The organism is Kitasatospora sp. NPDC086009, assembly GCF_044540385.1.
GTDB lineage: Bacteria > Actinomycetota > Actinomycetes > Streptomycetales > Streptomycetaceae > Kitasatospora.
In genome coordinates, this window is sequence record NZ_JBITSA010000007.1 from 1 (window position 1) to 53,637 (window position 53,637).

At 74.8% G+C, this 53,637-nt stretch carries 56 protein-coding genes; 31 read left to right on the plus strand and 25 right to left on the minus strand.

Annotated features, from left to right (window positions below):
- Positions 1-233: 233 nt before the first annotated feature.
- Positions 234-905: a Tat pathway signal sequence domain protein gene (locus ACIF6L_RS18740; RefSeq protein WP_359808001.1), complete on the minus strand. Its 672-nt coding sequence runs from the start codon at positions 903-905 to the stop codon at positions 234-236.
- A 417-nt stretch (positions 906-1,322) separates the two neighbouring features.
- Here ACIF6L_RS18740 and ACIF6L_RS18745 point away from each other — a divergent pair, with 417 nt between their 5' ends.
- The 4 genes from ACIF6L_RS18745 to ACIF6L_RS18760 all read left to right on the plus strand — a co-directional run bounded on the left by ACIF6L_RS18745 (position 1,323) and on the right by ACIF6L_RS18760 (position 4,046).
- Positions 1,323-2,174, plus strand: a complete 852-nt coding sequence (locus ACIF6L_RS18745) for a TetR/AcrR family transcriptional regulator (protein ID WP_396486434.1) — start codon at positions 1,323-1,325, stop codon at positions 2,172-2,174.
- A gap of 138 nt (positions 2,175-2,312) precedes the next feature.
- Positions 2,313-2,960, plus strand: a complete 648-nt coding sequence (locus tag ACIF6L_RS18750) for a DUF6230 family protein (RefSeq protein WP_352292928.1) — start codon at positions 2,313-2,315, stop codon at positions 2,958-2,960.
- 197 nt (positions 2,961-3,157) lie between these two features.
- Positions 3,158-3,595 carry a DUF6114 domain-containing protein gene (locus ACIF6L_RS18755; protein ID WP_396486433.1) on the plus strand — a complete coding sequence of 146 codons (438 nt, stop codon included), beginning with the start codon at positions 3,158-3,160 and terminating at the stop codon, positions 3,593-3,595.
- A gap of 175 nt (positions 3,596-3,770) precedes the next feature.
- The gene (locus tag ACIF6L_RS18760) at positions 3,771-4,046 is read left to right on the plus strand and encodes a hypothetical protein (protein ID WP_396486432.1); all 276 of its coding nucleotides are present in this window, start codon (positions 3,771-3,773) and stop codon (positions 4,044-4,046) included.
- Between the two features lie 15 nt (positions 4,047-4,061).
- On the opposite strand, the gene ACIF6L_RS18765 is transcribed toward ACIF6L_RS18760, so the two are convergent.
- Positions 4,062-5,483 carry a selenium-binding protein SBP56-related protein gene (locus ACIF6L_RS18765; RefSeq protein ID WP_352292932.1) on the minus strand — a complete coding sequence of 474 codons (1,422 nt, stop codon included), beginning with the start codon at positions 5,481-5,483 and terminating at the stop codon, positions 4,062-4,064.
- 268 nt (positions 5,484-5,751) lie between these two features.
- Between ACIF6L_RS18765 and ACIF6L_RS18770 the strand changes: the two genes are divergently transcribed.
- From ACIF6L_RS18770 to ACIF6L_RS18780, 3 genes are all read left to right on the plus strand, one after another.
- Complete coding sequence (locus tag ACIF6L_RS18770; RefSeq protein ID WP_352292934.1) at positions 5,752-6,708, plus strand: alpha/beta hydrolase; 957 nt, start codon at positions 5,752-5,754, stop codon at positions 6,706-6,708.
- On the plus strand, positions 6,705-7,574 hold the full coding sequence (locus tag ACIF6L_RS18775) for a spermidine synthase (RefSeq protein ID WP_396486431.1): 870 nt from the start codon (positions 6,705-6,707) through the stop codon (positions 7,572-7,574). The genes ACIF6L_RS18770 and ACIF6L_RS18775 overlap by 4 nt, the downstream gene beginning before the upstream one ends.
- Positions 7,575-7,689: 115 nt before the next feature.
- On the plus strand, positions 7,690-8,517 hold the full coding sequence (locus tag ACIF6L_RS18780; protein ID WP_352292938.1) for a class I SAM-dependent methyltransferase: 828 nt from the start codon (positions 7,690-7,692) through the stop codon (positions 8,515-8,517).
- A gap of 138 nt (positions 8,518-8,655) precedes the next feature.
- On the opposite strand, the gene ACIF6L_RS18785 is transcribed toward ACIF6L_RS18780, so the two are convergent.
- On the minus strand, positions 8,656-9,081 hold the full coding sequence (locus ACIF6L_RS18785) for a DUF427 domain-containing protein (protein WP_359837582.1): 426 nt from the start codon (positions 9,079-9,081) through the stop codon (positions 8,656-8,658).
- Entirely contained in the window at positions 9,074-10,549 is a 1,476-nt protein-coding gene (locus ACIF6L_RS18790; protein WP_352292942.1) for an MFS transporter, read from the minus strand. Before ACIF6L_RS18790 ends, ACIF6L_RS18785 begins: the two co-directional genes overlap by 8 nt.
- Before the next feature lie 120 nt (positions 10,550-10,669).
- Here ACIF6L_RS18790 and ACIF6L_RS18795 point away from each other — a divergent pair, with 120 nt between their 5' ends.
- Complete coding sequence (locus ACIF6L_RS18795) at positions 10,670-11,203, plus strand: helix-turn-helix domain-containing protein (RefSeq protein WP_329486093.1); 534 nt, start codon at positions 10,670-10,672, stop codon at positions 11,201-11,203.
- Positions 11,204-11,340: 137 nt separating this feature from the next.
- Here ACIF6L_RS18795 and ACIF6L_RS18800 read toward each other — a convergent pair whose 3' ends face one another.
- From ACIF6L_RS18800 to ACIF6L_RS18825, 6 genes are all read right to left on the minus strand, one after another.
- Positions 11,341-12,342: a methyltransferase gene (locus tag ACIF6L_RS18800; protein ID WP_359807987.1), complete on the minus strand. Its 1,002-nt coding sequence runs from the start codon at positions 12,340-12,342 to the stop codon at positions 11,341-11,343.
- Between the two features lie 49 nt (positions 12,343-12,391).
- Positions 12,392-14,332, minus strand: coding sequence for an FAD/NAD(P)-binding protein (locus ACIF6L_RS18805; RefSeq protein WP_396486430.1), 1,941 nt, complete (start codon positions 14,330-14,332; stop codon positions 12,392-12,394).
- Positions 14,329-15,765: a methylaspartate mutase gene (locus ACIF6L_RS18810; RefSeq protein ID WP_359837577.1), complete on the minus strand. Its 1,437-nt coding sequence runs from the start codon at positions 15,763-15,765 to the stop codon at positions 14,329-14,331. The genes ACIF6L_RS18805 and ACIF6L_RS18810 overlap by 4 nt, the downstream gene beginning before the upstream one ends.
- A 5-nt stretch (positions 15,766-15,770) precedes the next feature.
- Positions 15,771-16,256 carry a cobalamin-dependent protein gene (locus tag ACIF6L_RS18815; protein WP_329486088.1) on the minus strand — a complete coding sequence of 162 codons (486 nt, stop codon included), beginning with the start codon at positions 16,254-16,256 and terminating at the stop codon, positions 15,771-15,773.
- Positions 16,257-16,352: 96 nt separating this feature from the next.
- Positions 16,353-17,750, minus strand: a complete 1,398-nt coding sequence (locus ACIF6L_RS18820; protein ID WP_396486429.1) for a fatty acid desaturase — start codon at positions 17,748-17,750, stop codon at positions 16,353-16,355.
- Between the two features lie 2,000 nt (positions 17,751-19,750).
- Positions 19,751-20,185, minus strand: a complete 435-nt coding sequence (locus tag ACIF6L_RS18825) for an ArsR/SmtB family transcription factor (protein ID WP_396486428.1) — start codon at positions 20,183-20,185, stop codon at positions 19,751-19,753.
- A gap of 88 nt (positions 20,186-20,273) precedes the next feature.
- On the opposite strand from ACIF6L_RS18825, the gene ACIF6L_RS18830 reads away from it, so the two are divergent.
- Both ACIF6L_RS18830 and ACIF6L_RS18835 read left to right on the plus strand, forming a co-directional pair.
- Positions 20,274-21,677 carry an MFS transporter gene (locus ACIF6L_RS18830; RefSeq protein ID WP_396486427.1) on the plus strand — a complete coding sequence of 468 codons (1,404 nt, stop codon included), beginning with the start codon at positions 20,274-20,276 and terminating at the stop codon, positions 21,675-21,677.
- 71 nt (positions 21,678-21,748) lie between these two features.
- Positions 21,749-22,723, plus strand: coding sequence for a quinone oxidoreductase family protein (locus tag ACIF6L_RS18835; RefSeq protein WP_396486426.1), 975 nt, complete (start codon positions 21,749-21,751; stop codon positions 22,721-22,723).
- Positions 22,724-22,789: 66 nt separating this feature from the next.
- Here ACIF6L_RS18835 and ACIF6L_RS18840 read toward each other — a convergent pair whose 3' ends face one another.
- The 3 genes from ACIF6L_RS18840 to ACIF6L_RS18850 form a co-directional block, all read right to left on the minus strand.
- On the minus strand, positions 22,790-23,368 hold the full coding sequence (locus tag ACIF6L_RS18840; RefSeq protein ID WP_396486425.1) for a TetR family transcriptional regulator C-terminal domain-containing protein: 579 nt from the start codon (positions 23,366-23,368) through the stop codon (positions 22,790-22,792).
- 165 nt (positions 23,369-23,533) lie between these two features.
- Complete coding sequence (locus ACIF6L_RS18845) at positions 23,534-24,658, minus strand: CU044_5270 family protein (RefSeq protein WP_396486424.1); 1,125 nt, start codon at positions 24,656-24,658, stop codon at positions 23,534-23,536.
- Entirely contained in the window at positions 24,655-25,302 is a 648-nt protein-coding gene (locus ACIF6L_RS18850; RefSeq protein WP_329486079.1) for an RNA polymerase sigma factor, read from the minus strand. The genes ACIF6L_RS18845 and ACIF6L_RS18850 overlap by 4 nt, the downstream gene beginning before the upstream one ends.
- Positions 25,303-25,712: 410 nt before the next feature.
- On the opposite strand from ACIF6L_RS18850, the gene ACIF6L_RS18855 reads away from it, so the two are divergent.
- The gene (locus tag ACIF6L_RS18855; RefSeq protein ID WP_359837565.1) at positions 25,713-26,141 is read left to right on the plus strand and encodes an SsgA family sporulation/cell division regulator; all 429 of its coding nucleotides are present in this window, start codon (positions 25,713-25,715) and stop codon (positions 26,139-26,141) included.
- 223 nt (positions 26,142-26,364) lie between these two features.
- Here the strand turns inward: ACIF6L_RS18855 and ACIF6L_RS18860 are convergent, their stop codons facing one another.
- The 4 genes from ACIF6L_RS18860 to ACIF6L_RS18875 all read right to left on the minus strand — a co-directional run bounded on the left by ACIF6L_RS18860 (position 26,365) and on the right by ACIF6L_RS18875 (position 29,278).
- A complete protein-coding gene (locus ACIF6L_RS18860) occupies positions 26,365-26,589 on the minus strand; it encodes a DUF6296 family protein (RefSeq protein WP_329486077.1) in 225 nt (74 codons plus the stop codon).
- Positions 26,590-26,594: 5 nt separating this feature from the next.
- Positions 26,595-26,921, minus strand: coding sequence for a hypothetical protein (locus ACIF6L_RS18865; RefSeq protein ID WP_359807972.1), 327 nt, complete (start codon positions 26,919-26,921; stop codon positions 26,595-26,597).
- Between the two features lie 156 nt (positions 26,922-27,077).
- Complete coding sequence (locus ACIF6L_RS18870; RefSeq protein WP_396486423.1) at positions 27,078-28,232, minus strand: SRPBCC family protein; 1,155 nt, start codon at positions 28,230-28,232, stop codon at positions 27,078-27,080.
- Positions 28,229-29,278, minus strand: coding sequence for a histone protein (locus tag ACIF6L_RS18875; protein WP_396486422.1), 1,050 nt, complete (start codon positions 29,276-29,278; stop codon positions 28,229-28,231). The genes ACIF6L_RS18870 and ACIF6L_RS18875 overlap by 4 nt, the downstream gene beginning before the upstream one ends.
- Before the next feature lie 207 nt (positions 29,279-29,485).
- Here ACIF6L_RS18875 and ACIF6L_RS18880 point away from each other — a divergent pair, with 207 nt between their 5' ends.
- The 8 genes from ACIF6L_RS18880 (at position 29,486) to ACIF6L_RS18915 (ending at position 33,551) form a co-directional block, all read left to right on the plus strand.
- The gene (locus ACIF6L_RS18880) at positions 29,486-29,863 is read left to right on the plus strand and encodes a gas vesicle protein (RefSeq protein ID WP_329486072.1); all 378 of its coding nucleotides are present in this window, start codon (positions 29,486-29,488) and stop codon (positions 29,861-29,863) included.
- Between the two features lie 178 nt (positions 29,864-30,041).
- Positions 30,042-30,491 (plus strand): gas vesicle structural protein GvpA, encoded by a 450-nt coding sequence (locus ACIF6L_RS18885; protein WP_396486421.1) that lies wholly within the window; start codon positions 30,042-30,044, stop codon positions 30,489-30,491.
- A 3-nt stretch (positions 30,492-30,494) separates the two neighbouring features.
- Positions 30,495-31,208 carry a GvpL/GvpF family gas vesicle protein gene (locus ACIF6L_RS18890; RefSeq protein WP_396486420.1) on the plus strand — a complete coding sequence of 238 codons (714 nt, stop codon included), beginning with the start codon at positions 30,495-30,497 and terminating at the stop codon, positions 31,206-31,208.
- Positions 31,209-31,267: 59 nt separating this feature from the next.
- Positions 31,268-31,516 (plus strand): gas vesicle protein GvpG, encoded by a 249-nt coding sequence (locus ACIF6L_RS18895; RefSeq protein WP_329486068.1) that lies wholly within the window; start codon positions 31,268-31,270, stop codon positions 31,514-31,516.
- A 52-nt stretch (positions 31,517-31,568) separates the two neighbouring features.
- A complete protein-coding gene (locus ACIF6L_RS18900) occupies positions 31,569-32,033 on the plus strand; it encodes a gas vesicle protein (RefSeq protein ID WP_396486419.1) in 465 nt (154 codons plus the stop codon).
- Positions 32,033-32,842 carry a GvpL/GvpF family gas vesicle protein gene (locus tag ACIF6L_RS18905; protein ID WP_396486418.1) on the plus strand — a complete coding sequence of 270 codons (810 nt, stop codon included), beginning with the start codon at positions 32,033-32,035 and terminating at the stop codon, positions 32,840-32,842. Before ACIF6L_RS18900 ends, ACIF6L_RS18905 begins: the two co-directional genes overlap by 1 nt.
- Positions 32,839-33,090, plus strand: coding sequence for a gas vesicle protein (locus tag ACIF6L_RS18910; RefSeq protein WP_329486065.1), 252 nt, complete (start codon positions 32,839-32,841; stop codon positions 33,088-33,090). The genes ACIF6L_RS18905 and ACIF6L_RS18910 overlap by 4 nt, the downstream gene beginning before the upstream one ends.
- Entirely contained in the window at positions 33,087-33,551 is a 465-nt protein-coding gene (locus ACIF6L_RS18915; protein ID WP_359807961.1) for a gas vesicle protein K, read from the plus strand. Before ACIF6L_RS18910 ends, ACIF6L_RS18915 begins: the two co-directional genes overlap by 4 nt.
- 82 nt (positions 33,552-33,633) lie before the next feature.
- On the opposite strand, the gene ACIF6L_RS18920 is transcribed toward ACIF6L_RS18915, so the two are convergent.
- Positions 33,634-34,281, minus strand: coding sequence for a response regulator (locus tag ACIF6L_RS18920; protein WP_396486417.1), 648 nt, complete (start codon positions 34,279-34,281; stop codon positions 33,634-33,636).
- On the minus strand, positions 34,278-35,324 hold the full coding sequence (locus tag ACIF6L_RS18925; protein ID WP_396486416.1) for a sensor histidine kinase: 1,047 nt from the start codon (positions 35,322-35,324) through the stop codon (positions 34,278-34,280). Before ACIF6L_RS18925 ends, ACIF6L_RS18920 begins: the two co-directional genes overlap by 4 nt.
- A 153-nt stretch (positions 35,325-35,477) precedes the next feature.
- Between ACIF6L_RS18925 and ACIF6L_RS18930 the strand changes: the two genes are divergently transcribed.
- The 5 genes from ACIF6L_RS18930 to ACIF6L_RS18950 all read left to right on the plus strand — a co-directional run bounded on the left by ACIF6L_RS18930 (position 35,478) and on the right by ACIF6L_RS18950 (position 39,444).
- Complete coding sequence (locus ACIF6L_RS18930; RefSeq protein ID WP_396486415.1) at positions 35,478-36,050, plus strand: hypothetical protein; 573 nt, start codon at positions 35,478-35,480, stop codon at positions 36,048-36,050.
- A 264-nt stretch (positions 36,051-36,314) separates the two neighbouring features.
- On the plus strand, positions 36,315-36,983 hold the full coding sequence (locus ACIF6L_RS18935; RefSeq protein WP_396486414.1) for a DedA family protein: 669 nt from the start codon (positions 36,315-36,317) through the stop codon (positions 36,981-36,983).
- 94 nt (positions 36,984-37,077) lie between these two features.
- Positions 37,078-37,746: an O-methyltransferase gene (locus ACIF6L_RS18940; protein WP_396486413.1), complete on the plus strand. Its 669-nt coding sequence runs from the start codon at positions 37,078-37,080 to the stop codon at positions 37,744-37,746.
- Positions 37,747-37,795: 49 nt separating this feature from the next.
- A complete protein-coding gene (locus tag ACIF6L_RS18945; RefSeq protein ID WP_329486056.1) occupies positions 37,796-38,695 on the plus strand; it encodes a Gfo/Idh/MocA family oxidoreductase in 900 nt (299 codons plus the stop codon).
- A gap of 188 nt (positions 38,696-38,883) precedes the next feature.
- Positions 38,884-39,444 (plus strand): GNAT family N-acetyltransferase, encoded by a 561-nt coding sequence (locus ACIF6L_RS18950; protein ID WP_396486412.1) that lies wholly within the window; start codon positions 38,884-38,886, stop codon positions 39,442-39,444.
- Positions 39,445-39,467: 23 nt separating this feature from the next.
- Here the strand turns inward: ACIF6L_RS18950 and ACIF6L_RS18955 are convergent, their stop codons facing one another.
- On the minus strand, positions 39,468-40,568 hold the full coding sequence (locus tag ACIF6L_RS18955) for a hypothetical protein (protein ID WP_396486411.1): 1,101 nt from the start codon (positions 40,566-40,568) through the stop codon (positions 39,468-39,470).
- A gap of 99 nt (positions 40,569-40,667) precedes the next feature.
- Here ACIF6L_RS18955 and ACIF6L_RS18960 point away from each other — a divergent pair, with 99 nt between their 5' ends.
- From ACIF6L_RS18960 to ACIF6L_RS18970, 3 genes are all read left to right on the plus strand, one after another.
- Positions 40,668-41,696, plus strand: coding sequence for a phosphotransferase family protein (locus ACIF6L_RS18960; protein WP_352292995.1), 1,029 nt, complete (start codon positions 40,668-40,670; stop codon positions 41,694-41,696).
- A 12-nt stretch (positions 41,697-41,708) separates the two neighbouring features.
- Positions 41,709-42,977 (plus strand): acyl-CoA dehydrogenase family protein, encoded by a 1,269-nt coding sequence (locus tag ACIF6L_RS18965; RefSeq protein ID WP_396486410.1) that lies wholly within the window; start codon positions 41,709-41,711, stop codon positions 42,975-42,977.
- Between the two features lie 189 nt (positions 42,978-43,166).
- Complete coding sequence (locus ACIF6L_RS18970; protein ID WP_396486409.1) at positions 43,167-44,495, plus strand: alpha/beta hydrolase family protein; 1,329 nt, start codon at positions 43,167-43,169, stop codon at positions 44,493-44,495.
- A 55-nt stretch (positions 44,496-44,550) separates the two neighbouring features.
- Here ACIF6L_RS18970 and ACIF6L_RS18975 read toward each other — a convergent pair whose 3' ends face one another.
- On the minus strand, positions 44,551-44,964 hold the full coding sequence (locus tag ACIF6L_RS18975; protein ID WP_329486049.1) for a helix-turn-helix domain-containing protein: 414 nt from the start codon (positions 44,962-44,964) through the stop codon (positions 44,551-44,553).
- Between the two features lie 95 nt (positions 44,965-45,059).
- On the opposite strand from ACIF6L_RS18975, the gene ACIF6L_RS18980 reads away from it, so the two are divergent.
- Positions 45,060-45,938 carry an NAD(P)H-binding protein gene (locus ACIF6L_RS18980; RefSeq protein WP_396486738.1) on the plus strand — a complete coding sequence of 293 codons (879 nt, stop codon included), beginning with the start codon at positions 45,060-45,062 and terminating at the stop codon, positions 45,936-45,938.
- Positions 45,939-45,960: 22 nt separating this feature from the next.
- Here ACIF6L_RS18980 and ACIF6L_RS18985 read toward each other — a convergent pair whose 3' ends face one another.
- From ACIF6L_RS18985 to ACIF6L_RS18995, 3 genes are read right to left on the minus strand one after another with little or no spacing between them, the layout of a single operon-like run.
- Entirely contained in the window at positions 45,961-46,932 is a 972-nt protein-coding gene (locus tag ACIF6L_RS18985; protein WP_396486408.1) for an NADPH:quinone oxidoreductase family protein, read from the minus strand.
- Positions 46,929-47,735 carry an SDR family oxidoreductase gene (locus ACIF6L_RS18990; RefSeq protein ID WP_352293003.1) on the minus strand — a complete coding sequence of 269 codons (807 nt, stop codon included), beginning with the start codon at positions 47,733-47,735 and terminating at the stop codon, positions 46,929-46,931. The genes ACIF6L_RS18985 and ACIF6L_RS18990 overlap by 4 nt, the downstream gene beginning before the upstream one ends.
- Before the next feature lie 5 nt (positions 47,736-47,740).
- The gene (locus ACIF6L_RS18995; protein ID WP_329486046.1) at positions 47,741-48,499 is read right to left on the minus strand and encodes an SDR family oxidoreductase; all 759 of its coding nucleotides are present in this window, start codon (positions 48,497-48,499) and stop codon (positions 47,741-47,743) included.
- Between the two features lie 222 nt (positions 48,500-48,721).
- Here ACIF6L_RS18995 and ACIF6L_RS19000 point away from each other — a divergent pair, with 222 nt between their 5' ends.
- Positions 48,722-49,354 carry a TetR/AcrR family transcriptional regulator gene (locus tag ACIF6L_RS19000; protein WP_396486407.1) on the plus strand — a complete coding sequence of 211 codons (633 nt, stop codon included), beginning with the start codon at positions 48,722-48,724 and terminating at the stop codon, positions 49,352-49,354.
- Positions 49,355-49,438: 84 nt separating this feature from the next.
- On the opposite strand, the gene ACIF6L_RS19005 is transcribed toward ACIF6L_RS19000, so the two are convergent.
- Entirely contained in the window at positions 49,439-50,350 is a 912-nt protein-coding gene (locus tag ACIF6L_RS19005) for a methyltransferase domain-containing protein (RefSeq protein WP_359807942.1), read from the minus strand.
- A 214-nt stretch (positions 50,351-50,564) separates the two neighbouring features.
- On the opposite strand from ACIF6L_RS19005, the gene ACIF6L_RS19010 reads away from it, so the two are divergent.
- Positions 50,565-51,947 (plus strand): hypothetical protein, encoded by a 1,383-nt coding sequence (locus tag ACIF6L_RS19010; protein ID WP_396486406.1) that lies wholly within the window; start codon positions 50,565-50,567, stop codon positions 51,945-51,947.
- A 221-nt stretch (positions 51,948-52,168) separates the two neighbouring features.
- The gene (locus ACIF6L_RS19015) at positions 52,169-53,569 is read left to right on the plus strand and encodes a hypothetical protein (RefSeq protein WP_396486405.1); all 1,401 of its coding nucleotides are present in this window, start codon (positions 52,169-52,171) and stop codon (positions 53,567-53,569) included.
- The last annotated feature ends 68 nt before the right edge of the window (positions 53,570-53,637 follow it).

The following is a 53,637-nucleotide window of genomic DNA, read 5'->3' on the forward strand; positions in this document are numbered from 1 at the left end:
GGCGGGCCGGGCGCATGGGTCTCGGCGGGGCCGGTCGTGGCACGGGTGGCACTGTTCTCGGCGGACATCCGTACTCCAGACTCCAGGGCGGTGGGGCGCGGGGGGGGGCCGGGGGGGGGGGGGGGCGGGGGGGGGGGCGGGGGGGGGGGGGGGGGGGGGGGGGGGGGCGCCCCCCCCCCCCCCCCCCCCCCCCCGCTCCCCGTCGTTTCCCGCCTACTGCTGTGCGCAGAGGGTCAGTTGATGTAGACGTGCGGGTTGCCCGCGACCGAGCTGTCGATCACCGGCCCGTAGGTGGCGGTGAAGTAGCCGGTGGCGAAGCAGGTGCTCGGGCCGGACACCTTGGCGAACGCCTGGGAGGCGAACCCGATGGTCTGACCGGTGTTGTCGGTGGTGCCGGAGATGCTGCCGGGCGCGCGGTAGACGCAGGTGGTGGTACCGAGGATGGTGTTCAGCACGACCGTGGTCTGCAGCGGACCGGCCGCCGTCGGGCTGAGCGTCACGGGGTTGCCGGCCGCGTCGCTGACCGAGTTGGTGTACGGCAGGTTGTTGACCGTGATGCTCTTGACGCCGGTGACACCGATGACGTTCGCGGTGCAGGAGCTGAAGGTGTGGCTGTTGAGGCTCTCGGTGGCCACGCCCGGGGCCGCCGGGTTGCTGGTCACCGTGGCGGAGAAGGCGGAGACGGCGCACTTGATGCCGCTCGTGCCGGTGGCACTGGAGTAGAAGGTGGCGTAGCTGCCGGGGACCAGGTTGGCGGTCAGGACGTCGCCGACGGCGACGGCGGGGCCGCCGACGGAGGTGTGGGTCAGCACGGCTGAACCGGCGGCCTGGGCCGGGGTGACGGCTGCGGTCGCCAGGGCGACGGCGGCCAGGGCCGCGGCGCCGAGGGTGCGGCTGATGCGCATGAGGGTGCCTCTCTCCGTACGAGCTGGGTGGGGGAGCCCGCGGATTCGCGCTGGGATCGCGCGGCGGGAGCTGCCGCGGTGCACGCGGCAGGGTGGAGCGGAGTGGGGGTGCTGAGAACCTGCGGACACGCGTCCGGTGCCGTCGGCGGGCCCGGCGCCACGGGCCCCGCCGTCCGGCGAGGAGGTGCGGGAGGTGCGGGAGGTGCGGTGGTGCGGGGGATCGCGGCGGTGCGGGCCGTGCGATGAGGTGCCTGAGTGGTGCACGTCGACGGCTGCCACCGCCGGGCATGCGTTCGCCATACTGAACAGTCGGAACGCGTGGAGGTTTCCGTCGGCTCAGCGCCGTTCGATTGGAAACCTGCGAGTGTTGTAAACCAGCCCTTGCGTCAATGTCAATACTGAGCACAGGAGTTGGCGATGGACCTGGATGCCGTTCACGGTGCCGAGGCACTGCTGCTGCCCGGGGCGCGGACCGGCCGTGACCCGGCGCGGTCGATCAAGCGCGGCCCGAGCCGGCTGCCCCCCGGCGTGGTCGCCGCCACCCAGCGGGAACGCTTGCTCGACGGGCTGGTCCACACCGTGGCCGAGCACGGCTACCAGCGGGCCACGGTGAGCGACATCTGCCGCGCGGCCGGGGTGACCAGGCCGGTCTTCTACGAGCTGTTCAGCGGCAAGGAGGACGCCTTCCTGGCCACCCACCGGCACGGCACCGGCGTGGTGATCCGGCGGATGGCGGCGGCCTTCGCGGCGGCCCCGAACTGGTGCGCCGGGATCCACGACGCCCTGCGTGCGATGCTCGACCTGCTGGCCCGCGTCCCCGCCTTCGCCACCATGGCGGTGATCGAGGTGGAGTCGGTCGGCCCGGCCGGCCGCCGTGAACGCGAGCAACTCCTCACCCGGTTCCGGGCGTTCTTCGCCGAGGTGCCCCCACTGCCGTGCGGCGTCGAGGTGCAGCCGCTGGTGGACGCGGTGGTCGGCGGCGTCTACAGCACCCTCTACCGCTGTGTCGACGCCGGCCGGACCGGCGAACTCCCGGCCGAACTACCGATGTTGAGCCTGTTCTGCCTGGCGCCCTTCCTCGGTCCGGAGGAGGCCGCCCGGCGGCTGGCCGCAGCTCAGGACCTGGTGCCGGCGCCTGCCTTGGCTCCCGTCCCGGCTCCCGTCCCGGCTCCCGTTCCGGCTTCGGAACCGGCCCTGGAAGCGGGCCCTTCGGTCGCGGACGATGATCCTTCGTGCACCCGTATTGACCCGCCGTCTACTGGGCAGTAGCTTCCCAGTAATCCATCTGCGGTCCGACCGGGCCCGCCCCGCTGCCGAGGGGCGGCCCACCCGGCCGGACCGCAGAACGCTGTCCGCGCCAGGACAACGTGCCAGTGCCTGCACATCCCACCACCCTAGGGAGCACACATGGCCACGTCCGATGACGCCGCCCCCACGCCCGAAAGCACCGACGCGCCCGCCGAGTCGAGAGGGCGGGTCCGCCTCCGGCGCACCGCCCTGATGGCGGTACCGGCCGTCGTCGCCGGCGCCGTCCTGATGACCCTCACCGCGCAGGGCGTCCTCGCCGCCCAGTTCGCCATCTCCGGCATGCCGTTCACCGTCACGGCGGACAGTCTGGAGGGCGTCGGCTTCGAACAGTTCGGCAGCCTGGACCACATGATCGAGGGCAGCCCCAACGAGGGTGACACCGGCGGGCAGGTCCTGGTCGCCGTCTCGGCGATCAAGCAGGCCCAGCTCACCAAGCTCTGCCAGAGCGTCGACCTCGGCGGCATCAATCTGTTGATCAAGGCCGGCGACGACGGCACCCCCGTCACCGCCACCGACCTGACCACCGACTCGGACATGCTCTCCGGTGACGCGTCCTTCAAGAACATCGAGATCGGCGGGGACGCCAGCACCTACACCAAGGCGGGCGTCCAGGGCCTGCCGGGCGTGTTCGGGCAACAGGCCGACACCGTCACCATCAACAACCTGCGGCAGCACAACTACGCCACCACCGCGGGTGCGTTCAAGCTCCCCCACCTGCGGCTGAGCTTCAGCTCGGAGGGCTGCTGACGGTGACCGGTCCTGTACCCGACGGCGCCGGCCCGGCCGGGCGGGGCGCCGATGCCGCGGAGGCCGGGGCGGCCGTCGGCGCCGGGGTGTCCGGTGCCGGCGGTGGCTCCGCTGCTCCAGGTGCTTCCGGTGCTTCCGCTGCTTCCGACGCTGCCGCGAGCACGGTGGCCGTCGCGCCCGCACCGCCGTGGACGCCCGTGGCGGCCCCCGGTCCCGCCGGGCCGGCGCACACCGGGCGTGGCTGGCGCGCCTGGCGGGGCCGGCGGCCGTTCTGGGGCGGTCTGCTGGTGCTGCTGGGCGGCGCCGAGGTCCTCTTCACGCTGAAGGCACCGCTGCCGGTCATCCTGCACATCGGGATGCAGGGGATGGCCGGCTACCTGGTACCGGCCGTGATGGCGATCTGCGGCGTGCTGATCCTGTTCAACCCGGCCCAGCGGCTGTTCTACTCCGTGCTCGCGGTGATCAGCTCGCTGGCCAGCTGGGTCACCTCCAACCTGGGGGGCTTCCTGATCGGCATGATCCTCGGAGTGGTGGGCGCCTGCCTGACCTTCGGGTGGTTGCCCGACCAGCCCCCGCGCCGGCGCCGGCTGCGCCGCGCGACCGGGGGCGAAGCGGCCGGCCCGGCCGGAGCCTGAGCCGGGCCGGCGACGGCGCGGCGTCCCGCCTGCGGTGAAGGGAGAGCACCGGAGGCGGGACGCCGCGCCCGTCAGGGTGCCGCCCCTGGTGCGGACGGCGGGGTCGGGAGTCCTGAACACGGGGGCCCGACGAGGCCGGTGGGCCCGGTCCGGCCGGGCCGGCCAGTACGGCACCGTGGAACACCCGCGGCCGCCGCACAGCTGGCGGCAGTACGCGATGGGCTGCCCGCCGGGGGAAGCGGACGACGAGGTGGAGTTCGAGGTGCGCCGCAGTGGTCCGGGCGGCGTCGGCGAGGCCCTGGTCGAGCACACCGCCGTCGGCGACGCACCGCGGCTCGGCCCGCCGCGCGGCACGCCGCTGCCCGGGGAGGACCTATGCGACCCGCGGCCGGCCGCCACCGGTCTGCCGCCCGCCCGTGACCGCCATGGCCCGCTCCAGGGGCGGCGCTGAGCCCCGGCCCCGACCTCAGCGGAAGCAGTAGGAGTCCGAAGAGGCGTCGCCGCCCGCCAGGTGGGTCTGGTGCACCCGCAGACCGCCGAACTCCGCGCCGTGCGGGTAGAAGTGCGGGTCGACGCTGAGTCCGCCCGCCTCGGTGTCCGCGTCCAGCTTGATGATCCAGGGCTCGATGCCGTCCGGGTAGAACTGGTCGTCCCAGGCGCCGTACAGCGAGTTGGTGAGGTAGAGCCGCCGGCCGTCCCGGCTGATCTCGACCATCTGCGGGCCACCGCTCAGCGGTCGGCCGGGCTCGGCCGGGTGCGGCGTCCGCGCGGCCACCCCGCCGAGCCGCACCGAGCCCGCCGGGCGCGGGTGGAACGGGTCCGAGACGTCGAACTGGAACAACTCCCCGGTGCCCCAGGCGGATACGTACAACCAGCGGTCGTCCACCGACAGGTTGAGGTCCGTCACCAGCGGCGGCACCGCGCCGAACGGTTGCAGCGCCGGCGGCAGGTCCTCCGGCTTCGCCGGCTCGGCCGGTATCTCGATCACCTTGCGCGCGGTGAAGGCCGCCCCCTCCCGGTACCAGAGCCAGACCGAGGAGGAGAGGTCCTCGACGTTGGCCACCACGCCGACGAAGCCCCACTCCGCCTGCGGGTCGTGCGCCGGCCGCAGCTCCAGCACCATCTGGTACTGGTCGCCGAGGTCGACCCGCTGCAGGTGCCGCCCCGAGTCGAGCTCCCAGAAGTGCAGCGCGTGCCCGTACTTGCGGCCCAGCAGCAGCTCCGGCACCACGCCGTCCTCGACCATCCACGGCGTGCCCCACTCGCTGGTGACGCCCACGTTGGTCCCCAGGTGCCACCAGACGTCGTAGGCGAAGTGCTGCGGTCCGCGCTCCGTCTCCCAGGCCCGCAGGACGTCGAAGGTGGTGTGGTCGAGCAGCGCCACCCCGCCCGGCCCGTCGGCGCCGTCCCCGCTGCCGAGGCAGGACAGGAAGACGCCGTCCGGCCCGCAGTGCAGCGTGTGCGGGCGGGAGTACCCCGCTCTGGCCGCCAGCTCCTCGGCCGGGACGGTCTTCACCAGCCGCGGCCGCACCGGGTCCGGCCGGGTGTCCATCACGTGCAGCCGGGAGGAGCGCAGCCCGGGCAGCAGCAGGTAGCGCCGCTCCGGGTTCCGGTGGCAGGCGTGCGCGAGCGCGCTGGAGCAGGCGTTCCAGCCGAAGTGGTGCAGCTCGTCACCGAGCCCCGGCAGCTCGGCGAAGTTCAGCACCCGGCCGTAGCTCGGCGAGGCCGGATCGGTGTCCACGGTGATCAGCGCGTCCGGCCGCTGCGCCGACCGGTCGAATCCGGCGACGTAGGCCAGCCGCTCCGGCGGTGCGGCGATCGCCTCCGCCGCTGTGCGGTAGAGGGAGGGGTCGTGGTGGCCCGGCTGCGGATGGTCTCCGTGCGGCATGTTCGCTCCTCAACTCGCCTCGCGGGCAAGGAAGGTGACAGTGGCCCGGGCAGCGTGCCACAGAACCGCGGGCGCACAGCAGGCGCACGGGGGGCGGAGCGGCCCGGTCCGGCCCCGCCGCGAGGCCCGCCGGCGCGGTCCGCCGAACCTTTCGCCGCGCCCGGGGGCGGCGCCCGCCGAGCAGGGCGGAGCTACTGGCCGGTATCGTCGGTGCTCCGGATGGGCGGTCCTGCCACGGCAGGCGGAGCAGAGAACGGGTACGGCGGACATGGAGTTCCGAGAAGACATCCTGGGTGCCCCCTACGAGGCGGTCGAGCTGCCGCTCGCCCCCGACGAGGAGGGCGCCGTCAGCGCCACCCTGGTACGCCGGCTCGTCCCGGGCAGCGACCGCGCGGTGCTCTACGTCCACGGGTACGTGGACTACTTCTTCCAGACCCACCTCGCCGACCACTTCGTCGAGCGCGGCTTCTCCTTCTACGCCCTCGACCTGCGCAAGTACGGCCGCTCGCTGCGCCCGCACCAGTCGCCGAACTTCGTCCGCGACCTCGCCGCCTACGACGAGGAACTCGACGCCGCGGTGCGGGTCGTCCGGGAGACCGACGGGCACCGCGAACTGCTGGTCAACGGCCACTCCACCGGCGGCCTGGTGACCGCCCTGTGGGCCGGGCGCCGCGCCGGGCGGGGCGTGGTCGACGGACTCTTCCTCAACAGCCCGTTCCTCTCGATGCCCGCCGCCCCGGCCGTCCGCACCCTCGGCGGCCCCGCCGTGCAGGCCCTCGGCCGCCTCGCCGCCACCCGCAAGCTGCCCTCCACGCTTAACCCGCACTACGTGCACAGCCTGCACCGCGACCACCGCGGCGAATGGGACTTCGACCTGGGCCTCAAGCCGGCCGAGGGCTTCCCGCTCTACGCCGGCTGGCTGGCCGCCATCGACCGCGGCCAGCGCCGCGTCCGGCGCGGGCTCGGCATCGACGTCCCCGTGCTGCTGATGGCCTCCACCGCCTCGATCGCCACCACCACCTGGCAGGCCAGGCTGCACCACGCCGACGCCGTGCTGCGGGCCGACGACATCGCCGCCCAGGGCCCGCGCCTGGGCCGGCACGTCACGATCGTGCGGATCGAGGACGGCATGCACGACCTCGTGCTGTCCGGCGAGTCCGCCCGCACCCAGGTCTTCACCGAGCTCGACCGCTGGCTCGGCGCCTACCTGCCGGCGTCCGGATGAACCCGCCGGGCCCGCACGAGGAGGAGCCGGTCCCGGTCGGGCGGGCGACCGACCTCGGGTACGCCAAGCTCATGCCCGACATCGACCGCGACGGCGGCTGGCTGCTGACCCTCGACGGCACCCCGCAGTCCTACGTCGACCTCGGCGACCCGACCCACCTGGAGTTCGAGTACACCCGGCGGATCGGCCACCTGGTCGACGCCCTCGCCCCCGCCGGGCGGCCGGTCGACGTGCTCCACCTGGGCGGCGGCGCCCTCACCCTGCCCCGCTACCTCGCCGCCACCCGCCCCGGCTCGCGCCAGCGGGTGGCCGAGGTCGACGGCCCGCTGCTCGCGTTCGTCGAGGAGCACCTGCCGTGGCAGGGCCCGGGGGCGGACATCACGACGACGGTCGGCGACGCGCGGGCGGCCCTGGCGGCCGTCCCGGCCGGCTCGCTGGACCTCGTCGTCGCCGACGTCTTCCACGGGTCGCGCACCCCGGCGCACCTCACCTCGGTGGAGTTCCTCCGGCTGGCGGCCGCCGCGCTGCGCCCCGGCGGCTGCTACGCCGCCAACCTCGCGGACGGCCCGCCGCTCGCCTTCGCCCGCGCCCAGGCGGCGACGGTGCGCGCCGTCTTCCCGGAGGCCTGCCTGATCGCCGAGGCGCCGGTGCTGCGCGGCCGCCGCTACGGCAACATCCTGCTGGCCGGCTCCACCGGTCCGCTCCCGGTGGCCGACCTCTCGCGCCGTCTCGCCGCGGACATCTTCCCCGCCCGGCTCACCGAGGGCGCCGACCTGGCCGCCTTCACCGGCCGCACGGCGGCGGTCACCGACGCCGCGGCGACGGACTCCCCGCCGCCCCCGGACGGCGCCTTCAGCGTCGGCTGACGGGCTGCCGCGCGCCCGGCGCGCCGGAGCGCCGCGCGCCCTGGTTCACGCCCCGCGGTGTCAGAATCGGCGGGTCCGAGCCAGGAGCACGTCCGAGAGTCCGAGGGAGCGCGTGATGAGCAGCGGCGAGCGGCCCGAGCTGGGGGAAGTACCGGAGACGGCCCTGTGGACGCTCTGGCACCGGGCGGTGGAGGCCCGGCGGCCGGACACCGTGCTCGACGACCCGAAGGCCGTCGAGCTGGTCGAGCGGATCGACTTCCCCTTCGCCGAGCGCTTCGGCGCGAGCGCCCTGTCCGCCCAGCTCCAGGCGCTCCGGGCGGCCTGCTTCGACCGCGAGGTCGCCGACTTCCTGGCCCGGGAGCCGCGCGGCACCGTGGTCTGCCTGGGCGAGGGGCTGGAGACCCAGTACTGGCGGGTCGACAACGGGCGGGCCCGGTGGCTCACCGTGGACCTGCCCGAGTCGGTGGCCCTGCGCGAGCAATTGCTCCCGCCCGGCCCGCGCCAGCGCTACCTGGCCGCCGATGCCACCGAGCTGGGCTGGACCGAGGAGGTGGACCGCGACCAGGCGGTCCTGATCACCACCCAGGGCCTGCTGATGTACCTCCCGCCGCCCCGGGTGAAGGCCCTGATCGCGGGCTGCGCCGAACGCTTCCCCGGCGGCTCGCTGGTGCTGGACGCCGTACCGCGCTGGTTCAGCCGGCTCACCCTGACCGGGAGGATGCGCTCCCACGACTACGAGCCGCCGCCGATGCCGTGGGCGATGGACGCCCGCGAGCGGGGCGGGCTGCGCACCGCGAGTCCGGCGGTGGCCGCGGTGCGCGACGTCCGGCCGGTCGGCGCCCGAGGCCTGCTCGGGGTCCTCCTCCCGCTCGCCCTCACCGTCCCGCCGCTGGCCACCCACCGCCCCTCGGTCACCGTCCTGGACTTCGCCGGGCAGCCGTAGCCGGCGGGATCCCCCGGTGGATCAGGAGGGGCCTCGGCACCAGCCAGGCGCCTTGGCCCTGCGCCGTCGCCGGTGTGAGACGCCGTCAGGCCCGCCCCCGGGTGGGGGCGGGCCTGACGGCGCCGGGGTGACCCGGGATCAGTCGGAGGGCTCGACGTCGATGTCGACGCGTTCCTGGTAGAAGGCGATCAGCCCGGTGAGGGCCTCCATGCCGCTCAGCGGGACGGGGTAGGACCAGGCGATGGAGCCGCCCTCGCCGTGGGAGGCGAGCGCGTAGTGCACGGCGTTGCCCTTGTAGGGGCAGTAGGTGCTCTCCCAGGAGGGGGCGAGCAGTTCGCGGCGCACGTCCTCGGGCGGGATGTAGTAGCGGACGGGGTAGCGGCCCTCCAGGACCACGATCGGCCGCTGGCTGTCGGCGAGCACGGTGTCACCGGCGCGCACGACGATCCGGCCGCGTCCGGGCTCCACCAGGATGCCGGCGTTGATGTGGTGCACGGAGCCGGCGGCGGAGAGGTCCGGGGCGGCGCCGGGCCGGGTGCCGTGGTCGGAGCGCTGGTCAGCCACGGGACACCGCCGGGCTCTGGACGGTGCCCGCCGCGCCCGCGCCGCCCGCGGTGCCGCCGGGTGGCGGTGCGGCGGCGGGGGTGCGGGCTTCGGCGAAGCGCGCCCACAGGGCCACGCCCGCCCCGACCGCGCACAGCACCGCGGCGACCAGGACGGCGTGGTCGGTCCCGGCGGCCATCGCGTAGCGCGGCCCGCGGTCGTCGGTGGCCTGGCCGGCGACGGTCAGCGTGATGGCGACGCCGAGGGCCGAACCCAGGTAGCGGGCGGTGTTGTTGGCGCCCGAACCCATGGCCGCGCGGTCGGCGGGCACGCTGCTGACGGCCAGCCGGGCGAGGGCCGCGTTGAGGACGCCGCTGCCGACGCCGGCGAGCACCAGGCCGGGGGCGAAGTGCGTCCAGGAGCCGTCGGGGGTCATGCCGTAGAGGGCGGCCTCGCCGATGCCGCACAGCAGCAGGGAGGCGGCGACCTGGGTGGTGGCGGACATCCGGTTGGCGAGGCGGCGGGCCTGGAGGGCGGAGACGACGGACAGGCCGGACCAGATCGCGAGCACCAGGGAGGCCACCAGGGGGGTCTCCCCGGCGGACTTCTGGAGGGCCATCGGCAGGTAGCTCATCAGGCCGACGATGGCCAGGCCGGTGAACAGCGCGCCGCCGCTGGAGGCGATGAAGCCGGGGCTGCGGAACAGCGCGAGGTCGAGCATCGGTTCGGCGATCCTGGCCTCGACCAGGACGAACAGTACGAGCAGCAGCACGCCGAGGCCGAGCAGGAGCAGGACGGGGGTGCGGCCCCAGCCGTGCCGGCCCTCGGCGAGGCCGGCGATGAGGCAGGAGGCACCGGCGCCGAGGGTGGCGACGCCCAGCAGGTCGAGCTTGCGGGGCCGGTCGTTGCGGGACTCCTGCAAGCCGTACGCGGTGAGCGCGATCAGCAGGGCGGACAGCACCGAGAGCACCCAGTACACCGAGCGCCAGCCGCCGGCGCGCTCCAGCAGCGCCGCGTAGACCGGGCCGACGGCGATGCCCAGGCCCACCGAGGCGCCCCACATGCCGAGCGCCCGCACCCGGCCGGGGCCGACCGGGTAGACGTGGCCGATCAGGCCGAGGGTGGGGGCGAGCACGGCCGCCGCGGCACAGCCCTGGAGGACGCGGCCGATCAGGAACACGGTGGGGCCGGTGGCGGCCGCGGAGACGGCGGTGGAGATCAGGAGCAGCACCGCGCCGGCGCCGAAGACCCGCTTGCGGCCGTAGTCGTCGGCGGCACTGCCCATGGTGAGGAGCAGGGCGGCCAGGCCGACCAGGGTGCCGGTGAGCACCCAGGTCTGGGCGGAGGAGCCGAGGCCGAGGTCGGCGGCGGTGGGCGACAGGGTGGTGAGCGGGGAGGTGTAGTCGACGAGGACGAGGAGGGTGCCGAAGGCGGCGATCGAGAGGGTGAGGGCCGGGCGGCGGCCCTGGGGCGGCGGGCTGGGCGTCATCGGGGTGGTCCTCGCTGCGATGAGAGGTGGGAGAGGGTCCGATCTAAGGTCTGTTCATTGAACTCAACTGAATCTATCACGCCGGGTTCGGTGAAGGAACCTTCGGCTAGACTGGTCCGCATGGCGCTCGGAACCGATTACGCACAGCAGGACTGCTCGCTCGCCCGGGCGCTGGAGGTGGTGGGGGAGCGCTGGAGTCTGCTGATCGTCCGCGACGCCTTCTACGGGGTCCACCGCTTCAACGACTTCCTCGCTCACCTCGACATCCCGCGTGCGGTCCTCACCAGCCGTCTGCAGGCCCTGGTGGCCGCGGGCGTGCTGCACAAGGAGCCCTACCAGAGCTCCCCGGTGCGCTACGGCTACGTCCTGACGGCGGCCGGGCGCGAGCTGTGGCAGCCGATCTACGGGCTGGCGCAGTGGGGGGAGCGCAACGCCTCCAGCGGCGGGCCGCGCACGGTCTTCAGCCACGCGGCCTGCGGGACGCGGCTCGACCCGCTGGGCGCCTGCCCGGTGTGCGGCGGGGTGGTCGCTCCCGAGCACATCACGATGCAGCCGGGCCCGAGCGCACAGGCCCGGCTGCGCCAGGACCCGGTCTCGCGCGCGCTGGCCAAGCCGCACCGGCTGTTGACGCTGGTGTCGCCCGACGCGGACTGACCCGCCGGCCCGGCGCACGCGCGAACGCCCGCCCGCCCGGCCCCGGAGGGCTGGGCAGGCGGGTCCGTCCGGCGCCGGCCGCGTCCGCGCGGCCCGGCAGGGCGGCAACGGCGAGGTCCGGGGTTTGGGGTACAGGGTCAGCGCGGCTCGGCGACCAGCAGGCGGCTGTCCAGCGGCAGGTCGTGGACCGCCGCGAGGGTGAAGCCGGCCCGCTCCAGCAGGCCGGAGTACTCCGCGGTGCTGCGCTCGAAGCCGCCGGCGATGGCGAGCATGTGGACGTCGAACCAGGCGGCCAGGGACGGGGTGCCGTCCTCGGGGATGACGCGCTCGATGATCAACAGGGCGCCGTCGGCGGTGACGGCCTCGCGGATGCGCTCCAGCACCCGGACGCACGCCTCGTCGTCGCGTCCGTGCAGGACGCGCGAGAGCAGGTAGACGTCACTGCCGGCGGGGACCTTCTCGTAGTAGTCGCCGCTCTCGAAGCCGATGCGGTCGGCGTCGGGGGAGTCGGCGAGCTCCGTGCGGGCGGCTTCGATGACGTGCGCGGTGTCGAACAGGACGCCGGACAGGGCGGGGTGGGCGCGCAGCACGGTGGTGAGCAGGGCGCCGTTGCCGCCGGCTATGTCGACGACGGTACGGGCGCGGGAGAAGTCGTAGAGGGCGGGGACGGGCTCGAAGAAGGAGGAACTGGCGGCCATCGCCCGGTCGAAGCGGGCGGTGAGCTCGGGGGTGCGGGCGAAGTAGGGGTACATGGCGGCGCCGTGGACGTGTTCGAAGGCGTTCTCGCCGGTGCGCACGGTGTGCAGCAACTGGCCCCAGCCGGCGTAGAACTCGTCGCCGTAGAGCAGGGCGAGGTCGCGCATGGAGCCGTGCTCCTCGGTGCGCAGGGTGCGGCCCAGGTCGGTGGTCCGGTAGCGGCCGTCGGCGTCGGTGGCCAGCACGTCGAGCTCGACGAGGAAGCGCAGCAGCCGGGTCAGCGAGGGCTGGTGGGTGTCGGTGCGCTCGGCGAGTTCGGCGGCGGTGGCGGGCTCGGCGGCCAGGAGGTCGGCCAGGCCCAGGGTGGCGGCGGTGTGCACGGCCTGGGTGGCCCAGGGGCCGATGAGCAGGTCCATCATGCGGCGGGCGGCGGTGTCGGTCATCGTGGGGACTCTCCTGCGATCGGGGTAAGGGGGCCGGAGGGACGTGCGGTCAGGCGAGGGCGAGAGCACGGCGGCGCAGGTTCTCCACGCCGGTGTGCAGGCAGCCGCGGGCGATGGCGTCGCCCTGGATGAGGGTGCGGGAACCGACGTGGGGCCGGGCGCCGATGGCGGTGACCCACTGGACGGACTCGACCGGGGGGCCGTAGGAGAAGCGGCCGCGGTGGGCGGTGCCCCCGGAGTCGAGCAGGCGGAAGGAGACCTCGGCGACGTCGAGGCCGCCGGTGGTGTAGGGCTCGCCCTGCGCGTCGGGGATGACGTGGGGGCGGGCCCCGCCGGTCTCGATCAGGCGGCGCAGCAGCGGATCGGTGGCGCGGCGCACGTCGGTGAGGGCGAGGTGGGCCTCCAGGAGGGCCTCGGTGGCCAGCGGAGCCTCGTCGACGAAGGGGGAGGAGACGAGGAAGCGCCCGGTGGCCTCGTCGGCCTCGACCTTCATGCGCGGGCCGACCAGGTGGACGGTTCCGGCGCGCACGAGGGCGTCGAGCTCCTCGACGCGGGCGGTGGGGGGGCCGCTGGCGATGTAGTTGTTGAGCCCGCTGAACCAGCGGTCCACGTGGTCGCGGTAGGAGCCGCCGCGCAGGCCCTGGTGGGATATCACCTGGCGGATCTCGTCCCGCAGGTCGCGCATGATGGCGGCGGTGGCCTTGAAGGGGCTGCGGGCCGGGCCCATGGCGGACTGTTCGAGGTCCCAGCCCAGGCGGCCGGTGATCCAGTCCCGGTAGGCGGCGCGGTCGGCGAAGCGGCGCTCCAGGCTGGGGCGGTCGACCTGGTCCCAGTCCCAGTGCTGGTCGGGGTCCTCGAACCGGTCGGTGATCAGCTGCCGCATGGCGGGGGTGTCCCAGTCCAGGTCGGCGTAGGCGGCCAGGAAGCCCTCGCGCTCGGCCTCGGGCGCGTCGGCGAGGCGGCTGCGGTAGTAGACGTAGCCGACCTCCTTGGCGATGTAGGGCCACAGGTCGGCGCGGAAGTCCAGTTCGCCCCGGCCGGCGGCGCGGCGCAGGCGGGTGATGACCTCGGCGGTGAGGAAGCGCGGCTGGTAGCGGGGGACGACCTCCAGGTGCACCTCGGCGCGGGCGAGGTAGGGCACGCCGCGCCCCGAGCCGGCGTACAGCAGCGGTTCGCGGCCGGACGGGTGGTAGTGCAGCACGCCGTCCCCGTCGCGCTCGAAGCGTCCGCCGCGGCCCTGGGTGAAGAGGGTGACGTAGTCGTAGAAGCTGAGACCCAGGCCGCGTAGCACCAGGGGCCGGCCGGCCGGGATGGCGTCGAGGTCGCATTCGGCGGGGCTGAGGGGTTCGCGGTAGAGCAGGCCGTGGCGGTCGGCGAAGTCCTTCAGGTCCTGCTGGCCCTTGGTCGGGGCGACGTCGAAGTGGCCCTGGGCGAGGACGACGGCGTCGCACTCCAGGGGCTGCTCCTCGCCGTCCAGGTGCAGGAGTTGGGTGCCGCGGTCGGTGTCGTCGACGGCGGTGGCGCGGGTGGCGTGGACGTGGACGGTGACCTGGGCGGGGGCGGTGCGGATGATCTCCTGCAGGGCCCAGCGCAGGTAGGCGCCGTTGAAGGCGCGGCTGCCGTAGGACCAGGGCAGCATGCCGGAGGCCTCCTGGCGTTCGGCGTCGGTGACGTCGGTGACGCGGCCCTCGGCGACCAGGCGGGCGAACTGGTACTGGGTGGGGCCGGGCAGGATGGGGCCCTCGCAGGGGACGGACTCGTCGGTGAAGACGGTGACGTCGGAGGCGACGGTGTTCATCAGCAGGGAGCGGTCCTGGTCGCGTCGCCAGACGCGGCCGCCGCCGGCGGGGTACGGGTCGATGAGGTGCACCTCGACGGGGACCGTGGGCGCCACCAGCGCGGCGTTGGCGCACAGCCGCTCCAGGGCGACGACGCCGCGCGGTCCGGCGCCCACGATCCCGACACGGAGGATGGCTTGGCTGGTGGTCACAGGGCGGGTTCCTTTCCCGGGGTGGAGGTGGCGCTGTCGGCGGCGGAGCCGCCCGGGGCGGCGGCGTCCTGGGGGAGTTCGCCGAACAGCAGGGGGAAGTAGTCGATGTCGCGGCGCAGGGCCTGGAAGAGCTCCGCGCCGGGCAGCTCGGTGGTGCCGGCGCCGGGGCGGGCGGGGCCGTCGAGCAGCCGGCGGTTGCGTTCGGTGCTGGCGCGGGAGAGCGGCAGGCGGCCGGGGGAGTGGTAGCGCACGGCGCCGTCGCGGTCGCGGCGCGGGATGACCTCGGAGCGGGCGTGGCGGCTGGCGCTGAAGGGGATGTCGAGGCGGCCGGCGGCGAAGGCGGTGACGATCGCGCTGTCCAACCGCGGGGCGGCCAGGACGGGTTCCACGATCTCGGCGGTCTCGCGCAGGATCCACTCCAGTTCCTCGTCGACGGCGCCCTCGTCGACGGTGATGAAGTCGAGCAGGGGGGAGCGGGCGACGGCGGCCAGGCGCAGCCCGGCGGCGTTGGCGGCGGCGTCGGGGATGCCGTGGGCCTCCTGGTAGGTCTTGGTGATGAGCTTGGAGGCGCCGCCCAGGCGGGCGGTGATGGCGCCGTAGAAGATGAGGTCGTCGGCGTGGTGGCGCCGGCGGGGGAAGACGCCCATGAACTCGTGGAGCACGGCGTGGACGTCGAGGCCGGCGGGCAGGTAGCGGGCGGCCAGGACGGGCACGGCGCGCAGGGCGGCGATGTCCTGGGCGAGGTGGCCGCTCTGCGGGTAGGAGACGCTGATGCACCGCACGCCCGCCGCGGCCGCGGCGACGGCCTCCAGCACGCTGATGGCCAGGCTGATGGACGGCGGGATCAGGACCGCGGTGAGGGTGCCGAACAGCTCCCGGTCCATGACCACGCCCAGGTGCGCGAGTTCGCCGCAGAGCTGGTCGACCTCGGTCCAGGCGGCCAGCGAGTCGGCGAGGGGCACGTCCTTGGAGTAGGGCAGGTTGTAGGAGATGCCGCCGCCCTCGAAGGAGGTGATGCCGCAGGCCACGGCGGTGGCGAAGAGCTCGCGCGGGTCGGGGGAGCCGTGCCGGATCTCCAGCGGGACGGCGACCAGTTCGTTCAGCTCCCGTCCGCGCTGCCAGCCGTGGGTGACCAGCGGATAGCCGTTGAGGGTGCGGTGGTCGGTGCGCAGGGCCCGGGCGGCGTGCTCGAAGCGGCGCAGCCGGGTGTGCGAGTCGATGGTGAGGGTGAGCAGGTCGGGGCGGCCTTCGGTCTCCAGCTCCTTGAGCAGGACGGCCATTTCGCGGTGCCCGCCGACCCCGCAGCGCGGCTGCAGGGCGGTGCGTCCGCTGGTCCGGGCGCGGGCCAGCACCTCGGCGGCGGTGGGCTTGCCGAGTTGGGTGATGTAGGCCGCCGACTCCTCCAGGGTGGGCGGCGCGGGGGCGGTGGGCACGGGGGTCACCGGGCGGCGGCGGCCGGGACGCGGTCGGACGCGGTGGGGGCGTGCAGGGCGTCGAGGGTGGGGACGAGGTCGGCGGCGCTGGCGAGCACGCGGTCGACGCCCAGGTCGTAGAGGCGGGTGACGGAGGACTCGTCCTTGACGCTGCCGACCGAGAGGTTGCCGCCGACCACGACCGGACAGTGGATGCGGCCGGAGCGCTTGGCCTCGGCGAGGCCGTGCAGGTCCTCGTGGATCTGTCCGTTGAGGCTGCCGATGAGGACGGCCTCCGCCTGCGGGTGGCGCTCGCACGCGTCGGCGAACTCGTCGACCGGGGTGCAGGTGCCGAGGTTGACGACGGTGAAGCCGTCGGCGCGCAGGGCGTGGGCGATCAGGTGGTTGGCGACGGCGTGGCTGTCGCTGGCCGCGACGCCGAGGATCACCAGGCGGCCGCCGCGTTCGGGGGCGCCGGTCGGACGGGTGGGCAGGGGCATGGGCGTGGGCATGGGGAACCGCCTATCCGTGGAGTGCGGGCGGGTACGGGGTGGTGTGTGGGGCGGAGCGACCCGAGGGCCTGACGGTCGTCGGGTGCGGGCGCCCGGTCAGTCGTCGAAGGCGGCGAACAGCTCGCGCTTGCTGACCGAGCGGATGCGGGCGACGTCGAACTCCTCCGGGTCGGCCGCCGAGAGCGAGTCGAAGACCCGGTTGATCGCGGCGACCAGGCCCCACTCGGCCGTGTAGGCCGGCCAGTTGCGGTGGCCGTCGACGAGGTCCTGCTGGCGGGCGAAGATGTAGTCGTGCCACTGCCGGCTGGCGGGGTAGCGGTGGTGGTAGTCGTGCACGACGGTGTCGCCCGTCAACACCAGGTAGCGGGTCGGGAAGTGCACCAGCGCCATCCGGCCGCTCCAGCGCAGCCAGCGCAGCGCGGCGGTGGCTGCGGGCAGGCCGGGGGCGGGCGCGGCCTCACCGATGAAGATCGCGTTGGTCAGGCTCCCGAAGTACTCGCGGCCGCGGCGCACCGTGGTTCCGGGCGCGGGGAAGGTGTGCTTCACGCACAGCCGCAGCGTGTTGCTGATCTGGTAGAGCACGCCGACCGGCACGAACCAGACCACCAGCACGGCCGGCCAGGCCCCCAGCAGCACGGCCGCGACCCCGCCGCCGCCGTACAGGGCGACGGCGACGGCCTTCTCGGCGGCGGCACTGTTGTGCCAGAAGGAGCGCACCCGGGAGATCGCGAAGGCCAGGTGGAACCGGGGCGAGACGGCCTTGAGCAGCACCCTGCGCCACATCCGGCGCCGGGTCATGCCCGGGTGCAGGTCCAGGCTGATGAGGAAGGCCTGGACAGTGGGGTCGCGCAATGTCATGTGGTGCACGGCATGGTGGTCGGCGACATGTTCGCGGCTGTAGCGCTCGAAGTTCTGGATCACCAGGAGGGCTGAGATGACGTTACCGATGACGGTGTCCAGCCGGCGGTGTCCGAACATGTTCCGGTGCGAGCACTGGTGGTAGATCATCATCCGCAGGTTCCGCTGGCCGTGCAGGGTCATCGCCCAGCCGGGAAGCAGCAGGAGCAGGAACCAGCTGCCCAGGACGAAGCCGGTGGCCGAGACCGCGGCGCCGGCCAGCACGGACAGCGAGGCGGTGGCCAGGTGGAAGCCGGGTGACAGGGCCACCGGGCGTTGGCCGGCCAGTGGGCGCCCGGTCAGGAAGGTGAGCGGCAGCTGGAGCGGGCCGGGCAGGCGCCGCATGCTCTCGCGCACCGGGTCGGCGGCCGTCTCGTCGCCGGGCGTCTCGTCGCCGGCCGGGCGTGCTGCGGCGGCCGCCTTCGCCGCGGCGGTGGTGCGCGGTGCGGTGGTGCCCTGTGGTGCGGCGGTGGTGCGCGGTGCGGCGGTGGTGCGCGGTGCGGTGGCGCCCTGTGGCGCGGCGGTGGAGCGCGGTGCGTCGTCGGAGTCGGTGTGGCGCGTCGTCGGAGAGTGCGACGCGGTGTTGCCAGGTCTCATGGCGGGCGTGCCTTTCTGCCGGGCGGCGGCATGACGCTTCGCCCGCTCCACCCCGTGGTGCGCACGGGCATGGCGGAGCGGGGCACGGCGATGGTCGTGAAACCGCTGTTCGAACAGCACACAGGTCTGGACAACGGGATGGCGCGAGGAAATGCCCGGCCCACGGCCGGTGGGGCCGGATGAACCGGGAGGAACGCGGGGGCGGCCCGAGGGTGGACGTCCCAGGCGGCGGGCGGCGGGCGGCGCGGCGCCATAGTGGCGCAACCTTGTCATGTCGCCTGCGGTCAGTGCGGCTTTACGCTAACCACGGCTCTCGGATCAAGTCAAGCGGCATCCGAGTGGCGAGTGACATCCCGTCAGCTCTGGTCAGTGCGAACGCGAATGGGTTACGCTCGCCAGAACTGGTGAACGAACCTGACTGGCAATCAGGGAGTGACTCCGCCGGCGGCCGAGGGAACGCGACGGGGTCCATTCTGATGCCTGGTGGTACGCAAGGTGCCCCCACCTGGGGGTTTCCATAGGGGGAAGGAACTCACAGTGCAGACCATGCGACAGCCCTGTGGTCGAACCGGATCCACGGCCGCGGCCGGCGCCTTCCGTGCGCCGGTCACCAGATCCAGACACCTCGCGAACCCAGCGCTCTCCGCCCACGCCGTCCGCGGCCATGTCCGGCCCCGCGCCTGCGCACCCGGCGGCAGACGGCGGCTGCACGACATCTGCGCGCACCAGTGGTCATGAAGGGTCAGCAGGTCCCCGTTGCGCGCCTCCTCGACGAAGGACGGCGCGCGTTCGTGGTCACCGTCCATCCGGCACGACCCGGACCGCAGGGGCAGCGGTACCGCCCGCCGGCCGGTACCGCGCACCAGGCCGACTGCCTGCTGCGCCTCGGCGGTCGGCGCGCCGGACCGCACGGCGCACCCGCTGTGCCGTCGCAGCGCGCCCCTTGCCGTCCTCGGTCGCGTCCGGCCCGCCGGCTCGTCATGGCTGTTCGGGGTGTCCAGGCTGTCCTTCGGGGTGTCCAGGCTGTCCAGAGCCCGGCCCGTCGGCCGGTCGGTCCTCGCGGTGCGCCCCTGCCGGCCCCGCACCCCCGCGCCCGCCCGGTGTGTCGGAGTCGTCGGTACGGGTGCCAAGTGATCGGCGCCGGAGGGCAGTTCTCGTGACTGTTCGACGGCTCGGCAGTGCGGTCCGTCCTTCGCCCCGATCCCCGTCCCGACCGCCGCCCGCGTCGTCGAGACCTGCGACCGCTGGGCCGCGGGTGCCTGCCGGGCCTCCTGTCGGCTCCCGACTCCCGCCGACGGGCGTCCGGGCGTGCGCGCTATCGCCCGGAGCTCCCCGGGCGGCCCGGTCTGTGCGGTGGCGGCCTGCGCCCGCGCGGAACCGGCCCGCGCCCGGTCGGCGCCGCGCTCGGCCGGTGGTACGGCCGGGCCTGCGGCGAGCCGGCCGAGTGTCCGCGGCGAGCGGCGGGGGTTGTCCGTCTCCAGGCGTGAGCGGTGGTCGGGCGACACCTGGCCGACGGCCGGCCGGGTCTGCTCGGCGCGCCGCTCCGGGCGGAAGCGCCTCGGTCGCCGGCCCGTCGCCGGCTGCTCCACTGTCGTCACCATGTCACCGCCGTTCCCGCTCCGTCACCGTCACCGCTACTGCCGCCGTTCCGTCACCGCTCGGTCGTCGTCACCGCTCCCGCTGCTGCTCCGCCACCGTCACCGTTCCCGCCACCGTCACCGTCCCGGTGCGCCGATCGCCCCCGAGAGGAGGGACCCTCGATGCCGGTGCTGTCGGACGCGTTCGCCACTCGCATTCCGGCTCCGTTCGCCGAAGGGTCCCGGGCCCGCGTGGCGCGGCCCCGAGGGCGACCGCGGGGAAGTCCCGCGGCCGGCGGTCGGGCTCCGGCGACCTGGAACGGCCCAGGCCCGCCTCCTGGCGTACCCCGCGAGGGGTGGCCGGTGCTGCCCGCGGCCGTCCCCGCGCGTCCGTTGTTTGCGACAAAGCTATGACAGGGTTTGTCAACTGGCAATGCCCGGAGCGCAGTCGGCGTCGTCGGAGGGTCTGCCGGTGCCGGTCGTGTCCTCCGTCAGGACGAGGGCGAGCAGGCCGGGGAAGCGCGCGTCGAACTCGGCTCGGCGCAGCCGGTTGTAGCGCCGGGCGCCGGCGTCGCGCTGCTCGACCAGGCCGCTCTGGCGCAACACCGTGAAGTGGTGACTGCGGGTGGCCTTGCTGACGCCCAGCTCGAACGTGCCGCAGGCGCGACTCCAGTCCGCGCTGCCGGCCAGCTCGCGCACGATCGTGCGCCGCACCGGATCGGCGAGCACCTGCAGCACCTCGTGCAGCGTCACCTCCGCCGGGTCCGTGTGCTCCAGGCCGCGCGCCCGCCGGGAGAGGCTGTCACCCGCCGGAGTCATCGCACTTGACGAACCGTCACGGCTGCGACTTTCATTCATGGTGATCGACCTCCATCGAACACTATAGACCGCGAACGCCTCTCGCGGACCAGGATCGACGACTTCCCATCCGAAGGAGGGCCGCCCGATGAGCGAGGCCATCGAGACCCCTGGGCGCGCCCTGCTCCCGCGCCGCCGCCCCGGCGCCGGCGGGCCGGCCGGCACCTCCGGGCCCGGTGCGGGCGCCCTCGGCTCGGTCTGCCTCGGCTTCTTCATGGTCCTGCTGGACGGGAGCGCGCTCAACGTCGCCCTGCCCGACCTCAGCGCCGAACTCGGCGGCTCCCTGGCCGCGTTGGAGTGGACGGTCAACGCCTACACCGTCGCCATGGCCGCCTGTCTGCTCGGCGGCGGCGCCCTCGCCGACAAGCTCGGTGCCCGCCGCCTGTTCCAGGTCAGCCTGCTGCTCTTCGTCGCCGCCTCGGCCGCCTGCGCGGCCGCGCCCGGCATCGGGGCCCTGATCGCCGCCCGCGCCGTCCAGGGCGTGGCCGCGGGCGGCCTGCTGCCCGCCTCCCTGGCGGTCATCGCGCACATGTACCCCGAAAGCGCCGCCCGTGCCCGGGCCTTCACCATCTGGGGCGGCGTCAGCTCGCTGGCCCTGGTGGCCGGTCCGGTGGCGGGTGGTGCGCTGACCGCGGGCGTCGGCTGGCGGGCGATCTTCCTGGTCAACGTCCCGATCGGACTGGCCGCAGCCGTGGTCTGCGGGCGCAAGGTCGCCCCCTCGCCGGTGCGCGCCGTCCGGCTGGACGTGCCGGGCCAGCTCGCCACCGCGGCCCTGGTCGGCTCCGGCATCGGCACCCTGGTCCAGGCCGGAGCGCTGGGCTGGAGCGCGCCCCTGACCCTGGTCCTGGCCGCCGCCACCCTCGCCGCCGCCGTCGCCTTCGTCGTCGCCGAGCGCCGCGCCGCCCACCCCGTCCTGCCCCTGGACGCCTTCCGCCGCCCCGGCTTCACCCCCGCCCTCACCGTCGGCGCGCTCTACCAGTTCGGTGCCTACGGCGCTCAGTTCGCCATCTCCCTGCACCTGCAACGCCATTGGGGGCGGGACGCGCTCGGGGCCGGCCTCGCCTTCGTCCCCTTCGCGCTCTGCTGGAGCCTGGCCTCCTTCGTCCTGGCCCGCGCCGTCCAGCGCACCGGGGTGCGGGTCATGCTGATCATCGGCGCGGCCACCGCCGCCGTCGGCGCCCTCACCCTGCTGCCGCTGGCCGCCACCCCCGACTGGTGGCTGTTCACGGCCGGCAGCTGCCTGCTCGGCCTCGGCGCCGGCCTGATGGGCCCCTCGCTGCCCACCCTGGCGCTGCGGGCCCTGCCCCCCGACCGTTCCGGGCTCGCCTCCGGCTCCCTCAACGCCTTCCGCCAGATCGGTGGAGCGGTCGCGATCGCCCTGTTCGGCCCGGTCCTGGCCGGCACCGGCGCCGGCGGCCTGCGCATCTGCCTGGCGCTGGTCGCGGCCGGCTTCGTGGCCGTCAGCTGGGCGGTGCACCGCAGCGTGCGCTGACCCCGAGCAGCTCCGGCCTCCCGGTTTTCCCCCTCCCACCCCGACCGACGATCCGAGGAGAACGAACACCCATGCGTGCAGTGGTGGTCCACCAGCCCGGCGGCCCCGAGGCCCTCACCCCCGTCGACCTCCCCGACCCGGTGCCGGGCCCCGGCGAGGTCCTGGTCCGTACCGGTGCCATCGGCGTCAACTTCAAGGACGTCTACGAACGCGAGGGGCGTACCGGCGCGACCGCCCCCTTCACCCCCGGCTGCGAGGGCGCCGGCACCGTCGTCGCCACCGGCCCCGGCGTCACCACACCCGCCGTCGGCGACCGCGTCGCCTGGTGGGCCGCCCCCGCCAGCTACGCCGAACTCGTCGTCGTGCGGGCCGACGCCACCGTGCCGGTGCCCGACGACATCCCCGACACCGATGCCGCTGCCGTCCTCCTCCAGGGCCTCACCGCCCACTACCTGACCACCAGCACCTGGCCCGCCCGCAAGGGCGCCACCGCGCTGGTGCACTCCGCCGCCGGCGGCCTGGGCTCCCACCTGACGCGCCTGCTCGCCGCCGCCGGGGTCCGGGTGATCGGCACGGTCTCCAGCCCGGCCAAGGCTGCCGCCGCCACCGCGGCCGGTGCCGAGGAGGTGATCGTCCGCACCCAGCAGGAGTTCGCCGCCCGGGCGCGCGAGCTGACCGGCGGCCGCGGCGTGGACGTCGTCTTCGACGGCATCGGCCGCGACACCTTCGGCGCCGGCCTGACCTGCCTGGCGCGCCGCGCCACCTTCGTCCTGGCCGGTGCCGCCTCGGGCCCCGCCCCCGCCCTCGACCCCCAGTCCCTCGCCGGCCACGGCTCCGTCTTCCTGACCCGCCCCACCCTGGTCGATCACGCCACCGACCCCACCGAACTGCGCGCCCGCGCGGCCGAGGTCTTCGACTGGCTGCGCGAGGGCCGCCTCACCCTCACCATCGCCGCACGGCACCCCCTCGCCGATGCCGCCGCGGCCCACACCGCCCTCCAGTCCGGCCACACCACCGGCAAACTCCTCCTGCTCCCCACCGCCTGACCGCCGTGCGGGCGCCCCCGTCACCGGCTCCCCGGGGCGCCCGCACGCCCGGCGCGCACCTCGTCGTCAGTTCTCGCCCGAGTCGGTCCGGAGGTCGGCGAGGACCCGCCTGAGCCCCTCGACCGTGCGGTCGAAGGCCGCGGGCCGCTGCTGGGCTCGGGCCAGGACGTACCCGCCCTGCACGGCCGCCATGACCAGCGAGGCCGTCGCCGCCGGGTCCGTGCCGGGCCGCAGCTCGCCCGTGCGCACCCCCTCGGCGAGCACCGAGGTCAGCCGTTCGTCGAGCCAGCCGAAGAACTCGGCGAGCGGGGCGCGGAGGCGCTCGTCGGTGACGATGTCGTAGTCCTGGGTCAGTCGCCCCATCCGGCAGCCCGCCAGCGGGTCGCGTTCGAGGTCGAGGAACGCGTTGACCCGGTCGACGGCCCCGCCCTCGGCGCCCAGCGCGGTCTCGGCCCTGGTGCGGAGCTCCTCGCTCATCCGCGCCATGGCTGCCAGCGCCAGCTCCGCCTTGCCGGAGAAGTGGTGGTACATGCTGCCCTGCCCGGCCTGCGCGCGCTCCAGGACCTTGGCCGGACTGGTGCCGGTGTACCCGCGTTCCCAGAGGAGTTCGGCCGCGGCGCGGGTCAGCGCCTCCTTCTTCGTCATGCCGCTCAGTGTACCTACCACTCGTTACACCCGTCGGCGGGTGGTTGATCGACGGTAGGGCTCGATGCGCGGCGGCGGTGGCGGACGGATGGTGCGGCGGGAGGTGCGGTTGCGGAGCAGGGGTGCCGGGCCCCGTGGGCCGGGGCCCGGCGTCGGGGACTCGGCTCAGGCGGTCGTGCCCGGGGCGGGGCGTTCCTTCTGGGCGTCGACGACGGCCCGCTCCAGGACGGCGGTGCGCTCGGTGACGGTGCCAGGCTTGATGTCGTTGACCTGCTTGACCTGGATTCCGCGGCTGCCCAGGTAGGTGAAGGTCGTACGGTCGAAGACGAGCTCGGTCCGTTCGCCGTTCTGCACGTCCAGGCGGGCCAGGGCGAGACCGGTGCGGCCGACAGCGTCCTGGGAGTTCTGCACGACGATCACGCCGGGGACCTTCGCGGCGGCCCGGTAGAGCGCGGCGGCGCTCTGGGCCGGCACGAGCTGCTCGTTGACGATCGCCCTGATCGTCTCGAACGCCTGCTGGTCCCGGTCCCGCGGACCGCTGACCGTCGTGTAGATCACCTTCAGCAGCGCGTCCGGGTCGGTCGGCTGGGCCTTGAGCCAGTCGTACGAGTGGCGGAGCGGCGCGCCGGGGACGTCCTGGCCGTTCACAGGCTTGGAGTGGGGGCCGTCGCTGTCCAGGGTGATGCCGCCCTCGGCCTGGTAGCCGGGTTCGTCGAGCCAGCCCTTGAGCGCGTCTGGGGTGCGCCAGACCTCGCGCTGGTGCAGCGGCTGCACCCACGTCCTGGACTCGTCGGTGTCGCCGTTGTGCGAGAAGGACAGGAAGGAGACCTTGCTCTTGACGTAGATGTACTGGCCGGGCTTCGGCTCCGGGGTCGGCCGCGTGCTCACGGCGGCGGCGATCTGCTGGACGGTCGAGACCAGTTGGAGGGCGCTGCCCTCCTCGACCGGCACGACGGGCGCTTCCACGGAGGCCGTTCCCGTACGCGGTTCGCCGACGCCGTTGGTCAGCGCGCCGACGGCGAGGACGGCGGCGAGCGCGGCAGCGGTGACAGGGAGGGCGATCAGCAGGACGCGCCGGACCGGCCGCTTCGTGGCCGCGGGGGCGAGTGCGGGGGCATGGGTGCGGATCTCGTTCAACAGGTGCTCCTCGAAAAGCAGCTGACGGTCGAGCGGCATCGGAGGGGCCGACGGGGGCGGCAGCAGCCGGGCGAGCTCCGTGTGGTCCGGCTTCGTGTGGTCCGGCTCCGTGCGGGTCAGGGGCTCGGTCCGCTTCCAGAACTTGCGGGTCATCCGTACGTCTCCTCGTGCGACTCGTGCGACTCGTACGACCGGGCCGCGTGGGTGCGGCCGCCCTGTACTTGTCCGGGGCGCGGAAGCGGTTCCCGCTCCTTCGTCAGTTCCTGTCCGGCGAGTTTGCGCAGCCGTGTGCGGGCGCGTGAGAGGCGCGAACGCACGGTGCCGATCGGGACCCCGAGGGCGGCGGCGGCCTCGGCGTACCCCAGCCCGGACCAGACGCACAGCGTGAACACCTCGCGCTCCGCGCGGCGCAGCTTGCCCAGCGCCCGCTGGGCGGCGGCGAGTTGGTCGGCGTCGGCCAGGCGTCCGACGAGTTCGTCGGCGAAGTCCGGGACGGTGTCGCGGGCGGGCAGACGCCCGAGGGCCGCCTGGTGGCGGCGTGCGGCACGACGGGTGTTGCGCAGCACGTTGACGGCGATGCCCATGAGCCACGGGCGCGGGCCGGCCTCGTGGTCGAGCAGCCGGTCCCGCAGCCGCCAGGCCTCCAGGAAGGTCAGCGAGACGACGTCCTCGGCGAGGTCCCGGTCACCGCTCACGCGGACGGCGTGCCGATGGACCAGCGGGGCATGGTCACGGAAGAGTTCCCTGAACGCTTCGGGGTCCCCCGCGCGTATCCGGGCGTGCGATGAGTAGTCCACACCCTGCCTTGTCCGCCGCGGGCGCCGGGTTCCGGTGACCTGCCTCACACGGGGCGATGCTCTGATGGACGCCGGGCGGTGACGGTCCTCCTCCGGGCTCGTGCACCGCACCCGGCGTCAGGGCGAGGCCCTCACCCGGAACTGTACCGACCGGTCCCGCTGCCCTGACCACGCCGCGGGCCCCTGACCAGGGCGGAGCGGGTGTCGGGGTCGGACCTGCGGTACGGGACCGGCGGCGTCCGACTCCGAGGGGTCCGGCCGGCTTCGGCGGCCCGGTCGTCACCGCCGCGGCCGTCGCCCGCCCCGTCGGCGGCCGGTCCGGCCGAACTTGACCCGGATGGGGGTGCGTGACATTGCTCAGGCGGGGCAGACGGCAGACCCGCCGTGACGAAACTGGGGAGACCAGAGGGATGGACGTGTTCCCGACCCGCACCACGATGTGCCTGCAGACCGACCCGGACACGCTCGTGTCGGTAGCCGTGGAGCTGTCCTACAGCAGCGACGACCCGTACGCCGTCCACTGCTTCTTCCCCGATGAACCGGTACCCGTGTCCTGGACCTTCGGCCGTGACCTGCTGGCCGCCGGGCTGGAGCGCGTCTGCGGCGAGGGCGACGTCCGGATCGAACCGGCCGACCGGCAGCACACCTGGATCGCCATCTCCGACGGGGACAGCCGTGGCGTGGCCCTGCTGCTCGCCCGCACCCGCGACCTGGCCGACTTCCTGGCCCGCACCTACCGGGCCGTACCCGGGGGCACCGAGAGCCGGCACATCGACTGGGACGCCTGTATCGGCCACCTCCTCAACCGGGAGAGCGGCCAGGACTCGCGCGCGGCGTAGCCGGCCGGACGCCGGCGGGGTCGAACCCGGCGGGCGCTGCACGAGGTGTCGCGGGCGCGCTGCGCGGACCCGGTCGGGCGGCGTGCATGTCCGCCGGGCGGGTAGACGCGCAGTGGCAGCCGGCCGTCGGGTCGGAGCCGTTCATCCGCCAGGGGCCGGAGCCGTCGTCCGGCCCCTGACCGCGCCCGGTGACGGCTGACCGCGCCCGGAGGCGGCCCCGCGGTCAGGACAGGCAGGCGGCGGAGATGATGCGAAGCCCTCGCGCGCTCCGCAGGATGCGGTGCTCGCCGGTGCAGGCGATCTCCACCTGGAGGGCGCCGTCGCTGTCGGCGAAGACGCGGTGCCCGGCCGGACCGGTGCGGGTGCTCGCCGTCACGACGGCGGGGCGGACCGTGCCGACCGCGTCGCGCAGGCGCAGGGCGTAGGCGCTGCCGGGGGAGATGGTCATCGGGGTCACCCCGTGAGCGGGCGGAAGCCGAGGAGCCAGCCCAGCGCGTGGGCCGCGCCGCGGGCCCGGGCGCGTTCGGGTTCGGGGAGCGCGGGGTCGCGGGCGGCGTCGATGGCGGCGCGCTCCTCCACGGCGAGGTCGAGTTCGGCGAGCGGCAGGGCGACGGCCCGGCCGGTGACCGGCGCGGGCCGGTGGGGATCCAGGGCCCAGCGGTAGGCGCGCAGCGCTCCCCGGGCGGCGGCGTCAGCGTGCTGGGCGAGCCGGTCCGCGGTGGCCTGGACGACGTGGCGGGGCCGGACGGCGATGAACGCCTCTCTCCCGTCCTCGGACATGCGGATCACCTCGCGGACTCGGCGGACTGTGCGCTCTGCACGCGCACTCGACCACCTTGCCGCGCCGGACGGGGTGCGGCGCGGCAGCGCGACCGATCGTTCGCCCAGCCGGGGGACGGCCCGTAGCGGGGCCGTGCCCGCGCGGTCGACCGCGTCTCAGCGGCCGCCGCGGCCTGCCGGTCGGTCGTCCTCGGCTTCCTCGTCCTCGTCCTCCTCGTCCTCGTACTCGCCTTCCTCGCCGTACTCCTCGTCCTCCGCGTAGGGGCCGTCGTCCTCCTCCGCTTCTTCCTCTTCCCCTTCGTCCTCGTCCTCGTCCTCGGCGTAGTCGTCGTCCGCGTACTCGTCCTCCGGCTCCTCGTCCTCGTCCTCGTCCTCGTCGTCGTACCCCTCGTCGTCCTCGCCGGTCGCCTCGTCGTCCTGGCCGGTCGCCTCGTCGTCCTCGGTGTCCTCGGTGTCCTCGCCGTCCTCGGTGTCCTGGTCGGCCTCCTCCTCCATGGCCTCCTCGTGGGTGCGGACGACCTCGCCGTCGCGGATCTCCCCGCGCCAGCCGTCGACCTCGTCGTCACCGAAAGTGACGTAACGCTGGAAGTTCTTGAAGTCCAGGCGCAACCGGCGGCCCTGGGCGCGCCACAGGTTGCCGGTCTTCTCGAAGAGCCCCGAGGGGAAGTACTCGACGACCAGGACGATCCTGGTCAGGGTCGGGGTCAGCTCGTGGAAGCTGACGGCGCCGTGCGTCGTGCCCTTGGCGCCCTCCGAACTCCAGACGATCCGCTCGTCCGGCACCTGCTCCTGGACCGTCGCCTTCCAACTGCGGGTGGAGGGGCCCACCTTGACCTTCCAGTCGCTGCTGACGTCATCGCCCTTGTTGACGCTGCGCACGCCCTTGGTGAACCCGCTGAACTGCTCGTACTGGGTCCACCGGTCGTACGCGAGGCGCAGCGGGACACCGACGTCGAGCACCTCGACGATGTTCATCACCTTGGTGCTGCCGGCCTTCTTGCCGCCCTTCCCGCCCTTGCCGAAGGCTTCCTTGACCTTGCCGACGACGTTGTCCTTGAGGCTCTTGGCCTTCTCCCCGACGAAGGCCTTCACCGGGGAGTCGCCCTGGAGGACGCGGGCGCCGACCGCGGGGAGGGTCCCGCCGTTCGCCGCGACGTCGCTGAGCTGGTCGGTCACCTCGGTAAGTTTGCCCCCGGCCTTCTCGGCGAGGTGTTCGGCCTGCGCGCCGAGGTAGTGGACGACCTCTTCGCGAAGCCTGTCCAGGCCCGAGTGGCCATCCGTGTCGGGGGCGCCGCGCTGCGTGGTGGTCATGATGCCCTCCCGCGCCCGGACCGGGCCGCCGGCTTCGTCCCGGCGGTCTTCTTGGCAGTGGCCTTCTTGGCCGGGGCCTTCTTCGCGGGAGCCCGTTTCGCGGTCGTGGCCGCCTTGCCGGCGGGCTTCGCCCGAGCCGCGGTCGTCGTCTTCTTGGCGGGCGCCGTCTTCTTCGCCGCGGCCTTCCGGGCCGGTGCCGTCTTCCGGGCCGGCGCCGTCTTCTCGGCGGTCGTCTTCCCGGCGGGCGCGCTCCTCTTGGCCGCGGGGCGGCTCTCGCGCGCTGTGGCCGAAGCCGGCTTCTTCCGAGCGGGCTTCTCGGCGGCCGGTTCGGCGGAGTCCGTCTCCTTCGGCGGCCGCCTCCGGGAGCGGGGTGCGGCGCTCGCGCTCGGGCGACGGCGCTGGGGCCGCTCGGGCTCGGGCTCCTCCTCCGCGTCCGCCTTGCGGGCGCTGCGTCGGCGCTTCGGGGGCTCCGGCGGTGCCTCGTCCTCGCCCTGTTCGTCCTCCGGCTCCCGGTCCTCGGTCTCGTCCCGGTCGTCACCGGCCTCGTCGTCCTGGTCGTCCCCCGTGTCCTCGGCCTCGTCCTCCTCGGCCTCGTCCTCCTCCGCCTCGTCCTCCTCCGCCTCGTCCTCCTCGGCGTCCTCCTCCTCGTAGTCGGCCGGCTCCTCGGGCTCCTCCTCGTCCTCCTCCGGCCCGTACTCCTCCTCGTCCTCGTCCGGCGGTTCCTCCTGCTTCTTCGCGCCGATGTTCTTGGTCCGGTCGCGCAGGGTGCCGGCGAGGTTGGCCAGCTGGCGGTCGGCAGCGGCGGCGACCGCCTTGCGTCCGGCCGAGAGCAGCTCGCCGCGGACCTGTTCGTTGAGTTCCGCCACCTGGGGGGTATCGGCGAGCTTGCGCAACCCTTCGGTCGCGAGCTGACGCGGGTCCAGGCCGAAGCGGCGGCCGGCCAGGTAGGTGGCCGCGGCGAAGGCCATCCTGCCCTTCTTCGCTCGACCGAGGACGTACCCGCCGGCGACCGCGGCGGCGAGGGCGATCTTGGTGGTGTCGTTCATGAGGTCTTCCCTTCAGGCGGCATGGCCAAAGGGCCGAGGAGCATCGCGCGGAGGGCAGCACTTCGTGCACATGTCGCGGTCCGGGTCGCCGCACCCCGCCCCACCGACGCGTGTTCCCAGCTGGGATGTTCCTATTCGGGGCGCGCGCGTTTGCCTGATCCCGGCTCGGGGCAGGCGTGCGGCCGGGACAACAGCCCGGAGATGGTCATGGCCGCAGATCCCGAGGGGCCCGCGCGCAGGACGCGGCGTCCTTCCGACGAGGACAGCCCACCGGCCCGTACTCCTACGGCCCGGCGGGCCGCGGCGGCCCCACGGCGGCGGCCACGCAAGGTGTCCGCGCCGCAGGCCATCCGGTGTGCGGCCCGGCAGCTCGAAGAACTGCTGGGCCGGGCCCCGGAGTCGGTCTCCGCGGTGAAGCCCGTCGAGGACGGCTGGCAGGCGGACGTCGAAGTGCTGGAGCTGGAGCGGATTCCTCCCACCACCAGTGTGATGGCCACCTACCGGGTCACCCTGGACGCAGAGGGTGAACTGGTCGCCTACGAGCGCACGCGACGGTACAGCCGGGGCCAGATCGACCGGCTCTGACTCGGCGTCGCCCGAAGACCGCGCGGTCGTCCGAAGACGCGTCGTCGTCCGAAGGCTCGCCGGCGCCCGAAACGCCGTCCCGGCCGGTCCGCCGTACCGCGGCCGCCGGAACGCCCGACCGACACGAGAGGAACGGCCACCCGCACATCGCTGCGAGCGACCGGGAACGGAGCCCAGCGTGACAGTCGTACCGCAGTCAGCAGGCGGGGGCGTGGCCTCCCGCGGTGCGGGGCCCGGCGGCGCCGGGTCCGGCAACCTGTACGACATCCTCGAACTCATCCTGGACCGTGGCCTGGTCATCGACGTCTTCGTCCGGGTCTCCCTGGTCGGGATCGAGATACTCAAGATCGACGCCCGCATCGTGGTCGCCAGCGTGGACACCTATCTCCGTTTCGCGGAGGCCTGCAACCGTCTGGACCTGGAGTCCGGGCGCAAGGCACCCGCCCAGCTGACCGACATCGTCGGCGAGGTCACCGAAGGCGGGGCCAAGGGCAAGAGCAAGGGTGCGCTGTCCGGCGCCGTCGAGGCCGTCACCGACGCCGTGCGCGGCGGCCGCGACGAGGAGAAGGAGCCCGCCGAGAAGCGCGAGCGCCCGGCCCGCCGACCGGCCCGGCACCGCGAGGAGTGAACCATGGCCGTCTACGTCTACTCCATCGTCGCCGGCACGCATCCGCTCGACCTGAGCGGCCTCGCGGGAGTCGGAGCGGACCCCGCCGCCCTGCGGACCGTCGACAGCGGACGGCTGACCGCGGTCGTCAGCGACGCGCCGCCCGGCCTGCGCGCCAAACGCCGCGACCTCGCCGCCCACCAGGCGGTGCAGGAGCGCCTCATGGCCGGCGGCACGGTTCTCCCGCTGCGCTTCGGCCTGACCGCCCCCGACGACGACGCCGTCCGCGCGGCCCTCACCGAAAACGCCGAGCAGTACGCGGCCCGGCTGAGCGAACTCGACGGGTGCGCCGAGTTCCACCTCAAGGCCACCGAGGACGAGGAGAGCCTGTTGCGCCGGATCCTGGCGGAGTCGCCGGAGGCCCGGCGCCTCAACGACGAGATCCGCGGCGGGCGCGCCGCCCCCGACGCCCCGGTGGTGCTCGGCGAACTCGTCTCCCAGGAGGTGCGCGCCCGCCAGGAGGCCCTCGCCGCCGGCATCGCCCAGGCGCTGCGGCCCCACGCGCGCGACGAACGATCCTCCCCGCCGTCCGGCGACGTCTTCCTGAGCATCTCCTTCCTCGTCGCCCGTGACGCCGAGGACGCCTTCCTGACGGCCGAGAAGGGCCTCGCCGCCGAACTCGGTGACAGCGTGGACCTGCGCCTGCACGGTCCGTTGCCCGCGTACAGCTTCGTCTGAGTCCGAGGACGCGGAGAAGACCACGCGGAGAAGATGACGCGGAGGAAGCGAGGAAGCCCATGGGTCTGATCACGCAGATCCTCACCCTGCCGCTGGCGCCCGTCCGCGGCGCCGTGTGGGTGGCCGAACGCATCCAGGAAGCAGCCGAGCAGCAGTACTACGATCCCGCGCCCGTCGAACGCGAACTGGCCGAACTGGAGCAGGCCCTGCTCGCCGGCGACATCGACGAGGAGACCTTCGACCGGCGGGAGGACGAACTCCTCGACCGGCTGGACGAGATCAGGGCATGGCAGCGCGGGGAGCCGTGACCCGTCCGGCCCCGGCCAGGGGCCCGAACCAGGAGAGGAAGGCCGAACGGTCGTGACACAACCCATCGCCGACAGGTTCGGCTCCACCTCCTCCCGAGCCGCACCGCCCTACGCCCAGGGCTCCTCCGCCAACCTCGCCGACATCCTCGAACGCGTCCTCGACAAGGGCATCGTCATCGCCGGTGACATCCAGATCAACCTGCTCGACATCGAACTGCTCACCATCAAACTGCGCCTGCTGGTCGCCTCGGTGGACAAGGCCAAGGAGATGGGCATCGACTGGTGGGAGCACGATCCCTCGCTCTCCTCGCGCGCCCGGGGCGACCCCCTGCCGGCCGCCGACCGGGAGCCGGCACGGGAACTGGAGGCCGAGAACGAGCGCCTGCGCGGCGAACTCGCCCGGCTGCGGGCGGAGCCGGGCCTGCCACCGGCCGCCGAGGAGCCCCCCGTCCGCCGCCCCGCACGCGCGAAGCGCGCCGCCCCGGCGCCCCGCACGCGACGCACCCGGGAGGAGTGATGGCCGGCACCGTCGTCTACGCCTACGCCATCGCCAGGAGCACCGAAGCCCTCGGGCCCGCCGCCGCCGGCGCGCACGGGATCGCCGGCGCCCCGGTGCTGCTCCTGCACGCCGACGACCCCGGGCTCGCGGCGGCCGTCAGCCGCGTCCCCGCCGAGGACTTCCGGCAGGACGCCCTCGCCGAGCACCTGGAGGACCTCCAGTGGCTCGAAACCGCGGCCCGGGCCCACCACGCCGTGGTCGCCGCGCTCGCCGCGGTCACCACGGTCCTCCCGCTGCGCCTCGCGACGGTGTACTTCGACGACGACGGCGTGCGCAGCGCCCTCGACGCCCGGCAGGACGAGTTCACGGCGGCGCTCGACCGGCTCGCGGCGCAGGTCGAATGGGGCGTGAAGATCTATGTCGAGGCTCCGGCACCGGATCCGGTGCCCGAGGGTCCGCCGCCCGCGGACGTCGGGCCGGGCCGGGCCTACCTGCACGCCCGGAGGGCCGTGCGCGACCGGCACGCGGAGCGCTACCGCGCCGCGGAACAGGCAGCGGCCCGGGTGGAGGCCGCCGCGGCCCGACTGGCGGTGGCCCGGGCGCACCACCGCGTCCACAGCGGGGAGCCGGTGGGGGAACAGGGCGAGAACGTGCTCAACGACGCCTACCTGGTGCCCGTGGAGCGGGCCGGGGTGTTCCGCGAGGACGTCCTGCGGGCGGGGCAGGGGCTGAACGGGGTCCGCGTCGAGGTCACCGGCCCGTGGGCGCCCTACTCCTTCGCCGTCCTGCCCCAGGACGAGCCGACGGGTGGTGAACGGCCGGTATGAACGGTCAGCAGCCCGGGCCGGGCGACCGGTACGGCGGGCAGGAGCCGCTGCCGGACCGCCGGATCGCCCTCGTCGACCTCCTGGACCGGCTGCTGGGCGGGGGTGTCGTCCTCACCGGCGACATCGTGCTGTCCGTCGCCGACGTCGACCTCGTGCGCATCTCGCTGCGGGCCCTGATCGTCTCGATCAGCGGCCCGGAGCTCTCTCCGTGGCAGGACGGCAGGCGGCTCGGCGGTGATGGGCCGTGAGCCCCTCGGACGCCGGTCGGACCGGCGGTGCCGACCGCGCCGGTGACACCGGCCGCGCCGAGCGTGATGGCCGGGGCCGTCGTTACGCGGAGGTCGCCGCGGCCGCCGATCGCGCGTTCCGCCTGCTGCCCGCGTCCCCCGAGGACGGCCGTCGGGTGCGGGGCCGGCAGCCCCACCCGGCCCGCAGGATCAACACCGCCGGCACCGACCCCGAGAACGTCGAACGGGACCTGGTCCAGCTCGTGCTCACCCTGGTCGAACTCCTGCGGCAGCTCATGGAGCGCCAGGCGCTGCGCCGGGTCGACGCCGGGGACCTCAGCGAGGAGCAGGAGGAGCGACTCGGTGCGACCCTGATGGCGCTTCACGACAGGATGGACGACCTCTGCGCCCGCTACGGCCTGAACCGCGCCGACCTGAACCTCGACCTCGGCCCGCTGGGAAGCCTCCTGCCGCCCCCGTAGGCGGCCCCCGGCATCACCGGCCGTCCCGCTATCACCGGCCGTCCAGCTACCACCGGCCGTCCCGCTATCGGCGGCCCTCCCGCTATCGGCGGTCACCCCAGACCGAGGCGGCGATGCCGACCCGGTTCCGCACGCCGAGCTTGCGCTGGATGTTCGCCAGGTGGTTCTTGACCGTGCCGGCCGAGATGAACAACTGCTCGGCGATCTCCGCGTTGGTCGCCCCGCCCGAGACCAGCCCGGCGATCTCGGTCTCCCGCGGGGTCAGCGGCTCGGCGGGCTCCGCCTGCGGCGACGCCGGGGCGGGGGCGGCCAGTCGACGCAGCAGCCGGACGGTGACCTGCGGGCTGATCAGGGTGTCACCGGCCACCGCCGCCCGGACCGCCTCGACCAGCAGGGCGGGGCTGGACCGCTTGAGCAGGAAGCCGGCCGCGCCGTGCCGGAGCGCGGCGTGCACGTACTCGTCCAGGTCGAAGGTGGTCACCACGACCACCCGCAGCGGGTCGGCCACCTCGGGCCCGGCCAGCCGCCGGGTCAGTTCCAGGCCGTCCAGCTTCGGCATCCGGATGTCCGCCAGCACCACGTCGGGGCGGAGCAGGCGGGCCTGTTCGAACGCGGCGAGGCCGTCGGCGGCCTCCGCCACCACGGTGAGGTCGGGCTGGGCGTCCAGGATCATCCGGTAGGCCGCGCGGATGTCGTCGTGGTCGTCGGCCAGGAGGACGCGGATGCTCATGAGGCCCCTTCGGCCGGCAGCGGAAACGTGGCGGTGACCAGCCAGCCCTGCCCGGCGCGCCCGGCATCGAGCGTACCGCCGAGCGCCTCGACCCGGGCGGCCAGGGCGCTCAGGCCGTGCCCGCCCCGGCGCCGGGGCGGGCTCTCGACCGCTCCGCCGTCGTCGGCGACGGTCAACTCCAGCCGCTGCCCGTCGAGTCGGCGGACGGACACGGTGACCGATCGGGCGGCGGGGGCGTGCCGCCGGACATTGGTCAGCGCCTCGACCACGATCCGGTGGACGGTGGCCCCGGCCTCCCGGCCGACCGGCCGCTCCGGCAGGTCGAGCCGGACCTCGGCGGCCCCCGAGGCGGTGAACCGTTCGGCCAGCGCGGGGAGTTCGGCCAGGCCGGGCTGCGGGGCCCGGCGGCCGGCGGCGTCCCCGTCCGGGGCGCGCAGCAGGGCGACCGTCCGGTCCAGCGAGGAGAGCGCCTGCTGGCCGGACTGCTCGATCCGCCGGAACACCTCGGCCAGTTCGGGGTGCGGCTCCGCCAGGAAGCCGCCGGCCTGGGCCAGCGCGACCATCCCGCTGACGTCGTGGGCCACGAAGTCGTGCAGGTCGTGCGCGAGTTCCAGCTGTTCGGCCCGGCGTGCGGCCGCCACCTCGCGGCGCCGCAGGCCGTCCAGCGACCAGAGGTAGAAGCCGACCAGCGCCGCCCCCAGGGCCCCGACCGCGCCGAAGCCGAGGAGTCCGACCTGTTGCCAGCCCTCGACCGGCGCGGCATAGCGCAGCGGCCAGCAGAGCAGCGCCGCCGCTAGGACCCCGACGGCCACCCGTCCCCGGCCGGTGCGCACCGTCATCGTCACCAGGACCAGCAGCCCGATCAGTTCGGCCACTCCGACCGGCCCCGCCGGGCCGTCCTCGCCGAAGCCGCCCAGCGCCGCCCCGACGGCGGTCAGCGCGAGCGAGACCACCCCCGCCGCCGCCGTCGGCCGTGGCCGCCCGATCCGCACTGCGGCCGCCACCGCGAGCACCGGCACGATGCTCCCCCATTCCCCGATCATGCGCCCAGCCTATGCACCTGGCGGCGCCGCCACCCGTGCCGAACGGCACAGGCCGGGGCGGCGGGGCGCCCGCGGACCTCCCGATCGGTATCTGCCGCCGGTACCGGCCCCGCCGCCAGGCTGGAGGCACACCGAACGACGAGAGGAACTCCGATGCTGGGCACCGCAGTCACCCCCACCACCAGTGCCGTCGCCACCCCGCTCCCGTACCGGCCCGCCGCACCGTGGGCGGTCCGGGTGGCCAAGGTCGCGGCGCTGACCGCCGTCCCGTCCGGGCTCTGGCGGGTCGCCCTGGGCGTCGGCATCCCGGTCGGATTCTCCGGGGCGATGGAACGGCAGATGACGGCCCACATGCCGGGCTGGGCCACCCTCTACGTGCTCGCCCTGAGCGCGCTCGCCGAGACGCTGGCCTTCCTCTCCCTGGGCCTGGTCCGCCCCTGGGGCCGGGTCACCCCCCGCTGGCTGCCGCTGATCGGCGGCCGCCGGGTGCGTCCATGGGCTGCCGTGGTCCCCGCCGGACTGGGCGCGGTGGCGGTCACCGCGCTCACCTTCGCCGCCGGCTTCGGCGGGTGGTACGGCCCGAACGCCATGGGCAACCCGGAGGCCCCGCACGGCCTGGCCGGTCTGGCCATGACCCTCTGCTACGCCCCGCTGCTGCTCTGGGGCCCGTTGCTCGCGATCGTCACCGTGGACTACCACCGCCGTTCCAGGGCCGGCGCGCGCTGATCCGGCGCCGCAGGGCCGGCCCGGCGCCGCCGGGCGGTCGGGCCCGGCCTCGCTTCCCGACGCCGGGTGCCGCCACCCGGAACCACGGAGGTGTGTCGTACGTCGTAATCGGGGGTGATCGGCCGGGGGGACAGGCCGCCCGGCACGTTAGGCTGCATCTTTCGGGGAGCGGCCTGGTGCCGCCATCGGATCGTCGTCGAGACCCACCGGACCGGGCACGGCCCGTCCCACGAACGGATCTCGTCCTGCCACGGAGGTACGGCCTTGCACATCGACGCCTGGATCGAGAGCGTCCCACCGGGTGCGGTGTACGCCCTGGTCGCGCTGATCATCGGGCTGGAGTCCCTGGGCATCCCGCTGCCCGGCGAGATCGCCCTGGTGTCGGCGGCCCTGCTGTCCGCCCGCGGTGTGGTCAGCCCGGTCTGGGTCGCGGTCTGCGCGATCCTCGGGGCGATCATCGGCGACTCGATCGGCTACTCGATCGGGCGCAAGGGCGGCAAGCCGCTGTTCGAGAAGCTCGGACGGAAGTTCCCCAAGCACTTCGGGCCGGACCACCTGGCCAGCGCCGAGCGCTCGTTCCAGAAGTGGGGCATGTGGGCGGTCTTCTTCGGCCGCTTCATCGCGCTGCTGCGGATCTTCGCCGGCCCGCTCGCGGGCGCGCTGAAGATGCCGTACTGGAAGTTCCTGATCGCCAACGTGCTGGGCGGCGTGGTCTGGGCCGGCGGCACCACCCTGCTGGTGTACCAGGTCGGCAAGGTCGCCGAGCAGTGGCTGTCGCGCTTCTCCTGGGTGGGTCTGCTGCTGGCCGCGGCCGGCGGCGCCCTCTCGGCCTGGCTGATGAAGCGCCGGGCCGGCAAGGCCGCCCGGGCCCGCGAGGCCGAGGAGGCGGCGGCCGCCGCCGAGCCCGCGGTGGGCGCTCCCGCGGTGGACTGATCGGCACCGGAGCGTTCCAGCAGAGCAGTCCTCCCGCCGGGGTAGCATCGGGCTACCCCGGCGGTGGCATGTAAAGCAGCAGGTGGAGGGCGTTGTGGCGGAGCAGACGTGGGACGCGGTGGATGCCTACTTCTCCGAGCGGATGGTCGGGCACGACCCGGTGCTGGAGGCCGCGACGGCCGCCGCCGAAGCCGCGGGGCTGCCGCCCATCGCGGTGGCGCCCAACCAGGGCAAGCTGCTGCACCTGCTGGCCCTCACCCAGGGCGCGCGGCGCATCCTGGAGGTCGGCACGCTCGGCGGCTACAGCGCGATCTGGCTGGCCCGGGCACTGCCCGCCGACGGCACCCTGATCACCCTGGAGATCGACCCGGCGCACGCCGAGGTCGCCCGGGCGAACCTCGCGCGGGCGGGCCTGGAGAAGGTCGCCGAGGTCCGGCTCGGCCGCGCCGCCGACTCGCTGGCCGCGCTGGTGGCGGACGGCGCCGAGCCGTTCGACCTGGTCTTCATCGACGCCGACAAGCAGAGCAACCCCGAGTACTTCGCCCGGGCGCTGGAGCTCACCGCCCCGGGCTCGCTGATCGTGGTCGACAACGTGGTGCGCCGCGGCGCCGTCGCCGACCCGGACAGCGACGACCCGGCGGTGGTCGCGATCCGCCGGCTGCACGACCTGATCGCCGCCGAGCCGCGGGTGTCCGCGACCTCCGTACAGACGGTCGGCAGCAAGGGCTACGACGGTTTCACCCTGGCCCGCGTCCAGCGCTGAGCAGCGCGCGACGGCGCCGGGCAGGGACGAGCGAGGGAGAAGAGAGAGCATGCGGATCGGACTGCTGGGCACCGGCCCCTGGGCGGAGCGGGTGCACGCGCCCGTACTGGCGGAGCACCCCGACTTCGAGCTCGCGGGCGTCTGGGGCCGCCGGCCCGAGGCGGCCGCCGCGCTCGGCGAGGCGCACGGCGTGCCCGGCCACCAGGACCTCGACCGGCTGCTCGCCGAGGTGGACGCCGTCTCCATCGCGCTGCCGCCGACCGTCCAGGCGGACCTCGCGGTGCGCGCCGCCGAGGCCGGCTGCCACCTGCTGCTGGACAAGCCGGTCGCGCTGACCGTCCCGGACGCCCGGCGTGTCGTCCAGGCCACCGAGGCGCACGGCGTCGCCACGGTGGTCTTCTTCACCGTCCGCTTCGGCGGCGAGCAGCTGCCGTGGATCGAGAAGCAGGCCGCCACCGGCGGCTGGTTCACCGGCCGCTCCGACTGGCTCGGCTCGGTCTTCGCACCCGACAGCACCAGCCCGTACGCGGCCTCGCCCTGGCGGCAGGAGAAGGGCGCGCTCTGGGACGTCGGCCCCCACGCGCTCTCGGTGCTGCTCCCGGTGCTGGGCGACGCGGTCCGGGTGACCGCGGTCGCCGGCCCCCGGGACACCGTCCACCTCGTGCTGCTGCACGCCGGTGGCGCGTCCAGCACCCTCGCGCTCAGCCTGACCGCCCCGCTCGCGGCCGGCGGCACGGGCATGGAGCTGCGCGGCGAGTCGGGCGTCGTCCACCTGCCCGAGCGCGGCGAGGGCCCGCTGGCCGCGCTCCACCGCGCCCTGGACGCCCTGCGCGACTCCGCCCGCACCGGCGAGCCCCACCCCTGCGGCGCGGCCTTCGGCCTGCGGGTGGTCGAGATCCTCTCCGCCGCCGAGCGCTCGCTGGCCACCGCCGCCCCGGTCGACGTCTGACGCGCCGCGCCCGTGCGGCGGCCGTCCGACGCGACCGCCGCCCCACGGCCGGGGCCGCGATACCCGGTCCCGGAGCGCGGGCGGCGTGCTCGGCCGGTTCGGCGGCGTGCCGAACCCCCTCTGGCGGCGGGCGGTGTTCGTGCGGAACGGTGGGAGCAGGACGTTCGCGAGCCGGAGAGGGCTGCCCCATGACGGAGACGGTGCTGCACCACCACCGGGAACTGACGGCGGCCCTGCGCCGGGCGCTGGTCGCGCTGTACGCGGAGGTGCGGGCGCCGTTGCTGCACCTGCCGAACTACGCCGTCGCGGCCTTCGTCGAGCGCCTGGAGCTGCACAGCGGGCAGCCGGGGTTCGAGGCCGTCCTCGGGTACGACGGCACCGAGCCGGTCGGGTACGCGTACGGCAACACCGTGGAGTCCGGCGACCGCTGGTGGGCCCGGCTGGCCAGGGCGACACCTCCGGAGCTGACGGCCGCGCCGACCTTCGCGCTCAGGGAGCTGGGGGTGCGCGCACGCTGGCGCGGCACCGGTGCTGCCCGCCGGATCCACGAGGGGCTCGCGGGCGGCCGTGGCGAGGAGCGCGTCATGCTGATGGTCAACCCCGCGGCCGGGGGCGGCAAGGTGCTCGCCCTGTACGAGGCGTGGGGCTACGAGGTCGTGAACGAGGTCCCGCCCACCGCCGAGGCGCCGCCCTTGGTGGCGATGGCCCGGGCGTGCCGGTGGCCCGACGGCGGCGCACCCGGGTACTGACGTCCGGCCGGGTGGCCGCCGGCTCACCAGCCCTGGGGCGGTGCCTCCGGGCGGCGGTCGGCGGGGCGGGCCGGGGGGATGGGCGGGGCGGTGAAGTCGCGCGGGCCGGTCCACAGGGCGGGCACGGCGTCGCTGCGGCGGGCCAGTTCGTAGGCCAGGGCCTCGTAGTTGACGCGCCAGCCGTGGAAGTGCGGCCAGGCGTCGGCGGCGGAGCGTTCGCGGGGGAACCCGGCGGCGGTGATCATCGCCACCGCCGCGTCGAACTCGGTGAAGCTGAGGCGGATCGGGCTGTCCGGCGCCGGGTCCGGGTCGAAGGCGACGCGCAGCGAGCTGCCGACGTCGCGCAGCGCGGTGAAGCCGGCCCGCAGGACGAGGCGGGCCTCGGGCGGCGCCGAGCGCGGGTTGATCGCCAGGTGGATCGCGGCGGCGTCCATGACGGCGATCAGGCCCACCACCCAGCTGCGGTTCGGCTGCGGGGAGCGGAACGACAGCAGTACGGGGTAGTTGGAGTGGCTCTCGCCGATGTCGGCGGCGAGCCGCTCCCAGTCGCGGTAGAGCTGGGGGAGCGCCGTCTCGGTGTCCACGAGGGACTGCCGGGCCAGCAGCTCCGGGCCCCAGGCGGGTTCGCCGGCCCGGGACTTGAGGAGCGTCACCTCCACCTCGCGGCGGTTGTAGGCGCCGTACAGGGTCGGCAGGTAGGCGATCTGCAGGGCGATCACCAGCGGGCCGCTGGCGGCGGCCATGAAGTCGATGACCGAGAGGTGGAGCCGGTCCCCGCTGGCGAAGCCGAGGGTGAAGAGGCTGGAGCCGGCCTCCCGGAAGGAGACCGCCCAGTTCAGCCGCGAGGTGCCGTGCAGCAGCAGGGTGTACGCGAGCAGCATGCTGCCGAGCCACACCCCGAGCATGCCCAGCAGGATCAGCGGCGCCAGCCAGGTCTGCGCCCGGTCCTGGGCGCGGTAGCCGCCGAAGGGCGTGGCGGACAGCCGCAGCAGCGCCCGCAGGCCCCGCCAGAGCCGGTGCACCAGGGAGGAGTACAGGCCGCGCGGCACGACCAGGGTGCGCAGGATGCTCGCGACGGTGAGCACCAGGATCAGCGCGCCGGCCAGGGTGTGGATCAACCTCATGGCGACATTGTGGCGGTACGGCGGCATTGACAGCGCACAGCCCTCCGCTGAATGCTAAGCAAGCGCTTAGTCAGAAACGCTGACCAGGAGAGTGAGCCCATGCCCGACACCCCCGCCGACCCGCCCGGCCTGGACCTCGACCGGCTCCGCGGCCATCTGGACCGCGAACTGCCCGGCACCGTCCGGGGCGCGCTGCGGGCCGAGCTGATCGAGGGCGGCCGCTCCAACCTCACCTACCTGCTGACCGACGGCACCTCCCGCTGGGTGCTGCGCCGCCCGCCGCTCGGGCACGTGCTGGCCACCGCCCACGACATGGGCCGCGAGCACCGGGTGATGACCGCCCTGCGCGGCACCGGCGTCCCTGTCCCCGCCACCCTGCTGCTGGACACCGGCGCGGACGTCCTCGGCGCGCCCTGGTACCTGATGGAGTACGTCCCCGGCACCGCGCACCGCGACGCCGGCCCGCTCGCCGCCCTCGGTGAGAAGCGCGTCCACGCCCTCGGCGAGCAGTTGGTCGACACCCTCGCCGCCCTGCACCGGATCGACCCGGCCGCCGTCGGCCTCGCCGACTTCGGCCGCCCCGAGGGCTTCCTGGAGCGCCAGCTGCGCCGCTGGTCCACCCAGCTCGCCGCCTCCCGCAGCCGGGACCTGCCCGGCGTCGACCGGCTGCACGAGCTGCTCGCCGCCCGGCTGCCCGACTCCCCGGCGCCCGCGCTCGTCCACGGCGACTACCGGCTGGACAACGTGCTCGTCGACGGGCACGACGCCATCACCGCCGTCCTGGACTGGGAGATGTCCACCCTCGGTGACCCGCTCACCGACGTCGGCCTGCTGGTGATGTACACCGAACTCGCCGGTGTCGGCGGCGGCATCATCCCCTCCGCCGCCACCGCCCCCGGCTTCCCCGCCGCCGCCGAACTCGTCGCCCGCTACGCCGAACTCACCGGACGCGCCGCCGCCGACCTCGACTGGTACGTGGCCTTCGCCTCCTTCAAGCTCGCCGTCGTCGCCGAGGGCATCCACTTCCGCTTCCGGCAGGGCCGCACCCTCGGCGCCGGCTTCGAGCGGGCCGCCGAGATCGCACCCGTCCTCGCCGAACACGGCCTGACCACCCTCACCGCCCGGTAGGAGCACCGACCGATGGATTTCGCCTACGACGCCCGGACCGAAGAGCTGCGCGAGCGCCTGCTGGCCTTCATGGACCGGCACGTGTACCCGGCCGAAGCCGTCCTGGAGGCCCAGCTGGCCGACCCCGGCCGGCCCGCCTGGGACGTGCCGCCGATCGTCGCCGAGCTGCAGGCCGAGGCCCGCAAGCAGGGCCTGTGGAACCTCTTCCTGCCGGACCGCCCGGACCACCCGGACCACGCGGACCACCCGGACCGGCCAGGGCAGGGCGGCGCCGGCCTGACCAACCTCCAGTACGCGCCGCTCGCCGAGATCACCGGGCGCAGCCCGCAACTCGCGCCGCCCGCCCTCAACTGCGCCGCCCCGGACACCGGCAACATGGAGCTGCTCGCCCAGTTCGGCTCCGCCGAGCAGCGCGAGCGGTGGCTGCGGCCCCTGCTGGACGCCGAGATCCGCTCCGCCTTCGCGATGACCGAGCCCGACGTCGCCTCCTCGGACGCCACCAACATCGCCACCCGGATCGAGCGCGACGGCGACGAGTACGTCGTGACCGGGCGCAAGTGGTACATCACCGGCGCGATGAACCCGCGCTGCCGGATCTTCATCGTGATGGGCAAGACCGACCCCGGCGCCGAGCCGCACCGTCAGCAGAGCATGATCCTCGTCCCGCGCGACACCCCCGGGGTCACCGTCCGGCGGGGCATGAAGGTGTTCGGCTACGACGACGCCGACCACGGCGGCCACGCCGAGGTCCACTTCGACGGCGTCCGGGTCCCGGCCGGCCACCTGATCGGCGCCGAGGGCTCCGGCTTCGCGATCGCCCAGGCCAGGCTCGGGCCCGGCCGGATCCACCACTGCATGCGGGCGATCGGCATCGCCGAACGCGCCGTCGAGCTGATGTGCCGCCGGACGCTGGACCGGGTGGCCTTCGGGCGCCCGCTCGCGGAGCAGGGCGTGGTGCAGGACTGGATCGCCGAATCCCGGGTCCGGATCGAGCAGTTGAGGCTGCTGGTGCTGAAGACCGCCTGGCTGATGGACACCGTCGGCAACCGCGGCGCGCACGCCGAGATCCAGGCCATCAAGATCGCCACCCCGCGCACCGTCGAATGGATCCTCGACAAGGCCGTCCAGGCCCACGGCGCGGCCGGCGTCAGTCAGGACACCCCGCTCGCCCAGCTCTGGGCCGGCAACCGCACCCTGCGCCTGGCCGACGGACCGGACGAGGTGCACAAGCGCTCGCTGGCCCGGCGCGAGCTCAAGCGCCACCGGGCGGGCGACCGCTAGGCGCGGGCCCCTGGGCGCGGGCCGCCGGGCGGGTGACCGTCGGGCACCGCGCCCGGCGTGTCATACCGCGGTAGCACGGCGGCACTTGGCTCCGCGGTATGACGTTCGTGCACCACCCCGGCCCCTACGGTCACGGTACGGGCCCGGCCGGTGGGCGGCGGTCGTCGACGGTGAGGAGCTGGGGGAGCCATGCGGGGAGTGACGCGGGAGGTCGTGCGGGGTGTCACGCGCAGGCGGGGGCCGGGGCAGGGCAGGCGGACCAGGATCGCGGCGCTGCTGGCGGCCACGGCGGTGCTGGGCACGGCGGTCGCGCCGGCGGCGGCGCTGGACGCGCCGGCCGTGGCGGAGCGCCGGGCCCGCGCCTGGCTGCCGCAGCCGACCGGGCCGTACCCGGTCGGCACCACCTCGCTGCACCTCACCGACGCCGGACGGGCGGACCCGTGGCAGCCCGGGCGGGCCCGGGAACTGATGATCAGCCTCTGGTACCCGACCGCGCGCCCCGCGGTCGGCGACGAACGGGCCCGCTTCATGGAGCCGGGCGCCGCCGAGCACTTCGGCGGCGACGGCGGCGCCGCCGTCTTCAACTACCGCGCGGCGAGCGGGCGGACGGACTGGTCGGCGATCCGCACGCACGCCCGCCAGGACGCGCCCGCCCTGCCCGGCGGCGGCCGCCCGCGCCCGGTGGTGCTCTACTCGGCCGGGCTCGGCGACCCCCGCACCTGGGGCACCGGCCTGGTCGAGGACCTCGCCTCGCGCGGCTACGTGGTGGTCACCGTCGACCACACCTACGACGCCTCCGAGGTGGCCTTCCCGGACGGCGGCCTGGCCACGTCGGTCTTCCCCGGCATGCTCGGCACGCCCGACCTCGACATCGGCGCCCTGCTGCGCAAGGCGATGCGGGCCCGGGTCGACGACACCCGCTTCGTCCTGGACGAACTGGCCGCGCTGCGCACCGACCGGCGGCTCCCGGCCGGTCTCGGGAGCTCGCTGGACCTGACCCGGATCGGCATGGTGGGCCACTCGGCCGGCGGCTTCACCGCCGTCCAGACCATGCACGACGACCCGCGCGTCACCGCCGGCGTCAACATGGACGGCCAGCTGCACTTCCCCGGGCCGACCGGCGAGGGCGTCTTCCTGAGCAGCGTCGCCGAGGACGGTCTGGACCGCCCGTTCCTGCTGATGGGCACCCACAGCGCGGACTCCGGCGACTACCACCACCAGCCCGGCTGGGACGCCCTCTGGCAGCACAGCCGGGGCTGGCGCGCCGACGTCACACTGGCCGGTTCGCAGCACGGCTCGTACACCGACGCGCAGTCGCTGCTGCCCCAACTCGCCCGGCAGGGCGCGGTGGACGGCGAGGCGCTGCGGGCCGACGTCGGTGACGTCCGCCCGGAGCGGGCCGTGCTCGCCACCCGGGCGTACGTGGCCTCGTTCTTCGACCGGTGGCTGCGCGGGCACGACGACCACCTGCTGGACGGGCCCTCGCCGCGCTTCCCGGAGATGGAGTTCGCCCGCTGACACGGGCCCGGGGCGGCCCGGGGGCGGGCCGGGGCGGCACCGGCCCCGGGCGCGGTCAGCGGATCTCGGAGTCCGGGTTGGCGGCGTCCCAGTCGCGCCGGGAGTCGAGGATCGCGTCGTGGTGGTCGTAGGACCAGTCCACCATGGCCCGGATCAGATGGGTCAGGCTGTGGCCGACCGCGGTCAGCTCGTAGTCCACCTGCGGCGGGACGGTCGGGTGGACGGTCCGCGACACCAGCCCGTCCCGCTCCAGCCGGCGTACCGTCAGGGTCAGCATCCGCTGCGAGATGCCCGGCACGGCGCGCTGGAGTTCGCGGAACCGCCGGACGCCCTGGGCGAGTTCGACCACCACCAGGACGGACCACTTGTCGCCGAGCCGGTCCAGCAGCCCGCGGATCCCGCAGTCCACGCCGTCCTCGCACCAGACCACCGGCCGGGGGGTGGTTACCGCGGTGTGCCCCACTGACATCGAAGTGCCTCCTTACGCCGAACGGTCAGGGTACCGAGGATGGTCACCGGGCGGCGCGGAGAGCCGCGGGCCCGGAACCGATCTTGGAGGTCGTGGTGCTTCTCGTCACCGGTGTCAACGGAGGACTCGGCGCTCTGGTGCTGGAGCGGCTGGCCGCGCTGCCGGGCGGGCTCGACGGGGTGCTGGCCGGCAGCCGCACCCCGGAGCGGACCCCGGCGGCCGGCGTACCCGTCCGGACGGTGGACTTCGACCGGCCGCGGACCCTGGCGGCCGCCTTCGCCGGGGTGCGGACGCTGCTGCTGATCTCGGCCGGCTACGGCGAGGACGACGTGGTGATCGCCCGTCACCGGGCCGCGATCGAGGCCGCCGAGCGGGCCGGCGTCGAGCACGTGGTCTACACCAGCCTCTCCGGCGATGGCGACCACCTGGCCTACGCGCTGGCGCACCGCTGGACCGAGCGGCGACTGCGCGAGTCCGCCTCGCTGCGCTGGACGATCCTGCGCAACGGGCTCTACGCCGAACTGCTGGGTTCGCTGGCCACGCCGGACCGGGACGGTGTGATCACCGCGCCGCTCGGCGACGGCCGGCTGGCGGCGGTCGCCCGCGCGGACCTGGCCGAGGTCGCGGCCACCGTGGCGCTGGCCCCGGCCGGGCACGCCGGGCGGGTCTACGAGCTGGTCGGCGAGGAGGCGGTGGGCGGCGCGGACGTCGCGGCGGCGCTGTCCCGGGCCGGCGGACGGACGGTCGAGTACCGGCCCGGCACGCTGGCCGGGGCGCGGGCGGCCGTGGCGGCCTCGGGCGCCGCGGACTTCCAGGTGCCGATGGTGGCCGGGACGTACTCGGCGATCGCCCACGGCTTCCTGACCGGGCCGGGCAAGCCGGGGGACCTCGCCGCCCTGCTCGGCCGCCCGCCGCGCCCGGCCCTGGACGTGATCGCGCAGGGCGCGGGAGCGGCCGCGGACTCGGCCGGGTGACCGGGGCGCGGCCCCGCCGGTGCTACTCCCCGAGCACCACCAGCCGGCCGGTGCTGCGGCCGTCGGCGACCCGCTGGACGGCCTCGGCCGCCCCGGAGAGCGGGAGGCGCCCGCTCACCAGCGGTCGCACCACACCGGCCCGGGCCAGCCGGGTCAGCTCCTCGTGGGCGGCCAGCACGGCCTGCGGGTCACGGGTGTTGTAGAGGCCCCAGTGCAGGCCGAGGATGCTGTAGTTCTTCACCAGCGCGTGGTTCAGCGCGGGCGCCGGGATCTCGCCGGCGGCGAAGCCGACCACCACGATCCGGCCCTCGAAGGCGACGCACCGGGTGGAGCCGGTGTAGGCCGCGCCGCCGACCGGGTCGAAGACCACGTCCGCGCCGTGTCCGCCGGTGGCCTCCTTGACCGCCGCGGTGAAGTCCTCGGCGGTCCGGTCCACCACCAGGTCGGCGCCGAGCTCGCGGGCGGCGGCCGCCTTCGCGGGGCCGCCGACCACGGCGATCACCCGCGCGCCGGCCGCCCGGCCGAGCTGGACGGCGGCGCTGCCGACCCCGCCCGCCGCCGCGTGCACCAGCAGCGTCTCGCCGGCCCGCAGGGCGGCCCGCCGGTGCAGCGCGAACCAGGCGGTCTGGTAGCCGATGTGCAGGGCGGCGGCCTCCGCGTCGTCCAGCGCCGCCGGGGCCGGGAAGGCCGCCGCGGCGTCCAGCAGGGCGTACTCGGCGAAGGCGCCGGCGGGCAGCAGCGGGGTGCCGATCAGCCGCTCCCCGGCGCGCTCGCCCGCGACCACCTCGCCGCAGAGCTCGACGCCGGGGGTGAACGGCAGCGGCGGGCGGACCTGGTACTGGCCGCGCACCATCAGCGCGTCCGGGAAGTTGACCGCGGCGGCCTTCACCCGGACCAGCAGCTGCCCGGGCCCGGGAGCCGGGCGCGGTACGTCCTCGGCCAGCCGCAGCACCTCGCGCGGCTCGCCCAGCTCGGTGACCTGCCAGGCCCTCACAGCGCCTCGTTCCTTTCGAGCTCCCGCTGGAGCCGGTTCATGCCGCCGAGCCAGCGGTCCGGCTCGGTGGCGCGGGCGGCGTAGTACTCGGCGACCTCGGGGTGCGGCAGGACGAGGAAGCGGTCCTCGCGCAGCGCGGTCAGCAGGGCCCCGGCGACGTCCTCCGGGTCCAGCGCGGTCGGTGCCAGCAGGGCCTCGCCGACCGCGCCGGTCGAGGCCAGCATGTCGGTGCGCACCCCTTGCGGGCAGAGGGCGTGCACCCGCACGCCCCGGTGGCGGTAGGTGGCGGCGAGCCACTCGGCGAACGCGAGCGCGCCGTGCTTGGTGACGGCGTACGGGGCCGAGCCGAGCATGGTGAGCAGCCCGGCGGCCGAGACGGTGGCCACGAACCGTCCGCTGCCGCGCTCCAGCCAGCGGGGGAGCAGCAGGTCGGCGGCGCGTACGTGGGCGAGCACGTTGACCTCCCAGGCGCTCGCCCAGGCGGCGGCCGGCGCGCCGGCCCCGCCGACCGGGGCGACGCCGGCGTTGGCGCACCAGACGTCGATGTCGCCGAGCGCCGCCCGGGCGGCGTCGACCAGCGCGGCGACACCCTCGGCGGAGGCCGCGTCGCCGGGCACCGCGGCGGCGCCGCAGTCCGCGGCCACCTTCCGGGCGGCCGCGGCGTCGAGGTCGTTGACGACCACCCGGGCACCGGCCGCGGCGAAGGCGCGGGCCAGCGCGGCCCCGATCCCCCGCCCGGCGCCGGTGACCACCACGCCCTGGCCCGCGTACTCGGCGGCCGGGCTCCCGTGTTCGTCCGTCACGGCGGTCACATCCCGCCGCCGAGGGTGACGCCGCCGTCGACGACCAGGGTCTGGCCGGTGATCCAGGCGGCGTCGGAGGAGAGCAGGAAGGCGACCGCGCCCGCGACGTCCTCCGGGACGCCGAGGCGGCCCAGCGGGTACGCGGCGGCGACCTGCTCCTCGCGGCCCTCGTAGAGCGCCGCGGCGAACTTCGTCTTGACCACGGCCGGTGCCACCGCGTTCACCCGGATGCCCCGGGGACCGAGTTCGGCGGCCAGCTCGGTGGTCAGCCGCATCAGGGCGGCCTTCGAGACGCCGTACATGCCGATGCCCAGCGAGGCGCGGATACCGGTGATCGAGGCGACGTTGACCACCGAGCCGCCGTGCTCGCCCATCCAGGCGGCGTGCGCGCGGCGGGTCCAGCCGAGCGGGGCGAGCACGTTGACGGCCAGGATCTTGGCGGCGGCCGCCTCGTCGGTGTCCAGGACCGGACCGAAGACCGGGTTGATGCCGGTGTTGTTGACCAGGTGGTCCAGCCGGCCGAAGGCCTCCATCGTGCGGGCCACCGCTTCGTCCTGGTGGGCCGGGTCGTCCGCCTTCCCCGCGACGCCGATGGCGACCTCGGGGCCGCCCAGGTCGCGGACGGCCTCGGCGAGCGGCTCGGCGGTGCGGGCGGTCAGGCAGACCCGGGCCCCGCGGGCGACCAGCTCGCGCGCGATCCCGAGGCCGATGCCCCGGCTGGATCCGGTGACGACGGCCACCTGGCCCTTGAAGGAGTGCACCACGGAGGGTCCTTTCGCACGGTTCTGCGGAGTTGTCGGGTCCCGCGCCGTCCGGCCGGCCCGGCCGCCAAGGGTTGCCGGGCCGGCCGGACGGACCACCCGACCGGGCTCGTGACTAAGCGCTTGCTTAGCATGCTGTCGGTGCGGGACCCTGTCAACAGTCGGCCGGGCCTCCCGGCCGGCGCAGCCGGAATTCCGGTACGACTCATCTGCGAGGATGGCGCCATGACCAGCACGCCCATCGCCGAGCTCTGGCCGGCCCTGCCCGGCGCCGCCGACACCCGCCCCGAGGCGGCGTTCCGGCTGCTCCAGGCCGCCGTCGAGTCCTTCGCGGAGCGCGGCTTCCACGCCACCACCACCCGGGACATCGCCACCGCCGCCGGGATGAGCCCGGCCGCGCTCTACATCCACTACCCGTCCAAGGCCGCCCTGCTGGCCGAGATCAGCCGGGCCGGCCACGCGGCCACCCTCACCCTGGTCCGCGACGCGGTGGCCGGCGAGGGCGAGCCGGTGGCCCGGATGCGGCGCCTGGTGGAGGAGTTCACGGCCTGGCACGCCCGGGCGCGGACGGTCGGCCGGGTGGTCAACTACGAGCTGCACGCACTGCCGGAGGACGCCTACACGGTGGTCGCCGCGCTGCGGCTGGACATCGAGCGCGAGGTCAGCTCCCTCATCGCGGCGGGCGTCGCGGTCGGCGCCTTCGAGGTCGCCGAGGTCCGCACGGCGGCCCGCGCCGTCACCTCGCTGGGCATCGACGTGTCCCGCTGGTACACCGACCGCAGCAGCGAGAGCCCGGAGGAACTCGGGCGCCGCTACGGCGAGCTGGTGCTGCGGATGCTCGGCGCGCGGGTCGGCTGAGGGCGGCGCCCGGGTCGGGTACGCGGGGCGCGGGTCGGGGCGCGGGTCGGGGCGCGGGTCGGGGTGCGGGTCGGGTGCGCGGGGCTAAGGCTTCACGGCGGTGTGCACGAACCACGAGACGTACTCCCGCACCTGGTACATCTCCACCACCGACCGCAGGTTGAGCCACTTCTCGGCCGGCCCGAACAGCCGCAGCAGGGCGTACGGCAGCCGGAAGTAGGCGTAGAGCGCGTCGGAGGTCGGCCGGTAGCGGGCGGTGGCGTCCAGGGCCTCCTCGACCCGGAAGCCCGCCCGGGCGAGCAGCACGCTCAGGCTGCGGGAGTCGTACCGCTTGGCCCCGGGGAAGACCATCGCGTCCATGAACGGGTCCAGCACCGCGTGCCCCTCGGGGCTGATCTCCTCCGGCGGCGCGCCCACCGGGCCGAGCAGCACCAGGCGCCCGCCCGGCCGCAGCACCCGGTGGAACTCCGCCAGCGCCCGCTCGGGGTCGTAGGCGTGCACCAGGGTCTCCATCGAGTAGACGCCGTCGAAGGAGCCGTCCGGGAACTCCAGGTCGTGGTAGTCGCCCCAGGAGAAGCTCGTCCGCTCCTCCAGCGCCGCACGGGCGCTGAGCCGGCGGGCCTCGCGGACGTGGAAGTCCAGCACGTCGACGCCGGTGACCCGCAGGCCGAACCGGGAGGCCATCTGCCGCGCCACCACCCCGGCGCCGCAGCCGGCGTCCAGCACCCGTGACCCGGCGGGCAGCGACAGCTTCCGGCCGAGGACGCCCTCCAGCCGGCGCTGCGCCTGCCAGCACCGCCACTTCGACTGGCCCGGTTCGGTCCACCCCCAGTGCCGGGCGTTGCGACAGACGAGCGTGTAGAAGAGCCTGCTCCCCGGGCGCCCGTACACCCGCCGGAGCCCGGTGAGATCGAGTTCGCCACTGACCATCTGAACCTGCCCGGTCTTGCGCTGCTGCGCGGCCCAGCTGCTCCGTGCCGCGGCTGTCCCGCCCAAGCTACCGACGCGCCACCGGGCCCGCCGTCCGGTGCGCCCGCCCGGGTGGCCCGCGTCCGGGGCCCGGACGGCCAGGGCCGGGCGGGCCGGGCGGGCCGATCCGGGAGGTCCGGAGTCTTGTGCCGGGGCCGGGACATGCCAGATGATCACGGTGTTCGGTCATGATCCACTCAAGGGTCGTGGCCCTGACAGTTCTGATCGACGGGGGTTGGCGATGTCCACACATTCCACGCACGGCACGCGGTCCGGGGCCTCCGGGCCCGAGGGCGAGGGCGGCCCGGGGCGCCGTCCGGGCCGGCGCGCCCTGCTCGCCGGGCTGACCGGCGCGGGCGCCGTGGCCGGGAGCCTGGTGCTCGGCGGCCAGAGCGCCCTCGCCGCGCCCGCCGCGGTGGCGGCCGGTGCGGGCGGGTACGTGGTCGACGTGGTCGCCAAGGGCGCCGACCCGACCGGGGCCACGCCCAGCGACACCGCCTTCCGGGAGGCCGTGGCCGAGGTCCTCGCCGGTGCGCCGGAGACCGGCGTCACCCCGAGGAAGGTCCTGCTGATCCCGCCGGGCACCTACCTGCTCACCCAGCCCGACAGCCTGCTGCCGGCCACCCAGAACACCGACCGCGCCAAGCAGAGCGTCATCGACGGCATCTCGATCACGGGGTTCGGCAAGCGCCTTTCCCGCATCGTGTACGCGCCGACGGTCCGCGACACCGTGTTCTGGCGGAACATGGACCGCTACCGGAACATCCGGATCAGCGGCCTGACCTTCGAGAGCCAGGACGCCACCGCGACGTTCAACTACTCGTACTCCTCCAAGACCTTCGGCGTGCAGGACACCTGGTACACCGACGTCGACTGGCGCGGCACCTGGAAGGCCGGCATCGTCCTCGACGGCCCCACCGCCAACTCCAACCTCAACAGCGAGATGGGCTGGGACCACTGCCAGATCAGCGGCAGCTACGCGGACGCCTTCCTGGTGATGGGCGGGACACCGACCGAGCAGCAGCAGGACCAGTTCCTCAACTTCTCCTTCCGGGACTGCAAGGTGGAGTTCCAGTCCGGCGTCTTCGTGCGCAACGAGCGCGGCGGCTCGATGAACTTCATCGGCGGGTCGTACATCCTGGTCGACGCCAAGTCGACCGGCACCTTCTTCAAGCTGGGCGCCAACTCGCCGCGCGCCGACTCGGTGATGCGCCTGTACGCCCAGGGCATCCGCTTCGAGATCCGCGGCCCGGGCCACAAGGTGATCGACTCCTCCTGGTACAAGGGCAGCATCACCTTCGTGTCCTGCGACGACACGGCCCGCTCGTTCGAGTCCTGGGTGGACGACACGGTCGTGCCCCACGTGTACCGCTTCGACGCCGTCAACCCCTCGCGCGGGCCGGTGATCCGCTACCAGGACTGCGCCCTGCTCGGGTCGCACCAGGTGACCTCCGGCACCGCGACCACCGCCGGCAAGCTGCTGTACGACGGCAGCCGGTTCGCCAACAAGTCGGAGGGCACCGGGGCCGCCGGCTTCCTGCGCTGGACGGGCCCCGCGCCCTGGTACGAGTTCCGCGACTGCCTGGTGAAGGGCGTCCGGCTGCCCGACGCCAAGGTGCCGTAGCCGAGCCGACGGCGTGCCCCGGACCGGTTGGTCCGGGGCACGCCCGGTCCGTCGGGGCGCCCGGCCGTCGGGGCGCCCGGTCTGTCGGGTCGCGCCCGGTCCGTCGGGGCAAGCCTGCGGAAAAGCGGCTGACAGCCCGACGGGGCCAGCGCTACGCTCCCCGCGATGACTACTCCTTCCGCATTCGGATTGGGGGCCCCGTCCGCGCAAGGTGAGTGCTGATGCTCACCTCGACCGCGAACAGGCCTTCCCGCCTTTCCCTCTGGCTGCGCGTGCGCGAGTTCGCCGTGCCGCCGTCCATGATCGAGACCGCGACGGCCCGCCGGCAGGCCGGCGACTGGGCCGGAGCCTGCGCCGCCGCGAACATCGACGTCGACCTCGACCTGCACACCGTCACGCGCACCCACGGCCGGGCCCTCGCCGCCGAACTCCGCGCCGACCTGCGCCGACTGGCCCCCGACCTGCTCCGCTGGCATCTGCCGAGGATCGCCCCGGACGGTCTGCTGCGCCCGGGCTTGACGGTCGCCCTGGCCCGCTACGACGCCCACCGACCCGACGGCGGGCCCCCGGTGCGGCTCGTCGCCCGGACGCCGCCCGCCTGGGCGGACGCCGGCCAGCGGATCAGCCTCGCCCTCTGGGACGGCTCCCACCGCGCGGCCGGTGCCTCCCACTACCCCCACCCCCACCCCGACCGGCGGTTCCGTCTCGACCTGCACCGCCACCTGTGGGATGCCCACCGAAGCGGCGAACTGCGCCACCGGTCCGGCGCCGACGGCCGCTCCCGGCCGTACCGGGAGCCCGGTCCGCGGGGCGAGCCGCCGCCCCTGCCGGACGCACCGGGGCTCCGCTGCGCCGTCGACCGCTGGGCCGCCGAGGCCGACATCCTGCTCGCCGCCGAGGGGCGCGCCGCCGGGCCGGTGGACGTCCGCCTGGGAGCGCGGCGGCGGCTGCTCCTGGAGCCGGTCGCGGACCGGGACGGCCCGGGGCCGCCCGCCCGGCGGATCGTCGCCGCGCCCGTCGGCGGCGCCGGCCCGGTCCTGCCGGTGCTGCCCGACGCGGCGACCTGGGTGCTCCCCGACCTCGATCTGCTCCGCACCGGTGCGATCGGGGCCGACCGGCTGCACCCGCTGGTCGCCGCGGCGCTCGCGCCCGGCCACGCGCCGGCCGGACCGGCCCCGCTCCAGGACCGGCCCGGGCAGCCGCGCCCGGTGGACTGCCGCGGGGCCAGGCACCGGATCGGCCTGGTCGACGGTGTGCTGACGGCGCTGGACCACGACCCGGCGGAGATCCGCCGGGAGGAGCTGCTGGTCGCGCTGACCGGCACACCGCTGCCCTGCCTGCAGGCCATCGACGAGGCGCACCGGCGCCCCGCCGGCCTCCACGGTGTCCGCGAGCGCCTCGACCACGGCGACACCGCCGGTGCGCTGGCGGTCGTCGAGGGGCTGCTCGGCCCCGACGCCCTGCTGCGCGGCGGCGCGCTGCGGGACGAGCTGGAGTCGGCCGCGCGGCGACGGATCAGCTACGGGCTGTTCCGGGCCGGCCTGGTCGAGCACAGCCCGAGCCCGGACCGCCGCCGCCCGCGCGACCGCCGCTCCCGCACCCTCGGGGCGACCGCCCGCTGATCCCGGGCCTCGCCCGCCGCCCTTCCCCCACATTCACGTACTCCCCCCAGACCCCGAGGTGATCGAAC

Bases quoted from the DNA above. Each gene is read 5' to 3' on its own strand.
- ACIF6L_RS18880 (WP_329486072.1), top strand. From the start codon at position 29,486: ATGGCCGCAGATCCCGAGGGGCCCGCGCGCAGGACGCGGCGTCCTTCC.
- ACIF6L_RS19010 (WP_396486406.1), top strand. From the start codon at position 50,565: ATGTCCACACATTCCACGCACGGCACGCGGTCCGGGGCCTCCGGGCCC.
- ACIF6L_RS18795 (WP_329486093.1), top strand. From the start codon at position 10,670: ATGGCGCTCGGAACCGATTACGCACAGCAGGACTGCTCGCTCGCCCGG.
- ACIF6L_RS18960 (WP_352292995.1), top strand. From the start codon at position 40,668: ATGCCCGACACCCCCGCCGACCCGCCCGGCCTGGACCTCGACCGGCTC.
- ACIF6L_RS18845 (WP_396486424.1), bottom strand. From the start codon at position 24,658: ATGACCCGCAAGTTCTGGAAGCGGACCGAGCCCCTGACCCGCACGGAG.
- ACIF6L_RS18770 (WP_352292934.1), top strand. From the start codon at position 5,752: ATGGAGTTCCGAGAAGACATCCTGGGTGCCCCCTACGAGGCGGTCGAG.
- ACIF6L_RS18815 (WP_329486088.1), bottom strand. From the start codon at position 16,256: ATGCCCACGCCCATGCCCCTGCCCACCCGTCCGACCGGCGCCCCCGAA.
- ACIF6L_RS18975 (WP_329486049.1), bottom strand. From the start codon at position 44,964: ATGTCAGTGGGGCACACCGCGGTAACCACCCCCCGGCCGGTGGTCTGG.
- ACIF6L_RS18910 (WP_329486065.1), top strand. From the start codon at position 32,839: ATGAACGGTCAGCAGCCCGGGCCGGGCGACCGGTACGGCGGGCAGGAG.
- ACIF6L_RS18905 (WP_396486418.1), top strand. From the start codon at position 32,033: ATGGCCGGCACCGTCGTCTACGCCTACGCCATCGCCAGGAGCACCGAA.
- ACIF6L_RS18970 (WP_396486409.1), top strand. From the start codon at position 43,167: ATGCGGGGAGTGACGCGGGAGGTCGTGCGGGGTGTCACGCGCAGGCGG.
- ACIF6L_RS18865 (WP_359807972.1), bottom strand. From the start codon at position 26,921: ATGTCCGAGGACGGGAGAGAGGCGTTCATCGCCGTCCGGCCCCGCCAC.
- ACIF6L_RS18745 (WP_396486434.1), top strand. From the start codon at position 1,323: ATGGACCTGGATGCCGTTCACGGTGCCGAGGCACTGCTGCTGCCCGGG.
- ACIF6L_RS18825 (WP_396486428.1), bottom strand. From the start codon at position 20,185: ATGAATGAAAGTCGCAGCCGTGACGGTTCGTCAAGTGCGATGACTCCG.
- ACIF6L_RS18790 (WP_352292942.1), bottom strand. From the start codon at position 10,549: ATGACGCCCAGCCCGCCGCCCCAGGGCCGCCGCCCGGCCCTCACCCTC.
- ACIF6L_RS18890 (WP_396486420.1), top strand. From the start codon at position 30,495: ATGGCCGTCTACGTCTACTCCATCGTCGCCGGCACGCATCCGCTCGAC.
- ACIF6L_RS18750 (WP_352292928.1), top strand. From the start codon at position 2,313: ATGGCCACGTCCGATGACGCCGCCCCCACGCCCGAAAGCACCGACGCG.
- ACIF6L_RS18875 (WP_396486422.1), bottom strand. From the start codon at position 29,278: ATGAACGACACCACCAAGATCGCCCTCGCCGCCGCGGTCGCCGGCGGG.
- ACIF6L_RS18775 (WP_396486431.1), top strand. From the start codon at position 6,705: ATGAACCCGCCGGGCCCGCACGAGGAGGAGCCGGTCCCGGTCGGGCGG.
- ACIF6L_RS18955 (WP_396486411.1), bottom strand. From the start codon at position 40,568: ATGAGGTTGATCCACACCCTGGCCGGCGCGCTGATCCTGGTGCTCACC.
- ACIF6L_RS18860 (WP_329486077.1), bottom strand. From the start codon at position 26,589: ATGACCATCTCCCCCGGCAGCGCCTACGCCCTGCGCCTGCGCGACGCG.
- ACIF6L_RS18925 (WP_396486416.1), bottom strand. From the start codon at position 35,324: ATGATCGGGGAATGGGGGAGCATCGTGCCGGTGCTCGCGGTGGCGGCC.
- ACIF6L_RS18965 (WP_396486410.1), top strand. From the start codon at position 41,709: ATGGATTTCGCCTACGACGCCCGGACCGAAGAGCTGCGCGAGCGCCTG.
- ACIF6L_RS18930 (WP_396486415.1), top strand. From the start codon at position 35,478: ATGCTGGGCACCGCAGTCACCCCCACCACCAGTGCCGTCGCCACCCCG.
- ACIF6L_RS18740 (WP_359808001.1), bottom strand. From the start codon at position 905: ATGCGCATCAGCCGCACCCTCGGCGCCGCGGCCCTGGCCGCCGTCGCC.
- ACIF6L_RS18870 (WP_396486423.1), bottom strand. From the start codon at position 28,232: ATGACCACCACGCAGCGCGGCGCCCCCGACACGGATGGCCACTCGGGC.
- ACIF6L_RS19015 (WP_396486405.1), top strand. From the start codon at position 52,169: ATGCTCACCTCGACCGCGAACAGGCCTTCCCGCCTTTCCCTCTGGCTG.
- ACIF6L_RS18895 (WP_329486068.1), top strand. From the start codon at position 31,268: ATGGGTCTGATCACGCAGATCCTCACCCTGCCGCTGGCGCCCGTCCGC.
- ACIF6L_RS18820 (WP_396486429.1), bottom strand. From the start codon at position 17,750: ATGAGACCTGGCAACACCGCGTCGCACTCTCCGACGACGCGCCACACC.
- ACIF6L_RS18835 (WP_396486426.1), top strand. From the start codon at position 21,749: ATGCGTGCAGTGGTGGTCCACCAGCCCGGCGGCCCCGAGGCCCTCACC.
- ACIF6L_RS18840 (WP_396486425.1), bottom strand. From the start codon at position 23,368: ATGACGAAGAAGGAGGCGCTGACCCGCGCCGCGGCCGAACTCCTCTGG.
- ACIF6L_RS18800 (WP_359807987.1), bottom strand. From the start codon at position 12,342: ATGACCGACACCGCCGCCCGCCGCATGATGGACCTGCTCATCGGCCCC.
- ACIF6L_RS18765 (WP_352292932.1), bottom strand. From the start codon at position 5,483: ATGCCGCACGGAGACCATCCGCAGCCGGGCCACCACGACCCCTCCCTC.
- ACIF6L_RS18950 (WP_396486412.1), top strand. From the start codon at position 38,884: ATGACGGAGACGGTGCTGCACCACCACCGGGAACTGACGGCGGCCCTG.
- ACIF6L_RS18830 (WP_396486427.1), top strand. From the start codon at position 20,274: ATGAGCGAGGCCATCGAGACCCCTGGGCGCGCCCTGCTCCCGCGCCGC.
- ACIF6L_RS19000 (WP_396486407.1), top strand. From the start codon at position 48,722: ATGACCAGCACGCCCATCGCCGAGCTCTGGCCGGCCCTGCCCGGCGCC.
- ACIF6L_RS18920 (WP_396486417.1), bottom strand. From the start codon at position 34,281: ATGAGCATCCGCGTCCTCCTGGCCGACGACCACGACGACATCCGCGCG.
- ACIF6L_RS18855 (WP_359837565.1), top strand. From the start codon at position 25,713: ATGGACGTGTTCCCGACCCGCACCACGATGTGCCTGCAGACCGACCCG.
- ACIF6L_RS18780 (WP_352292938.1), top strand. From the start codon at position 7,690: ATGAGCAGCGGCGAGCGGCCCGAGCTGGGGGAAGTACCGGAGACGGCC.
- ACIF6L_RS18945 (WP_329486056.1), top strand. From the start codon at position 37,796: ATGCGGATCGGACTGCTGGGCACCGGCCCCTGGGCGGAGCGGGTGCAC.